Annotated in this window: 52 protein-coding genes and 2 pseudogenes (1 of these 54 cut by a window edge); 23 read left to right on the plus strand and 31 right to left on the minus strand. The window is 72.6% G+C overall.

Features of this window, described 5'->3' with window-relative positions:
• Together CHR28_RS25250 and CHR28_RS25255 are read left to right on the plus strand one after the other, a co-directional pair.
• Window positions 1-1293 (plus strand): diacylglycerol/lipid kinase family protein (locus CHR28_RS25250; protein ID WP_107473138.1); only part of this gene is annotated, 1293 nt, incomplete at its 5' end.
• A gap of 99 nt (window positions 1294-1392) precedes the next feature.
• Entirely contained in the window at window positions 1393-2211 is an 819-nt protein-coding gene (locus CHR28_RS25255; protein WP_094055981.1) for a methyltransferase domain-containing protein, read from the plus strand.
• 135 nt (window positions 2212-2346) lie between these two features.
• Here the strand turns inward: CHR28_RS25255 and CHR28_RS25260 are convergent, their stop codons facing one another.
• From CHR28_RS25260 to CHR28_RS25320, 13 genes are all read right to left on the minus strand, one after another.
• The gene (locus tag CHR28_RS25260; RefSeq protein WP_094055982.1) at window positions 2347-2667 is read right to left on the minus strand and encodes a gas vesicle protein K; all 321 of its coding nucleotides are present in this window, start codon (window positions 2665-2667) and stop codon (window positions 2347-2349) included.
• Complete coding sequence (locus CHR28_RS25265) at window positions 2664-2852, minus strand: gas vesicle protein (RefSeq protein ID WP_003994122.1); 189 nt, start codon at window positions 2850-2852, stop codon at window positions 2664-2666. Before CHR28_RS25265 ends, CHR28_RS25260 begins: the two co-directional genes overlap by 4 nt.
• 16 nt (window positions 2853-2868) lie before the next feature.
• Window positions 2869-3624: a GvpL/GvpF family gas vesicle protein gene (locus tag CHR28_RS25270; RefSeq protein WP_094055983.1), complete on the minus strand. Its 756-nt coding sequence runs from the start codon at window positions 3622-3624 to the stop codon at window positions 2869-2871.
• Window positions 3621-3959, minus strand: a complete 339-nt coding sequence (locus CHR28_RS25275) for a gas vesicle protein (RefSeq protein WP_094055984.1) — start codon at window positions 3957-3959, stop codon at window positions 3621-3623. The genes CHR28_RS25270 and CHR28_RS25275 overlap by 4 nt, the downstream gene beginning before the upstream one ends.
• Entirely contained in the window at window positions 3956-5107 is a 1152-nt protein-coding gene (locus CHR28_RS25280; RefSeq protein ID WP_094055985.1) for an SRPBCC family protein, read from the minus strand. The genes CHR28_RS25275 and CHR28_RS25280 overlap by 4 nt, the downstream gene beginning before the upstream one ends.
• Window positions 5104-5715 carry a DNA primase gene (locus CHR28_RS37860; protein ID WP_094055986.1) on the minus strand — a complete coding sequence of 204 codons (612 nt, stop codon included), beginning with the start codon at window positions 5713-5715 and terminating at the stop codon, window positions 5104-5106. The genes CHR28_RS25280 and CHR28_RS37860 overlap by 4 nt, the downstream gene beginning before the upstream one ends.
• Window positions 5712-5975 (minus strand): gas vesicle protein GvpG, encoded by a 264-nt coding sequence (locus CHR28_RS25290; RefSeq protein WP_094055987.1) that lies wholly within the window; start codon window positions 5973-5975, stop codon window positions 5712-5714. Before CHR28_RS25290 ends, CHR28_RS37860 begins: the two co-directional genes overlap by 4 nt.
• Window positions 5976-5979: 4 nt before the next feature.
• Window positions 5980-6753, minus strand: coding sequence for a GvpL/GvpF family gas vesicle protein (locus CHR28_RS25295; protein WP_094055988.1), 774 nt, complete (start codon window positions 6751-6753; stop codon window positions 5980-5982).
• On the minus strand, window positions 6750-7172 hold the full coding sequence (locus tag CHR28_RS25300; RefSeq protein WP_094055989.1) for a gas vesicle structural protein GvpA: 423 nt from the start codon (window positions 7170-7172) through the stop codon (window positions 6750-6752). Before CHR28_RS25300 ends, CHR28_RS25295 begins: the two co-directional genes overlap by 4 nt.
• A gap of 49 nt (window positions 7173-7221) precedes the next feature.
• Window positions 7222-7602 carry a gas vesicle protein GvpO gene (locus CHR28_RS25305; RefSeq protein ID WP_094056088.1) on the minus strand — a complete coding sequence of 127 codons (381 nt, stop codon included), beginning with the start codon at window positions 7600-7602 and terminating at the stop codon, window positions 7222-7224.
• A 93-nt stretch (window positions 7603-7695) separates the two neighbouring features.
• Window positions 7696-8622 carry a non-homologous end-joining DNA ligase gene (ligD, locus tag CHR28_RS25310; protein ID WP_094055990.1) on the minus strand — a complete coding sequence of 309 codons (927 nt, stop codon included), beginning with the start codon at window positions 8620-8622 and terminating at the stop codon, window positions 7696-7698.
• Window positions 8619-10466, minus strand: a complete 1848-nt coding sequence (locus tag CHR28_RS25315; protein WP_094055991.1) for a transketolase — start codon at window positions 10464-10466, stop codon at window positions 8619-8621. Before CHR28_RS25315 ends, ligD begins: the two co-directional genes overlap by 4 nt.
• Window positions 10467-10484: 18 nt before the next feature.
• Window positions 10485-12515: an FAD-dependent oxidoreductase gene (locus tag CHR28_RS25320; protein WP_094055992.1), complete on the minus strand. Its 2031-nt coding sequence runs from the start codon at window positions 12513-12515 to the stop codon at window positions 10485-10487.
• A gap of 163 nt (window positions 12516-12678) precedes the next feature.
• On the opposite strand from CHR28_RS25320, the gene CHR28_RS25325 reads away from it, so the two are divergent.
• Together CHR28_RS25325 and CHR28_RS25330 are read left to right on the plus strand one after the other, a co-directional pair.
• The gene (locus tag CHR28_RS25325; protein WP_094055993.1) at window positions 12679-13632 is read left to right on the plus strand and encodes an LLM class F420-dependent oxidoreductase; all 954 of its coding nucleotides are present in this window, start codon (window positions 12679-12681) and stop codon (window positions 13630-13632) included.
• A gap of 90 nt (window positions 13633-13722) precedes the next feature.
• Window positions 13723-14064 carry a hypothetical protein gene (locus CHR28_RS25330; RefSeq protein ID WP_094056089.1) on the plus strand — a complete coding sequence of 114 codons (342 nt, stop codon included), beginning with the start codon at window positions 13723-13725 and terminating at the stop codon, window positions 14062-14064.
• 87 nt (window positions 14065-14151) lie between these two features.
• Here CHR28_RS25330 and CHR28_RS25335 read toward each other — a convergent pair.
• A pseudogene (locus CHR28_RS25335) lies at window positions 14152-15182 on the minus strand (SDR family oxidoreductase).
• 6 nt (window positions 15183-15188) lie between these two features.
• The gene (locus CHR28_RS25340; protein WP_094055994.1) at window positions 15189-15665 is read right to left on the minus strand and encodes a phage holin family protein; all 477 of its coding nucleotides are present in this window, start codon (window positions 15663-15665) and stop codon (window positions 15189-15191) included.
• A 48-nt stretch (window positions 15666-15713) separates the two neighbouring features.
• On the opposite strand from CHR28_RS25340, the gene CHR28_RS25345 reads away from it, so the two are divergent.
• Window positions 15714-16061, plus strand: a complete 348-nt coding sequence (locus tag CHR28_RS25345) for a VOC family protein (RefSeq protein WP_094055995.1) — start codon at window positions 15714-15716, stop codon at window positions 16059-16061.
• A 16-nt stretch (window positions 16062-16077) separates the two neighbouring features.
• On the opposite strand, the gene CHR28_RS25350 is transcribed toward CHR28_RS25345, so the two are convergent.
• From CHR28_RS25350 to CHR28_RS25395, 10 genes are all read right to left on the minus strand, one after another.
• Window positions 16078-16638 carry a GNAT family N-acetyltransferase gene (locus CHR28_RS25350; protein ID WP_094055996.1) on the minus strand — a complete coding sequence of 187 codons (561 nt, stop codon included), beginning with the start codon at window positions 16636-16638 and terminating at the stop codon, window positions 16078-16080.
• 31 nt (window positions 16639-16669) lie between these two features.
• Window positions 16670-18454: a CocE/NonD family hydrolase gene (locus CHR28_RS25355; RefSeq protein WP_256984395.1), complete on the minus strand. Its 1785-nt coding sequence runs from the start codon at window positions 18452-18454 to the stop codon at window positions 16670-16672.
• A 163-nt stretch (window positions 18455-18617) separates the two neighbouring features.
• Window positions 18618-19550, minus strand: a complete 933-nt coding sequence (locus tag CHR28_RS25360; RefSeq protein ID WP_094055998.1) for a S66 peptidase family protein — start codon at window positions 19548-19550, stop codon at window positions 18618-18620.
• The gene (locus CHR28_RS25365) at window positions 19547-21511 is read right to left on the minus strand and encodes a prolyl oligopeptidase family serine peptidase (protein ID WP_094055999.1); all 1965 of its coding nucleotides are present in this window, start codon (window positions 21509-21511) and stop codon (window positions 19547-19549) included. Before CHR28_RS25365 ends, CHR28_RS25360 begins: the two co-directional genes overlap by 4 nt.
• Window positions 21512-21515: 4 nt before the next feature.
• On the minus strand, window positions 21516-22829 hold the full coding sequence (locus tag CHR28_RS25370) for a M20/M25/M40 family metallo-hydrolase (RefSeq protein ID WP_094056000.1): 1314 nt from the start codon (window positions 22827-22829) through the stop codon (window positions 21516-21518).
• A complete protein-coding gene (locus CHR28_RS25375) occupies window positions 22822-23655 on the minus strand; it encodes a M55 family metallopeptidase (RefSeq protein ID WP_094056001.1) in 834 nt (277 codons plus the stop codon). Before CHR28_RS25375 ends, CHR28_RS25370 begins: the two co-directional genes overlap by 8 nt.
• Window positions 23656-23806: 151 nt before the next feature.
• The gene (locus CHR28_RS25380; protein WP_094056002.1) at window positions 23807-24532 is read right to left on the minus strand and encodes a class I SAM-dependent methyltransferase; all 726 of its coding nucleotides are present in this window, start codon (window positions 24530-24532) and stop codon (window positions 23807-23809) included.
• A 97-nt stretch (window positions 24533-24629) separates the two neighbouring features.
• Entirely contained in the window at window positions 24630-27089 is a 2460-nt protein-coding gene (locus CHR28_RS25385) for an ATP-binding SpoIIE family protein phosphatase (protein WP_094056003.1), read from the minus strand.
• 144 nt (window positions 27090-27233) lie between these two features.
• On the minus strand, window positions 27234-29612 hold the full coding sequence (locus CHR28_RS25390) for an MFS transporter (RefSeq protein WP_094056004.1): 2379 nt from the start codon (window positions 29610-29612) through the stop codon (window positions 27234-27236).
• A 161-nt stretch (window positions 29613-29773) separates the two neighbouring features.
• Window positions 29774-30217, minus strand: a complete 444-nt coding sequence (locus CHR28_RS25395) for an SRPBCC family protein (protein ID WP_094056005.1) — start codon at window positions 30215-30217, stop codon at window positions 29774-29776.
• Window positions 30218-30387: 170 nt separating this feature from the next.
• Between CHR28_RS25395 and CHR28_RS25400 the strand changes: the two genes are divergently transcribed.
• The 4 genes from CHR28_RS25400 (at window position 30388) to CHR28_RS25415 (ending at window position 34162) form a co-directional block, all read left to right on the plus strand.
• Window positions 30388-31428, plus strand: a complete 1041-nt coding sequence (locus CHR28_RS25400; RefSeq protein ID WP_094056006.1) for an Rv2578c family radical SAM protein — start codon at window positions 30388-30390, stop codon at window positions 31426-31428.
• Window positions 31429-31565: 137 nt separating this feature from the next.
• Window positions 31566-33182, plus strand: coding sequence for an alpha/beta hydrolase (locus CHR28_RS25405; RefSeq protein WP_094056007.1), 1617 nt, complete (start codon window positions 31566-31568; stop codon window positions 33180-33182).
• A gap of 60 nt (window positions 33183-33242) precedes the next feature.
• Entirely contained in the window at window positions 33243-33641 is a 399-nt protein-coding gene (locus tag CHR28_RS25410) for a RidA family protein (protein WP_094056008.1), read from the plus strand.
• 20 nt (window positions 33642-33661) lie between these two features.
• The gene (locus CHR28_RS25415; RefSeq protein WP_094056090.1) at window positions 33662-34162 is read left to right on the plus strand and encodes a GNAT family N-acetyltransferase; all 501 of its coding nucleotides are present in this window, start codon (window positions 33662-33664) and stop codon (window positions 34160-34162) included.
• A 1-nt stretch (window position 34163) separates the two neighbouring features.
• On the opposite strand, the gene CHR28_RS25420 is transcribed toward CHR28_RS25415, so the two are convergent.
• The gene (locus CHR28_RS25420) at window positions 34164-34739 is read right to left on the minus strand and encodes an adenylosuccinate lyase (protein ID WP_094056009.1); all 576 of its coding nucleotides are present in this window, start codon (window positions 34737-34739) and stop codon (window positions 34164-34166) included.
• 398 nt (window positions 34740-35137) lie between these two features.
• On the opposite strand from CHR28_RS25420, the gene CHR28_RS25425 reads away from it, so the two are divergent.
• The 10 genes from CHR28_RS25425 (at window position 35138) to CHR28_RS25470 (ending at window position 47447) form a co-directional block, all read left to right on the plus strand.
• Window positions 35138-36943: a 3-hydroxyacyl-CoA dehydrogenase family protein gene (locus CHR28_RS25425; RefSeq protein WP_094056010.1), complete on the plus strand. Its 1806-nt coding sequence runs from the start codon at window positions 35138-35140 to the stop codon at window positions 36941-36943.
• A gap of 136 nt (window positions 36944-37079) precedes the next feature.
• Complete coding sequence (locus CHR28_RS25430; RefSeq protein ID WP_179272556.1) at window positions 37080-37889, plus strand: TetR family transcriptional regulator; 810 nt, start codon at window positions 37080-37082, stop codon at window positions 37887-37889.
• A gap of 379 nt (window positions 37890-38268) precedes the next feature.
• On the plus strand, window positions 38269-39612 hold the full coding sequence (ccrA, locus tag CHR28_RS25435; protein ID WP_094056012.1) for a crotonyl-CoA carboxylase/reductase: 1344 nt from the start codon (window positions 38269-38271) through the stop codon (window positions 39610-39612).
• Window positions 39613-39622: 10 nt separating this feature from the next.
• Window positions 39623-41671: a protein meaA gene (locus tag CHR28_RS25440; RefSeq protein ID WP_094056013.1), complete on the plus strand. Its 2049-nt coding sequence runs from the start codon at window positions 39623-39625 to the stop codon at window positions 41669-41671.
• Window positions 41668-42630 (plus strand): HpcH/HpaI aldolase/citrate lyase family protein, encoded by a 963-nt coding sequence (locus tag CHR28_RS25445; RefSeq protein WP_094056014.1) that lies wholly within the window; start codon window positions 41668-41670, stop codon window positions 42628-42630. Before CHR28_RS25440 ends, CHR28_RS25445 begins: the two co-directional genes overlap by 4 nt.
• Window positions 42631-42635: 5 nt before the next feature.
• Window positions 42636-43148: a MaoC family dehydratase gene (locus CHR28_RS25450; protein WP_094056015.1), complete on the plus strand. Its 513-nt coding sequence runs from the start codon at window positions 42636-42638 to the stop codon at window positions 43146-43148.
• 2 nt (window positions 43149-43150) lie between these two features.
• A complete protein-coding gene (locus tag CHR28_RS25455) occupies window positions 43151-44356 on the plus strand; it encodes an acyl-CoA dehydrogenase family protein (protein ID WP_094056016.1) in 1206 nt (401 codons plus the stop codon).
• A gap of 170 nt (window positions 44357-44526) precedes the next feature.
• Window positions 44527-45183, plus strand: a complete 657-nt coding sequence (locus CHR28_RS25460) for a phosphatidylserine decarboxylase (RefSeq protein WP_053671161.1) — start codon at window positions 44527-44529, stop codon at window positions 45181-45183.
• Window positions 45184-45241: 58 nt separating this feature from the next.
• Window positions 45242-46024, plus strand: a complete 783-nt coding sequence (gene pssA, locus CHR28_RS25465) for a CDP-diacylglycerol--serine O-phosphatidyltransferase (RefSeq protein ID WP_050810223.1) — start codon at window positions 45242-45244, stop codon at window positions 46022-46024.
• Window positions 46025-46226: 202 nt separating this feature from the next.
• Window positions 46227-47447, plus strand: a complete 1221-nt coding sequence (locus tag CHR28_RS25470; RefSeq protein WP_094056017.1) for an alpha/beta fold hydrolase — start codon at window positions 46227-46229, stop codon at window positions 47445-47447.
• 4 nt (window positions 47448-47451) lie between these two features.
• Here CHR28_RS25470 and CHR28_RS25475 read toward each other — a convergent pair whose 3' ends face one another.
• A complete protein-coding gene (locus CHR28_RS25475) occupies window positions 47452-48570 on the minus strand; it encodes a glycerate kinase (RefSeq protein WP_094056018.1) in 1119 nt (372 codons plus the stop codon).
• 187 nt (window positions 48571-48757) lie between these two features.
• On the opposite strand from CHR28_RS25475, the gene CHR28_RS25480 reads away from it, so the two are divergent.
• From CHR28_RS25480 to CHR28_RS25490, 3 genes are all read left to right on the plus strand, one after another.
• Complete coding sequence (locus tag CHR28_RS25480; RefSeq protein WP_094056019.1) at window positions 48758-49831, plus strand: ADP-ribosylglycohydrolase family protein; 1074 nt, start codon at window positions 48758-48760, stop codon at window positions 49829-49831.
• Between the two features lie 44 nt (window positions 49832-49875).
• The gene (locus CHR28_RS25485; protein ID WP_094056020.1) at window positions 49876-50367 is read left to right on the plus strand and encodes an NUDIX domain-containing protein; all 492 of its coding nucleotides are present in this window, start codon (window positions 49876-49878) and stop codon (window positions 50365-50367) included.
• An 84-nt stretch (window positions 50368-50451) separates the two neighbouring features.
• Window positions 50452-51207 (plus strand): SIR2 family NAD-dependent protein deacylase, encoded by a 756-nt coding sequence (locus tag CHR28_RS25490; RefSeq protein WP_094056021.1) that lies wholly within the window; start codon window positions 50452-50454, stop codon window positions 51205-51207.
• Here CHR28_RS25490 and CHR28_RS25495 read toward each other — a convergent pair.
• The 3 genes and pseudogenes from CHR28_RS25495 to CHR28_RS25505 all read right to left on the minus strand — a co-directional run.
• Window positions 51167-51721, minus strand: a pseudogene (locus tag CHR28_RS25495) (VOC family protein); the annotation flags it as partial. The gene CHR28_RS25490 and the pseudogene CHR28_RS25495 overlap by 41 nt on opposite strands.
• Before the next feature lie 90 nt (window positions 51722-51811).
• Entirely contained in the window at window positions 51812-52294 is a 483-nt protein-coding gene (locus CHR28_RS25500) for a methylated-DNA--[protein]-cysteine S-methyltransferase (RefSeq protein WP_094056022.1), read from the minus strand.
• A gap of 9 nt (window positions 52295-52303) precedes the next feature.
• Entirely contained in the window at window positions 52304-53785 is a 1482-nt protein-coding gene (locus CHR28_RS25505) for an AlkA N-terminal domain-containing protein (protein ID WP_306437576.1), read from the minus strand.
• A gap of 131 nt (window positions 53786-53916) precedes the next feature.
• Between CHR28_RS25505 and CHR28_RS25510 the strand changes: the two genes are divergently transcribed.
• Window positions 53917-54282: an ArsR/SmtB family transcription factor gene (locus CHR28_RS25510; RefSeq protein WP_094056092.1), complete on the plus strand. Its 366-nt coding sequence runs from the start codon at window positions 53917-53919 to the stop codon at window positions 54280-54282.
• Between the two features lie 27 nt (window positions 54283-54309).
• Here CHR28_RS25510 and CHR28_RS25515 read toward each other — a convergent pair whose 3' ends face one another.
• A protein-coding gene (locus tag CHR28_RS25515) for a glycoside hydrolase family 2 TIM barrel-domain containing protein (RefSeq protein WP_094056023.1) crosses the window boundary here: on the minus strand, window positions 54310-56245 show its final stretch. Its footprint extends 2009 nt past the window's final position; 1936 of the gene's 3945 nt are visible here — the last part of the coding sequence; its start codon lies beyond the right edge, outside the window; the stop codon is at window positions 54310-54312.

Raw genomic sequence — 56245 nt, forward strand, 5'->3', positions numbered from 1 at the left:
GCGAGCCGCACGCCCCGCGCCCGCCGCGCGGCGACCCGGGGCCTGGCCTCGACAGCGCTGGCCGCCCTGGCCACCAAGGCCCTCGGCCCGCGCCCGGTCCGCCGGCCCCGGCCGGCCCTGGCCCCGTACCCGCTGCTGCGCAGGCTGCGGCCGGTCACCACCTCGTTCCCCTCCGGCCGCGCGGCGCGGGCCGCCGCCTTCGCGGCCGGTGTCGCCCTGGAGTCCCCGGCCTGGGGCGCGGTCACCGCCCCGGTGGCCGGCTCGGTCGCCCTCGCGCGCGTCCGTGACCGTGCCCACTTCCCGAGCGAGGTCGTCGCGGGCGCTGCCCTGGGCGTGGGCGCCGCGTTCGCCCTGCGCGCCCTGGTGCCGACGCGGGGGCAGACCATCCCGCCGGCCCACCCCCGTGCCGAGGTCCCGGCGCTGCTGGAGGGTGACGGGCTCGTGCTCGTGGCGAACACCGCCTCGGGAACCGCCGAGCGGGCCCGGGCGCTCCGGGACGCCCTGCCGCGGGCCGAGGTCGTCGAGTGCGCACCGCACGAGGTGCCAGCCGAGCTGGAGAAGGCCGCCGCCCGCGCCCGGGTCCTCGGGGTGTGCGGCGGCGACGGCACGGTGAACACCGCGGCCCGTGTCGCGCTCCGCTGCGGTGTCCCCCTCGCCGTCCTGCCCGGCGGCACCCTCAACCACTTCGCCCACGACCTGGGCGTGGAGGACGTGCGCGATCTCGCCCGTGCGCTGCGTCAGGGGGACGCCGTGCGCGTGGACGTGGGGCGGTTCTCCTGCGGGGACCGCCACGGCGTCTTCCTCAACACGTGCAGTGTCGGCGTGTATCCGGAGCTCGTGCGGGAGCGGGAGCGCTTCTCGCACCGGATCGGCGGCTGGCCGGCCGGGGTGCTGGCGGCCCTGCGCGTGCTGCGGGCCGACCGGCATCCGCTGGCGGCCGAGTTCCGGGGGCGCACGCGTCCCCTGTGGCTGCTGTTCGCCGGCAACGGCACGTATCACCGCATGGGGCTGGCGCCCGGGCGCCGGGTGGACCTGGCCGACGGGCAGCTCGACGTGCGGGTCGTGCACGGGGGCCGCCGGCCGGCGGTGCGGCTGCTGGCGGCGGCGCTCGCCGGACCCCTGACCCGGTCCCCCGCCCACGCGGCCGTGCAGGTGGGGCGGCTGCGTCTGGACCACGTGGCGCCCGGCACGCTCCTCGCCTACGACGGCGAGGTGACCGAGGTGGAGGGCCGGGTGACGCTGGAGAAGCTGCCCGAGGCGCTGACGGTCTACCGCCCCATCACCGGGTACTGACGACCTGTCAGACCGCATAGCGAGATGCCGGTCTCATCATTCGGCCGAACTGCGTACGGTGGCCCCATGCCGACCGGAACGGAAGGGGTGGGGTCCGCCATGCCGGAACCTCGGGAGACCGCCGTCTACACGCACAGGCACCATGAATCGGTGCTGCGCTCGCACACCTGGCGGACCGCCGCAAACTCGGCCGCGTACCTGCTGCCTTCGCTCGAGCCGCACATGAGGATCCTGGACGTCGGCTGCGGACCGGGCACCATCACCGCCGACCTGGCGGAGCGCGTGCCCGACGGGCACGTCACCGGGGTCGACCGGGCGCCGGGGATCCTGGAGCAGGCCCGCGCGACGGCGGCGGGCCGGGGTCTGGCCAACGTGGACTTCGCGGTCGCCGACGTGCACGCCCTGGACTACCCGGACGACACCTTCTGCGTGGTCCACGCCCACCAGGTGCTCCAGCACGTCGGCGACCCGGTGCGCGCGCTGCGGGAGATGAAGAGGGTCACCAGGCCAGGCGGGTTCGTCGCCGTGCGGGACGCCGACTACGAGGCGATGACCTGGTACCCGGCCTCTGAGGGTCTCGACGCCTGGCTGGACCTGTACCGCCGGGTCGCCCGCGGCAACGGCGGTGAGCCGGACGCGGGGCGACGGCTGCGGGCCTGGGCGCTGCGGGCCGGGTTCACGGACATCACGGCCGGCTCCGGCACCTGGACCTTCGCCACCCCCGAGGAGCGGGCCTGGTGGAGCGGTCTGTGGGCCGACCGCACGCTGGCGTCGGCGTACGCGGAGCGGGCCGTGGAGGGCGGGCACGCGAGCGAGGACGAGCTGCGGGACGTCGCCGCGGCCTGGCGGGAGTGGGGTACGCGGGAGGACGGCTGGTTCAGCGTCCTGCACGGCGAGATCCTCTGCCGCAAGCACTGAGCCGGTCCCGGAGCCGAGCCCGGGTGGGTGCCGGAGCCGGGCCGGATCACTGCCGGACGCGAACCGGGCCACTGCCGACCGCGAACCGGGTCACTCCCGGACCCGGGCCCGGGTCGGTGCCCGAGCCGGGCCGGGTCAGTCCCGGGGCAGCAGCGGGCCGAGCGGGCCGAGGTCCAGATTGAGGTCCTCGGGCCGCAGCCCGTAGCGGTCGCGCAGCTCCGCCATCCGCTCCTCCAGCAGCATGAGCGTGAGCCCGATCCGCTCCTCCTGGTCCTCGCTCAGGTCCCCCACGTCGAACCGGCGCAGCGCCTGGCGCTCCATGAGCTGGCGCAGCAACTCCACCACCGTCAGCACGAGTTTGATGAGGTCGCGCTCGACGGTGTCCGGCTCCAGCTCGACCCTGCGGCGGGGGCGGTCGGGCTCACCGGGGCCCGGCCGGGGCTCGGGGGAGGTCACAGCAACTCCTCGAACGGTGAGGGCACCTGGGCGTTCACCGAGCTGATCAGCGCGTTGAGGTCGATGCGGACGAGGTCGACGTCGGCGATCCGCAGCGTGATGTCCCCCGTGATGACGACGCCGCCGGCGAGCAGCCGGTCGAGCAGGTCCACGAGGGCCACCTCACGGCGTTCCACTACGGTCACGGCTTCTCCCCGTCGCTCATGTGTCCTCCCCGGCGAACGAATAGGCGGCCCAGGGGCCGGTGAGTTCGACGCGCAGTCCGGGCGCTTCGTCCTTCGTGCGGTCGACCATCTCCACGAACTCCTCGGAGTGCGTGCGCGGTACGAGATAGGCGGCGTTGAGCACGTTCCGCCCGGACGCCTTGGACAGCGCCGGATTCTGCGGCGGGTGCAGCCGGGAGTCCTCCGCGAACGCGGAGAGCCTCTCGTGCAGCCGGGTGGAGAACGCCTCGGCCTTCTGCCACATCTCCTCGTGCGACCGCGTCTGCATGCGCCGCTGCCGCAGGTAGTCCCGGCCCGAGGCGGGCTTCTCCGCCGGGCGGGCGCTCTCCTGGGGGCCGGACTCGGCGTAGACCTTGACGCCCCACTCGACCCGGCCCTCCAGCCGGTCGAGGGTGCGGTGGAAGTCCTCCTCGCGGGCCTCCATCATCGACCGGACGCCGCTGTCGTCCAGGAAGACGGTGCCGAGCCGCAGCGGCAGCGGGGTCGTGACGGTGGTGAGCGCGTCGATCACGCCCTGGTGGGCGCGGGCGGTGGCGGTGAGCCAGTCCAGGTCCTCCAGATGGGCCCGGAGCGCCTCCTCGGCGAAGTCCCGCTCCGGTACGTGACTCACCACGGCCACCAGGCCGCGGTGAGTCAGCGCTCGGGGCGGATCGCCCGCCACCCCCGTCAACTGGGCCTGGAGCGGGGTACTGAAGGGGCGGCAGACGGCGTAGACGTACCGCAGTCCGGTCACGGTGCCTCCTTCTTCTCCGCACGGCCGGGCTCCAGTTCCTCCAGCCGGGCCAGCCTCTCGCGCAACTCGGCGTTCTCACGGGTCAGTTCGTCCCGACGGGCCCGCGAGCTGAGCGCCGGGTCGGTCTCCCACCAGTCGATGCCCATCTCCTTCGCCTTGTCGACGGAGGCCACGATCAGCCGCAGTTTGATCGTGAGGAGTTCGATGTCGAGCAGGTTGATGCGGATGTCGCCCGCGATCACGATGCCCTTGTCGAGCACCCGCTCCAGGATGTCGGCGAGGTTGGCGCCGCTTGCCTGGCCGTAGGGTTCGGGCATCCTGCTGGGCGTCGTCATCGCCGGCTCCCCGCCTCGACGTCCTGGTCCTCGTACTCGTCCTCCTCGTCCTCGTCGTACTCCGCCTCGGGCTCGTCCTCGGGCTCTTCCTCGTCCTCGTCGTACTCCGCCTCGGGCTCGTCCTCGGGCTCTTCCTCGTCCTCGTACTCGCCCTCGGGCGCCTCGTCTTCCTCCTCCTCGTCCTCGTACTCGCCCTCCGGCTCCTCGGTGTCCTCCTCGGTGTCCTCGTCGCGGGCCTCCGAGCCCTCCTGCGACTCCTCCGACTCGGACTCCTCCTCGGCCAGGGCGTCCTCGTGACTGGTGACGACCTCGCCGTCGCGGATCTCGCCGCGCCAGCCGTCCTCCGCCTCGCCCTTGATGGTGATGAAGCGGGCGAAGTTCTTCAGGTCGAGCCGCGCACGGCGGCCCTGGGCGCGCCAGATGTTGCCGGTCTTCTCGAAGAAGCCGGACGGGTAGTACTCGATGACCAGCAGGACGCGGGTGAGGTTGTCCGCGAGCCGGTGGAAGGAGACGACGCCCTTGGTGGTGCCCTTGGCGCCCTCCGACGTCCACGAGATGCGGCCGTCGGGCACCTGCTCGGTCGTCTTCGCCTTCCAGCTGCGGTTGGACCACCAGATCTTCGCCTGCCAGTCGGTGTGGGTGTCGTCGTCGCGGCTCGCGCTCTTGACGCCCTTGGCGAAGGTGCTGAAGTCCTGGTACTGCGTCCACTGGTCGTAGGCGGTGCGCAGCGGCACGCCGACGTCGATGTGCTCGATGATGACCGTCGGCTTGTTGCCGGACCGGCCCTTGCCCTTCTTCTTGCCGCCGCCCAGGTTCTTGAAGGCGCCGGTGACCTTGTCCTTCAGGGCCGAGCCGCCGGTCTCCACCGCGGCCCGCAACGGGTTCTTGCCCTCGGCGAGCTTGCGGCCGCCCGACAGGGCGAGCTTGCCGAGGCCGGGGCTGTTGCCCTCGGCGATGTCGTTCAGCTTGCCGGTGGTCTCGCCGAGCTTGCGGCCCACGCCGGTCAGCATGCGGGTGGCCTGCGCGGCGAAGTACTCCTGCACCTCCGCCTTCAGCCGGTCGGCGGCCTCGCTGTGGGCCACGTCGGCCAGCGGGTTCTTCGACGCTCCGTTCGCGGCGGACTTCGCCGATCCGAGGGTGTCGGTCATTCCTCACCGCCTCCCTTCGGCTGCCGGGAGCGGCTGCCGCCGCCCCGGTTCCCCGCGGCCGTCTTTCTCGCGGCCGAGGTCTTCTTCGCCGCCGTCTTGCGGGCCGCCGCCGTCTTCTTCGCGGGGGCCTTCTTCGCGGCCTTCTTCGCCGGAGCCTTCTTGGCGGGAGCCTTCTCGGCCTCCGGCTCCTCGTCCTCCTCGCGGCCGGAGTCCTCGGGCTCCTCGCCCTCGGGCTCCTCGTCCTCGTCGTCGTAGGCGTCGTCCGCGTCCTCGTCGCGGCGGCCGGACCCCCCGCCGTTCAGTTGCTCGCGCATCTGGGCGGTGCGGCCGTGCAGCCGGTCGGCGAGCGCGTCGAGCTGGCGCTCGACCAGGGCGCCGGAGGCGGCCTTGCCGACCCCCTGCAGCTCGCCCCGCAGCTGGTCGCCGATCTCCTTGAACTGCGGGTTGTTCTTCAGCTGCTGCTGGACCAGGTCCGCGACCATGCGCGGACTCAGGTTCAGCTTCTTGCCGGCCACCAGTCCGCCGACGGCGACTGCCATCTTGAGTTTCTTGGTCCGCCCCAGGAGGTATCCGGCCCCTATGGCGAGACCCAGTCCCATTCGGTTCATCGTGTCGTCCCGTTGCCTGTTCCCGCGCTCCCGCGCGAAGCGGTCTCCAACCGGTCGAGGAGTTCGTCCTCCTGCCGGTCGAACTCCTCCTCCGTGATCTCCCCGGCCTCCAGCTGCTCCTCCAGGCGGGCCAGTTCGGCCCGGATCGTGGCGGGGTCGTAGTAGATGCGCTCGGCCTCCTGGACGACCTGCTTGATGGCCCAGGCGCTGCCGCGCACCGGTGCGAACGGCAGCAGCAGCACCTCAGAGATCAGGCCCACGTCGTCACCCCGCTCCGGTGTCCGTGCCACCCGCGGCGGTGCCGGCCGGCTCGGCCGGGCCGGGCTCGACGAAGCTGTACGGCGGCAGCGGGCCGTTGACCCGCACCTCCAGGTGCGGCATGTCCTTGCGCACCTGCTCGACCGCGGCCAGGAAGGACTCGGCCGACTCCCGGTCCACCAGGTACGACACGTTGGCCAGCCAGCCGGTGGACTCGGGGCCCACGCTGACGTCGTCGGCGGCCCCCTCCAGGGCGCGCTGCAGGGCGGCGCCGTCGTCGGCCTCCTTGGCCTTGACCGCGGCGGCGACCATCTCGCCGAGCCGGATCTTGTCGTCGTAACTCCCGCCGCCCGCCTGGCGGTTGGCCTCAGCCAGGCTCCGGATGTCGGGGCTCTCGGCCATCACCTGGTGCAGGACGGCCTCTTCGACATGGTTGGCCTTGATGTTGTACTCGACCCGGTTGTCCAGGGCCTGCAGCCGCTCCTTGTAGTGCTCGGCGCGCTCGGCGAGCACCGCCGTGATGGAGTTGTCGTCCGGGGCGACGCTGCCGAACCTCATCGGCAGCACGCAGCCGGCCGCACCGGCCTCGCTGAGCACGTTCTGGTGGGCGAGCAGGTCCTTGCGCTTGGGCCGCAGGTTTTCGGGCGCCTCACTGACGACGGCGGCCAGGTCGCCCTCGCGCAGGATGCGCACCGGGCGGGGCGGGTCGCCGACGCCACCCATGCCCTCCGGAAGCGCGGGGTGGGAACTCGCCGCGATGCCGTAGACGTAGGTGCTCACTCCTGCTCCTCCTTCCGGCGTGCCGACGTCTTGCGGGCACGCGGACGCGACTCGGTCTCACTCTCGCTCCGACCCTGCTTGAAGGCGTCGGAGATGGTCTCGGCGGCGCCGGACAGCGCCCCCTTGGACTTGCCGCGTGCGCCGGACTCGGTCATCTCCCCGACCAGGTCGGGCAGGCCGGGGTCCTTGCGCGGCCCGGCCTCCAGGTCGAGCCGGTTGCACGCCTCGGCGAAGCGCAGATAGGTGTCGACGCTGGCGACGACGACCCGGACGTCGATCTTGAGGATTTCGATGCCCACCAGGGAGACACGAACGAACGCGTCGATCACGAGCCCCCTGTCCAGAACGAGTTCGAGCACGTCGTAGAGACCGCTGCTGCCGCCTCCGCCGCCGGTCTGCTGTGCCGGTACGACAGTCATGCCGGGTGTTCCTCCTCGTGTAGGGATACGGGTGGTCCGGCCGGGCGGCCTAGCGGCCGCCGGACCTGCGCGCGTCCGAACGACCGCGTTCGTAGCGGCGGACCCGCCGGTAGCCCGTGAGCTGCCCGTCGCTGTCGAGCTCCACCTGGTAGCTCGCCATCAGGCTCATCGTGTCGGGCACGCGCTCGAGTTCGAGGACCTCGACCTCCAGCGCCCAGCCTTCCTCCGTCTGCTCGAAGGACGACACGGACTCGGCTTCCATGCCGGTGAGCTCCGCGAGCTGGCCGCGCGCCTGGCGCAGCACCTCCATCGGGCTCGGCCGCTTCCGGGCCGTCTCGTGGTCGTTCGAAGATCGCGAGTTCCGGGAGTCCTGTGACTCCTGCGACTCCTGTGAACTCTGTGAGTCTTGCGTGTTTTTTGTGTTCGACATGGCCACCTCCCCCTCCGTGTGGCCGCAAGCGTGTTCGCCAAACCTCTACGGACGCGTGCATCTGCCACCGTCCGGTTTTCGGGGCGGGCGGGCTCAGCCGCGCAGCGCGTTCAGCCGCCGCCGGGCCGGACCGAGCGCCCGGCCCCGGGCGAGCAGGCCCGACCAGGGATCGGTGCGGGCCTGCTCGACCGCGTCGGCGACGGTATAGCGGCGGGCGTTCAGCTCGGGATCGTCCAGTTGCTCCCAGGTGATCGGGGTGGCCACGGGTGCCCCCGGCCGGGGCCGGACGGTGAAGGGCGCGACGGCGGTCTGCGCGTAGGCGTTGCGCTGGATGTCGAGGTAGAGCCGCTCGCCGCGCTCCTTCTTGCGGGCGGCGGTGGTGAGCCGGTCGGGGTGGGCGTCGGCGAGGGTGTCGGCGACGTCCCGGGCGAAGGCGCGCACCTCGTCGAAGTCGTGCCGGCCGTTCAGCGGCACGATCACGTGCAGCCCGCGCGAGCCGGTGGTCATCAGCGCCGACGGCAGCTCCAGCTCGTCGAGCAGTTCCCCGAGCAGGCCGGCCGCCTCCCGCACGGCCTCGAAGTCGTCGCCTGCCGGATCGAGGTCGAAGACCATCCGGTCGGGGTGGTCGGGGCTGTCGGCGCGGGACAGCCAGCGGTGCAGGGTGATGCTCGCCTGGTCGGCCAGGTAGAGCAGGGTGGCGGTGTCGTCGCACACGGCGTGGCGGACGGTTCCGCCCTCCTTGGCCAGCTCGACGCGCCTGATCCACTCCGGGTAGTGCTCGGGGGTGTTCTTCTGCATGAAACGGGGCCCGTCGATGCCGTCCGGGTGCCGTTCCAGCATCAGGGGCCGGCCGCGCAGGTGCGGCAGCATGAAGGGCGCCACGGCCCGGTGGTAGTCGATCAGGTCGCCCTTGGTGTACTCCTTGGCGTCGCCGCCGCCGGGGAAGAGCACCTTGTCCGGCCGGTGCACCTCCACCGTGCGGCGGCCCGCCCGCACGGCGCGCGTGCCGTCGCCGCTCACGGCACGACCGCCTCCTCCACCAGCAGCCGTCCGGCCGCCGCGATGGACTCCGCGTCGATGCCGGCGGCGTGCAGCTGCTCCTCCGGGGACGCCGAGCCGGGCATGGTCCGCACGGCCAGCCGCACCAGCCGCGGCACGGGCCGGCCGTCGGTGAACGCGTCGAGGACGGCGTCGCCGATGCCGCCCTCCGGGTGGTGGTCCTCCACGGTCACCAGGCAGCCGGTCTCCTCGGCGGCCCGGCGCAGGGTGGCGCGGTCGACGGGCTTAACCGAGTACAGGTCGATCACCCGCGCGCGGATGCCCTGCTCCTCCAGCGCGTCGGCGGCGGCCAGGGCCTCGTGCACGGTGACGCCCGCGGCGACCAGCGTCAGCCGGTCCTCGCCGGAGGAGCGCAGCACCTTGCTGCCGCCGACCGGGAACTCCTCGTCCGGGCCGTAGATCACCGGGCTCTCGCCGCGGGAGGTGCGCAGGTAGCGGATGCCCTCCAGGCCGGCCATGGCGCCGACGAGCCGCGCGGTCTGGTTGGCGTCGCACGGGTACAGCACGGTCGAGCCGTGCACGGCCCGCATCATGGCCAGGTCCTCCAGACCCATCTGGCTGGGCCCGTCCTGGCCGATCGCGACACCGGCGTGCGAGCCGACGAGGTTGATGCCGGAGCCGCTGACGGAGGCCATCCTGATGAAGTCGTACGCCCGGGTCAGGAAGGCCGCGAAGGTGGCGGCGTACGGTACCCAGCCGCGGGAGGCGAGTCCGACCGCCGAGGCGACCAGCTGCTGCTCGGCGATGTAGCACTCGAAGTAGCGGTCGGGGTGCTCCTTGGCGAAGAACTCGGCGCGGGTGGAGTCACCGACCTCGCCGTCCAGGGCGACGATGTCGCCGCGGCCGGTGCCGAGCGCGGCGAGCGCCTCGCCGAAGGCGTTGCGGGTGGCGACCTCCTCGCCCTTGTCCCAGCGCGGGAGCTCGATGTCCCCGGTGTGGACGGAGTGCAGCATGCGCGTGGCGGGCGGCTCCTGCACGTGGATGCGCAGGTCGCGGGAGCCGCCGAGTTCGGCGATCGCCTCGTCGGCCTCGGGCAGCGGCTTGCCGTGCAGGCCCTCGCGGTCCTGGACGGCCTCGACGCCCTTGCCCTTGAGGGTGCGGGCGAGGATCGCGGTGGGCTGGCCCTTGGTGGAGGCGGCCTCGCCGTAGGCGCGGTCGATGGCGTCCACGTCGTGGCCGTCGATCTCGACGGTGTGCCAGTCGAAGGCCTGGAAGCGGCGGGCGTAGGCGTCCAGGTCGTGGCCGTGCCGGGTCGGGCCGCGCTGGCCGAGCCGGTTGACGTCGACGATCACGGTGAGGTTGTCCAGGTGCTCGTGGCCGGCGTGCTCGGCGGCCTCCCACACGGAGCCCTCGGCCAGTTCGCTGTCGCCGCACAGCACCCAGGTGCGGTGGTCGGTGCGGTCCAGGCGCTTGCCCGCCAGGGCGATGCCGACGCCGACGGGCAGGCCCTGCCCGAGCGAGCCGGTGGCCGTCTCGACCCAGGGCAGGCGCTGCGGGGTGGGGTGCCCTTCGAGGCGGCTGCCGAGCTTGCGGAAGGTGAGCAGTTCCTCGTCGTCGATGACGCCGGCCGCCTTGTACGCGGCGTACATCAGCGGGGAGGCGTGGCCCTTGGACAGCACGAAGCGGTCGTTGCCCGGGTGGGCCGGGCGGTCGAAGTCGTAGCGGAAGTGGTGGGCGAGCAGCACGGCCATCAGGTCGGCGGCGGACATCGAGGACGTCGGGTGCCCGGAGCCCGCCGCGGCGGCGGCGCGGACGCTGTCCACGCGCAGCTGCTGTCCGAGGTCGGTGAGTTCACCGGTGTTCATGAGTCTCCTTTCGCAGAGTCAGTCGTCCGGGACGTCGGTTCGCTTGACGGGCCCGGGAGAGGTGCCGGGCCCCGGGGGCGGCTGATCGTCGGGCGGCGCCGGCCCGGACACGTCCCGGCCCCCGCCGACCCCACCACCCGACTGCTCCTCGACGGGCTCACCACCCGGCTGATTCTTGGCCGGCTCACCACCCGGCTGATTCTTGGCCGGCTCACCACCCGGCTGACTCTTGGCCGGCTCACCACCCGGCTGGTTCCGCGCGGGTTCGCCACCCGGCTGGTTCCGCGCCGGCTCACCACCCGGCTGACTCTTGGCCGGCTCACCACCCGGCTGGTTCCGCGCGGGTTCGCCACCCGGCTGGTTCTTCACCGGCTCACCGCCGGGGTGAGGCTTCGCCGGGTCGCTGCCGGGGCCGGCGGTCGTCGCTCCCCCGTGCGGGCGGCCCTTCGCCGTGTCCGACTCGGAGGGGCGCAGCACCGCGGAGGCGGAGCCGGGGTGGTCGCCGGGCGCTCCGTCGTCCGGGCGGCCCTTCGCCGTGTCGGACTCGAAGCGGCGCAGCACCGCCGGCCCGGACCCGGACCCGGGCCGGGGTCCGGCCGCGGCGGGTCCGGGCCGCCCCTTCGCGGGCTCGTCACCGGCCCGGGCCCCCTCGGACCCCGCGCCGGTTCCCCCGCCGTGCGTGTCGGCCTCGATCGCCGCCCCCGGCCCCGACCGCGCGCTCGTCTCCTGCCGCTGCCCGGGCCCGCCCGGCACCCGGGCGACCTCGGGCGACGACGTGTCCAGCGGCACGGACCAGGACCGTACGAGCCCCAACTGCACGGCCTGGCGCGGCAGTACCGCGTCCAGCAGCCAGTCGGCGGCGACCCGCACCCGGTTGCCGGGCATGGCGGCGAGGTGGTAGCCGCGCGTCACCGCGCCCGCCGGCACGCCGGAGAGGGTCACGCCGAGCGGATTGGCCGCGGCCTTCGCACCGCCCAGGTCGACCACGAAGCCCAGGTCGCGATGGCGGTACGGCTTGCGCGTCCCGCCCAGCCCCAGGGACGCGGCGACGTTCCCGGCCGCGATCCTGCCCTGCCGCCAGGCGTGCTGCGCGGTCATCGGCGTGTAGGCGCCGGGTTTCTCCAGATCGGGCACGGCGGCCACGTCGCCGCACGAGAACACCTCCGGCCGCCCGGGCACCTGCAGCTGCGGGTCGACGAGCAGCCGTCCCTTCTCCATCGGCAGCCCGAGGGACTCCACCAGCGGGTCGGGCCGCACGCCCACGCACCACACCAGGGTCCGCGTGTCGACGAACTCGCCGTCGGTCAGCAGGACCCCGTCGTGCGTGGCCTCCTTCACGGAGGTGCCCATCCGCACGTCCACGCCCCGCTGCCGCAGCACCCGGTCGGCGGTGGCGGACAGCTTCGGGTCCATCTCGGGCAGCACCCGCAGCGCCACGTCCAGCAGCATCCAGCGCGGCCGCATGCCCCGCCGCAGCGGGTGCCTGCGGACCTGCGCGTCGGTGAACATCTGCCCGTGCGCGGCGACCTCGGTGCCGGTGTATCCCGCTCCGACCACGACGAAGGTGCAGCGCGCGGCGCACGTCTTCGGGTCGTCGGCGGCGGCCGCGAGCTCCACCTGCCGGGTCACGTGGTCGCGCAGGTACAGCGCCTCGGGCAGGCCGCGGAAGCCGTGTGCGTGCTCGGCGACGCCGGGGATCGGCAGCAGCTTGTTGACGCTGCCCGCGGCCAGCACCAGCCGGTCGTAGGCGAGCGTGCCCTCCTCGCCCTCGGGACCCGTGTAGTGCACGGTGCGCTCGTCCAGGTCGATCCGGTCGGCCCCGCCCAGCACCAGCCGTACGCGCGGCAGCGTGTCGGAGAGGGAGACCGTCACCCGGCGCGGCTCCAGAATGCCCGCGGCGACCTGGGGCAGCAGGGGCAGATAGAGGAAGTAGTCGGTCGGGTTCAGCAGGGTGATGTGGGCCCGGCCCCGGGTGAGCCGGGACAGTGTGCGGGCCGTGCGGTATCCGGCGAAACCGGCACCGACGATCACGATGCGGGGTCGACTCACGGTTGACTCGCCTCCGGCGCTGTTCGCGTACCTCGGGAGCCTTCCGCGTCCCCCTGGCCAGGGCACCCAAACGTCCGCCCGCCCCGGCGCGGCCGGTTTCCGGCCGCCCGCCCGGGTACCCGGTGCGGGATACGGACCGCCGACGTCGCGGAGGCACTCCCTCATGCCCGAGTACGGATATTTCCTCTCCTGCGAGCAGTACGGACCCGCGGAGCTGATCGAGCAGGCGCGGATGGCCGAGCAGGCCGGTTTCCAGGCGCTGTGGATCTCCGACCACTACCACCCGTGGAACGACGAGCAGGGCCAGAGCCCGTTCGTGTGGTCCGTGATCGGCGCGCTGTCCGAGGCGGTGTCCCTGCCGGTCGAGACGGCGGTGACCTGCCCGACCGTGCGCATGCACCCGGCGGTGGTGGCGCAGGCCGCGGCGACCAGCGCGGTGATGACGAACAACCGCTTCCGGCTCGGCGTCGGCTCGGGCGAGGCCCTCAACGAGCACATCCTGGGCGACCACTGGCCGCCGGCCCACGTCCGGCTGGACATGCTGGAGGAGGCGATCCAGGTGATGCGCCGCCTGTTCACGGGCGAGGAGGTCAATCACCACGGCCCGCACTACACGGTCGAGAACGCCCGTCTGTACACGGTCCCGGACGTGCCGATCCCGATCGACATCTCCGGCTTCGGCCCGGCGGCGACCGCGCTCGCGTCCCGCGTCGGCGACGGCTACATCACGGTCATGCCGGACGAGACGATGGTGGAGCAGTACCGCAAGGGCGGGGGCGGCGGAAAGCTGGTCAGCGGCGGCACCAAGGTCTGCTACGGCACCGACAAGGAGGAGGCCGTGCGCACCGTCCACCGGCTCTGGGCGAACGAGCAGCTGCCGGGCGAGCTGGGCCAGGTGCTGCCCTCGCCCAAGCACTTCGAGCAGGCGCAGCAGCTGGTCACCGAGGACATGGTGCGCGAGAACCGGGTGTGCGGCGACGACGTGGACGAGCACGTGGCGGAGCTGAAGCAGTTCGCCGACGCCGGCTTCGACCGGGTCTACGTCAACCAGATCGGCCCGGACCTGCGCGGCTTCTTCGACTTCTACCGCACGAAGGTGCTGCCGCAGCTGCCGTGAGCGGAAATGGTGAGGTGGCGCGGGAGCAGGTCGCCTACAGTCACCGGCATGTCTCTTCGTCTGCGTCTGCGTGCCGCCCTGCCGGAGGCGATCCGGTCCCGTGACAAGGCCGCGGTGAGTGCCCTGCGGGGCACGCTGGCCGCGCTGGACAACGCCGAGGCGGTCCCGCTGGACGAGGACTCCCCGCGCGCGGGGGCGCTGGAGGCCTCTCCGGCCGGCGCCGGCGCCACCGAGGCGGCCCGGCGTGAACTCGGCGAGCGTGAGGTGCTCGACGTGGTGCGTGCCGAGGCCGACGAGCGGCTGGAGGCGGCAGCCCGGCTGACCGCGCCCGCGCACGCCGCCCGCGCGGAACGCCTCCGGGCGGAGGCACGGGTGCTGCTGCGGTTCCTGGACACGGACGAGGAACCCCAGCCGACCGCGAAGCACGGTTAGTCAGCGCCGGCCCGGCCCGGTTGCGCGATCAGCGGCGGTCCGGTCCAGTCCGGTCGCGCGGCCGGCGGCGGACCAGCTCGGTCGCGCTCAGCGGCGGACCTGCCCGGTCAGTCTGCGGGTCGCCAGGACCCCGGCTCCGGCCGTGAGGGCCGCGCCCAGCCATCCTCGGTTACGGGACAGCCACTGCTGCGGGCCGCCGCCCTTGGCCTCGTCGTCGAAGCGCCCGTGCGCGCCGTAGTCCCTGCCGCGCGGCCCGTCGGCGGGCTCCCAGAGGTTCGCCGGCCCGTCGGGCGCGCCCCGGTCCTGCTGGGCGTCGACGTTGGTGCGTGCCAGGTAGCGGTCCAGCAGCCCGGGCGCGACCGCGTTGGCGATGAGCGTGGCGGCCGTGGAGCCGCCCACCCCGTACTCCCGGCGCCGGGCGTGCGACGCCGCGTGCACGATGGCCCGGGCCGCGACCTCCGGCTGGTACACGGGCGCGACCGGCCGGGCCCGCCCGGGCATGCGGTTCAGCACCCAGTCGAACTGCGGGGTGTTGACGCCCGGCAGTTGCACCATGGTCGTACGCACCCCGCTGCCCGCGTGCAGCAGTTCGCAGCGCAGGGACTCGTTGAACCCCTGGATCGCGTGCTTGGCCCGCAGTACGCCGCCTCCAGCGGGATGCCCTGGTAGGCGAGCGTGGAGCCGACCTGCACGATCGTGCCGCGGTCGCGCGGCAGCATGTGGCGCAGGGCGGCGCGGGTGCCGTTCACGAAGCCCAGGTACGTCACCTCGGTGACGCGCCGGAACTCCTCCGGAGTGACCTCCGTGAAGGGCGCGAACACCCCCGTGAAGGCGTTGTCGACCCACACGTCGACGGGCCCGAGCGTGTCCTCGACCTGTCGGGCGGCGTCCTCCACGGCCCGGGCGTCGGAGACGTCCACGCTCACGACGAGCGCCTCGCCCCCGGCGCGCCGTACGTCGTCCGCCGCCGCGGCGAGTCCCTCACGCCCGCGGGCGAGCAGGGCGACCTTGTCGCCCCGGGCGGCGAAGGCCCGGGCCGTGGCCCGTCCGACGCCGCCGGTGGCTCCCGTCACGACGACCACGCGGCGGCCGTTGCGGGACGGTCCCGTCGTGCGCACCGGGCATCACGCCCGGTGGTGCGGGACGTCCGGGTCGTCGGCCGGGCGCGGGGGCACGGTGCCCGGGGCGGTCCCGGCGGGGCTGCCCGCGACGGGCGGGGCCGGCGGGATCGGCGGGACGGGCATGCCCCCGGCGGTCCGGTCCGCTCCGCCGTGGCCCGGGGCGGCGCCCGCCGCATGGCCGCCCGGCCGGGAGGGCCTGGCCATGCCGCGCAGCACGTAGGCCAGGACACCCAGGATCACGGCGGTGATCAGCGCGGCGGCCCAGTCGGGCAGGCCGAGGGCGAGGGCCAGTCCCACGGCGAGCGCGAGGGCCGCGCCCGCGTACAGGGCGAGGGCGCCCGACGCGGCGTACAGCGCCGCCTTGCGGCGCTGCTTGCGCGTCTGCTCGCGCAGCTCGTCCCGTACGGTCTCGCGCGCCACCTGCGCCAGCTCGTCGACCAGATGCTTGTCCAGATGCTCCAGGTGATCCAACGGCTTCATGCCCGGTCGGGTACCCTCGCCCCCCGGCCGGTAACTAGGCTCGTGCGCATGGAGATTCTGGGTGCCACACTGCGCGTCTGCGTCGACGACCTCGAGACGGCGATCCCCTTCTACGAGCGGCTGGCGGGCGGCACCGCCCAGCGCTTCGAACGGGGCGGTGTCCAGGTGGCGGCGATCGGCTGCTTCCTGCTGATGAGCGGTCCGCCGGCCGAGCTGGAGCTGCTGCGCAAGGTGGCGGCGACGATCGCCGTGACGGATGTGGAGGAGACCCACAAGGTGCTCACCGAGCTGGGCGCGCACGTCGTCGCGGGCCCGATCGCCTCCCCGGCGGGCCGCAATCTGATCGCCCTGCACCCCGACGGCTCGGTCTACGAGTACGTGGACCGCCGGGCGTGACGCGGGCGGGGCCGGCTCAGCGCCGTCCCGGCCGTTCGGTCATCTCGGCGGTGATCGCCCAGCGTTCGTGGTCGCGCCAGGCCCCGTCGACGAAGAGCATCTTCGGCGAGAAGCCCTCCAGGCGGAATCCGCAGCCGCGGGCCAGGGCGATCGACGCGGCGTTGCGGGGCTGGACGTTGATCTCCAGCCGGTGCAGCCGCAGGGGGCCGAACGCGTACCCCACGACGAGGTTCAGTCCTTCGCGCATCAGTCCGCGTCCGGCGGCGTGCGCGAAGGCGCCGTAGCCGAGGGCCCCGGACCGGAAGCCGCCCTCGACGATGTTGTTGATGTTGATGAACCCGGCGATGGCGCCGTCGCCTTTCTCGCAGACCAGGAAGCCGGCCCGGGTGGGGTCCTCGCTCAGCCGGCGCGCGTACGCGGAGTACGCCGGGGCGGTGAGGGGCGGGAAGAGCCAGGGGCGGTGCAGGTCCTCGCTCTCCCGGGCCCGGGCGGTGAACTCGGCGCCGTCGTCGAGGGTGAAGTGCCGGATGCCCACCCGGGGGCCTTCGGCGAGGTAGGGGGATGCGGTGGGGGACACCCCGCCACAGTAACCTCGCGGGCCCGGTCGCTCAGGGGCCGGCCACGGGCAGCCGCAGCATCCCGGTGTGGCCCGGCCCGCTGACGACGGTCACCGGCTTGATGCCGCGGTTGCCGAAGTAGGCGTCGTCGCTCGCCGCGATCACGAACCGCAGCCGGTGCCCGGTGTCGTAGCGGTGCACGATGCCGGGCAGCGTGACGGTGAAGCTCCTGGTCACGTCGGGCACCCGGACGGGTGCGACCAGGCGGCGCACCAGGGTGCGGGTGCCGTCGGGGGCGATGTCGTAGACCTTGGCGAACAGGACGAGCCGGTCGGCCGCGTCGCCGGAGTGCTGGGTGCGCTCGGCCTTCGGGGAGACGACCCTGAGTGTGGCGCGGGGCGCGCCGACGACGTCCAGGGGCCGCTTCAGCGGGGCGCTGGTCCAGGCGAGGTGGGTGCCCTTGGCGTCGCGCGGCGGCGAGTCCGGCATCCCGAGCAGCCCGGCCAGGGAGCTCTCCGAATGGCTCGTCGGGATCGCCCAGTTGGTGTAGGTGCGGCGGCCCGGTGTCACCTGGGCGGGGTGGTCGACGAGCCGGCCGTCGCCGGAGAGGTACAGGGTGCGGCCGAGGGCGGGCAGGCGGTCGGCGCCGGCGTAGGTGCGGTCCGGGTCGGCGATCCAGTCGCGGTGGTAGGCGAAGGCCGGCCCTGTGTCGGTGTGGCCCTGCTTGCGCAGATGCCGGTCGAACCAGGAGAGGATCCGGCGGCCGACGTAGCTGGTCTCCAGGTTGCCCTTCGACAGGTCGAGCTCGGCGGCGGCCGCGGGGCCGGAGATGCCGCCGCTGTGCCCCCAGGACTGCCAGATCATCTTCACGGGCGTGCCCTGTGCCTTGAGCGTCCGGTACGTCGCCGTCGCCTCGTTGAGGTTGAACAGCGTGTCGGCCTGTCCCTGGATGAGCAGGGTGGGCGCCTTGACGCGGTGCAGGTACGACACGGGCGAGACGCGGCGTGCGAAGGCGAGGAGCTCGGCGGTGCGGTCGGCGGGGTAGCGGCCGGAGTTGAGGGTGTGGACGGTCCGGCAGGCCTCGGTGACGAAGTGCAGGCAGGCCAGGGAGTTGACGCGGGACGGGTCGAGGCTGGGCCGGAGCAGCGGCTGGCCCTCGCCGATGAGGTAGAAGCCGTTGGTCCACTGCCATTTGAAGGCGCCGGGGACGCCGGAGGCGCCGACGGCGTTGTTCGGGTCGAGCGCGTACGCCAGGTCGTTCCAGGTGATCATCGGGACGAGCGCGTCGAGGCGGTGGTCGACGGCGGCCGTCGCCAGTTGCACGGCACCGCCGTAGGAGCCGCCGATCATGCCGACCCGGGGGTCGCCGGGGGCGTCGCGCGTGACGAAGTCGGCGGTGGTGCCGTCGTCGGCGGCGCGTTTCCCGCCGAGGAAGTCGACGAGTTGCGAGGCCGCGGCGCCGTCGATGTCCGGGTCGTCGAGGGAGACGAGGCAGCCGCTGCGGCCGAAGCCGAGCCCCGAGTAGACGAGCGAGACGTATCCGCGCTGGGCGAAGGCCTTGCCGATGGTGTCGGTCGAACCGTCGGACTTGCTGCCGCCGAAGCCGTTCGTGCCCAGCACGGCGGGCGCCGGGTGGTCCCGGTCGACGCCCGCCGGGCGGTACAGGTCGGCGTCGACCGCGCAGGAGCGCCCGCCAGCCTGGACGGTGAACGTCAGCGGGGTGACGGTGTAGGTGCCGGCCGCCGCCGCGGGCGAGGTGAGGGCGAGCGGGACGGCCAGGGCGGCGCCCAGGGCGAGTGCGAGGGGTGCGCGGAACCTGGGAAGGCGTCGGGACACACGGACCTCCACGATGAGGACAACGGCAGGACTGATCCGGATGACCCGGCGAAGCTGGATACCGACCAGTAGGTACCGGCCGGTAGCCATGGTGTGACACGTGTCAGGAGGCGTCAATCACCGAAACGAGGGTTTCTTGACAGGTTTTCAGCAGCTGTCCCGCTCAGCCGAGGGCCGGTTCGTCGAGCGTCAATGTGCCCGCTCCGGCGTCGAGTTCGGCCGGGACACCGAAGGGCATGGTCAGCGCGCCGTCGCCGTGCCCGAACCCGAACTCCTCCGCGACCGGCACGCCGAGGCCGCCCAGCCGGTCGGCGAAGACCGCGCGCAGGTCCTCGTACGGACCGCAGGCCGCCCAGGAGCCGAGCAGGATCCCGGCGACCCCGTCCAGCCAGCCCGCGCGCAGAAGTTGGGTCAGACACCGGTCCAGTCGGTAGGGGCTCTCGCCGACGTCCTCCATGAGCAGCAGTCCGCCCCGGGCTCCGGCGTGGGCGTGCGGGGTGCCGAGGTCGCTCGCGAGGAGGCTCAGACAGCCGCCCAGCGTGACGCCCCGGGCCCGCCCGGGCACCAGAGCACCCCCGCCCGGGGGCACGGCGGTGAGGGTCCGCACGGCCTCCGGCGCGAACAGGGTGGCCCGCAAGTGCTCCTGGGCCCGGGCCTGCTTGAGGAAGTCGACACCGGCGACCGCGGGCCCGTACAGGGTGACCAGGCCCAGGCGGGTGGCGAAGGCCTGGTGCAGGACGGTGATGTCGCTGAAGCCGGCGAACACCTTCGGGCCCGCGGCCCGCATCGCGTCCCAGTCGAGGAGGTCGACCATGCGCTGCGCGCCGTAGCCGCCCCGGGCGCACAGCACCGCGGAGACCGACGGGTCGCACCAGGCGTCCTGCAGATCGGCGGCCCGCTGCCCGTCCGTGGCGGACAGGTAGGCCAACGTCCCGTGCCGGCCCGGCACATGGGGCGCCACGACGGGGTCGAGGTCCCAGCCGCGCAGGACGTCGAGCCCGGCCTGCAGCCGCTCCTCGGGCACCGGGCCGCTCGGTGCGACGACGGCCACGCGGGCGCCGGGTGCGAGCCGGGGCGGCCGGACGAGGGGTTTCACTTGGTGAGCTCCAGGGTGGGGACGCCGAGCGGGTTCAGCCGGAACACCTGGGCGTACAGGGACAGTTCGGCCTCCAGGGCGCGCACCATGGTCTCCGCCCTGCGGAAGCCGTGTCCCTCCCCCTCGAAGGCGAGATAGGCGTGCGGCACCTTCCGGCCTGCCAGCCGGGCCAGGAACCGCTCGCACTGGACCGGCGGGCAGATCACGTCGTCCAGGCCCTGGAGCAGCAGGAACGGCACGCGCAGCCGGTCGGCGTGGGCGGCGGGCGAGCGCTCGGCGTACCGGGCGGGCACCTCGGCGAGCGGGCCGATCAGGCTCTCCAGGTACAGCGACTCGAAGTCGTGGGTCTCCCCCGTGCCCCAGCCGGCGAGGTCGAGGATGGGGTACTTGATGGTGCCGCAGGCGTACACGTCGGTCGTGGTGAGCGAGGCGGCCGCGGTCCAGCCGCCCGCGCTGCCGCCCCGCACGGCGAGCCGGCCGCGGTCGGCGGTGCCCTCGTCGGCGAGGGCCAGCGCGACGGCGGCGCAGTCCTCGACGTCGACCACGCCCCACTGCTCGCGCAGCCGCTCGCGGTAGGCGCGGCCGTAGCCGGTGGAGCCGCCGTAGTTGACCTCGGCGACGCCGATGCCGCGCGAGGTGAAGTAGGCGATCTCCAGGTCGAGCACGAGGGGGGCGCGGCCGGTGGGCCCGCCGTGCGCCCAGACGACGTACGGCGGCAGTTCGTCGCCGGGCGCGACGCAGGCGGGGTGGTGCGGCGGGTAGATGTGGGCGTGGATGTCGCGCCCGTCCGGGCCGGTGAAGGTGCGGATCTGCGGCTCGGGGTAGAAGGCGGGGTCCACGGCGTCGTCGTGCTCGGCGCCGACGACCCGGGCGTGGCCGGTGCGCGTGTCCAGTTCCACGACCTCGTAGGCGCTGCGCGGGCTGGCGCCGACGGCGACGACCCGTTCGCCGTGGGCCGCGAGCGTGGGCGCGAACTCGGTCCAGGGCCCGGCCGCGTCGACGACCTCGCCCGTCTCGGGGTCGAGGACGCCGAGGGCGGTGGCGCCCCGGCCGTGCACGACGGCGACCAGGCCGCTCGCCAGGGGCGTGAACCATCTCGACCCCAGCTTCCACAGCGCGTCGGCGAACTCCTCCTCGCGCGGGCACACCGGCTGCCCGTCGAGGTAGAGGTTCCACCAGCCGGTGCGGTCGCCGGCGTGCAGCAGGCGGTTGTCGTGCGTCCAGTCGGCCTGGGCGATCGCCTCCCCGGGCCCGCCGGCCACGGTGCGGGCGCCGCGCAGGGTGCCGTCGGGCCCGACGTCGGCGAGGACCAGTTCGGTGCCGTCCCAGGGCATGCGGGGATGGTCCCAGGCGAGCCAGGCCGCCCGCCGTCCGTCGGGCGAGAGCCGCGGTCCGGTCACGAACCGGTGCCGGTCGTCGGTGAGTTCGCGCACGGCGCCCCGGTCCTGCGCGGCGGATCCGTCCAGCGGCACGGCGGCCAGGACGCGGCGCACATCGGTGGGCCCGTCGCCGGTGAACTCCTCCAGCACGCACCACACCTCGCCGAGCTCCGGCCGCAGCAGCGGCTCCGCCCAGCGCAGACCGGCGCCCACCGGGGAGACGGGCGTGAGGGGGCTCGGTTCACCGCCCGGCCGCAAGCGGTACAGCCGCTGGTCGGCGAAGTCCACGAACACCACCAGCGGGCCGTCGTCGCCCGGGAGGGCCGCCCAGGGGTGTCCGCCGTACTCGATGACGCGGCTGCGCACGTTCCACGGCGACGGCAGCAGCGGCTCCTCCCGGCCGTCGGCGTGCCGCCGCACCAGGGTGCGCCGGCCGCCCTCGGCGGGGCGCGGTTCGGTCCACCACACCTCGTCCCCGACGAAGCCCACGTACTCCGGGTGCCCGTCGTGCGCGGCGGCCAGGGCCGCGTCGATGGGCGAGGGCCAGGCCCCGTACGCCAGCGTCCGCACCGTCTCCCCCACTCGGTCAGGCGGTCCGCAGGAACCGGTCGAGGACGCGGACGCCGAAGTGCAGCGCCTCGACCGGTACCCGCTCGTCGACGCCGTGGAACATGGCAGCGTAGTCGTAGCCGTCCGGCAGCCTCAGCGGGGTGAAGCCGTAGCCGGTGACGCCGAGGCGCGAGAACTGCTTGGCGTCCGTGCCGCCGGACATGGAGAACGGCACGACGTGGCCCTCCGGCGCGAACTCCTCGACGGCGGCCCGCATCCGCGCGAAGGTCGGCGAGTCCACCGGCGCCTGCAGGGCGACCTCGCGGTGGTGGTACTCCCACTCCACGTCCGGGCCGGTGAGCCGGTCGAGCGTGGTGCGGAACTCCTCCTCGCCGCCGGGCAGATACCGGCCGTCGACGTAGGCCACGGCCTCCCCGGGGATGACGTTGACCTTGTAGCCGGCGTCGAGCATGGTCGGGTTGGCGCTGTTGCGCAGGGTGGGCTCGACGAGCCGGCCCGCCGGGCCGAGCTTGTCCAGCAGGGCGTCCACGTCGGCGAGGTCGGTGTCGATGCCGTACAGCGCGGCGAGTTCGGTGAGCGCGGCGCGCACGGTCGGGGTCAGGCGCAGCGGCCACTGGTGCGCGCCGATCCGGGCGATCGCGCCGGCGAGGCGGGTGACGGCGTTGTCCCGGTTCACCTTGGAGCCGTGCCCGGCGCGTCCGCGCGCGGTGAGCTTCAGCCAGGCCGTGCCGCGTTCCCCGGCCGCGATCGGGTAGATCTGCCGTCCGGCGCCGTCGTGGAAGGTGAACGCGCCCGACTCGCTGACGCCCTCGGTGCAGCCCTCGAAGAGCGCGGCGTGCCGGTCGGCGAGGAATCCGGCACCGTCCTCGGCGCTGGCCTCCTCGTCCGCGGTGAACGCGATGACGATGTCCCGCCGGGGCCGGACGCCCTGGCGGGCCCAGCCGCGCACCACGGCCAGGATCATCGCGTCCATGTTCTTCATGTCGACGGCGCCGCGCCCCCAGACGACCCCGTCGCGGATCTCCCCGGAGAACGGGTGCACGCTCCAGTCGGCGGCCGCCGCGGGCACGACGTCCAGGTGGCCGTGGAGGAGCAGCGCGTCCGCCGAGGGGTCGGTGCCCTCGATGCGCGCGACGACGTTGGTGCGTCCCTCGGTGCGCTCCAGCAGCGTCGGTTCGATCCCGGCGTCGGCGAGCCGCGCGGCGGCGTACTCGGCGGCGGGCCGCTCCCGGCAGTCGCCGCCGCCCCGGTTGGTGGTGTCGATCCGGATGAGGTCGGACGTGAACGTCACGACCTCCTCCAGCGCCCGCGCGTCCGTCTGCTCAGCCATACTGCTCCTCCACCGCGGCCGCGACGATCGTGGTGACCGCCTTGAAGGTGCGGATGCCCTCGTACATGGTCCCGCTCGTGTAGGCCACCTTCCGCTCCGCGATCCGCTCCACACCCGGCACGACGGTGGCGGCCATCGCCAGGTGCTCCGCGTCGAACTCGACGGCGACGGTGAACGGCCCGCCGTGGGCCGGTTCGTGACGCACCGCCAGGGCGGCGGCCTCCTTGGCGGCGGCCCGGATGTCGGCGGCGGTGCGCGCGGGCGTGCGGCAGACGGCCGCGTACCGGGAGACGTGGTCCTTGACGGCGACCTTCAGCGCCTCCGGCGCGTACCCGAGCGCGTCCTCGCAGGCCACGTCGTCCCCGGTGACCAGCACGACCGGCACCCCGAACTCGGCGGCGACGTGCGCGTTGAGCAGCCCCTCGCTCGCCCGCACGTCGTTCAGCCACACGCCCGTGATCGAGTTGGCGAGGTAGGTGTGGGCCAGGACGCCCTCCATGCCGGCGCCCGCGTGGTAGCCGACGAAGGCGACGCCGTCGACGTCGCCGTACTGCACGCCCTCCACCATGGACAGGGCCTTGTGCCGCCCGGTGAGCATCTGGGCCCGCTCGTCCAGCTGTTCCAGCAGCAGATTGCGCATCGTCGAGTGGGCCTCGTTGATGAGCACCTCGTCGGCGCCGCCGTCGAGGAAGCCGAGCACGGCGGCGTTGACGTCGGAGGTGAACAGCGACCGGCAGCGCTCCCACTGGGACGCGCCGGGCATCACGTCGTCCGGCCAGGTGACGCCGGTGGCGCCCTCCATGTCGGCGCTGATCAGGATTCTCATGACGAGCCGTCCCGGATGGAGATCTTCATGGTTCGTCACGTTACGCGCTGCGGGCGCAACCGGCTACGACGTGGTCACCGGCGGATCGGCAGGTCGCCGAGCAGGGAGGTGAGCCGGTCCGCGAGGTGGCCGCGGGCCCGGCCGGCCGCTCTCAGCCGGCGCGCCCCGCCACCAGCCAATGGGACGGCAGCTCGACGCGCGTGCCGTCGGGGCGGTACTCCGTCGTCATCAGGGGCAGGTCACCGCTCGCCAGGACGGTGAGCCCGGCCGAGCGCAGATACGCGGGCACGGCCTCGTCGGCGACCTCGCCGGGTGCGATGCCGTGCCGGAACACGGGGGCGAGTTTGGGCGGCGGCCCGTCCGGTCCGCTCGCCAGGCCCATGAGCACCGCCTTGGCGGCACCGGCAGGCTCCACGAGGAAGGCCCGGCCGCGGTCGCCGACCAGGGTGGCGATCCCGTCGGCGAGCGCCTGCCGGTCGTCCGGCTCGCATTGGTGCAGCACGCCCCGCAGATAGATGTTGCAGTCGCCGAGCTCGGCGTGCAGGGACTGCACCTCGTCCTTGTCGGCCGCGTCGAGCCGCCGGTACGTCGCCCGTCCCGCCGGGTCGGCCCGGCGGGCGTGCTCCAGGGCCGCGGCGGACAGGTCGGCGCCCACGACCCGCGGGAAGCGGTCGGCGAGGTACCGGGTCTGGGTGCCGTTGCCGCAGCCGAGATCCACCAGCGGCAGCGGGAAATCGGCCAGATGGGGCTCGAACAGGGCCAGGTGCGGCCCGACGGTCAGGGCCGGCTCCGCGTCCCAGAACACCGCCCCCGGAGCGTCGGACGCCTCACGCCAGAATCCCTCCCAGGACTCCCGGTACCGACTCGTCACGCTCATGCCCACTCCCCGGGGTGCGAACCGATCCCGCCCTCAGTGACGGGCGAGTACGGTGTACCGCGCCCCGGTCCCGGCCACAAGGACGTGGCGCGTTCCTTCACTCGGCGTGCGAGGCGGGCGGTGTCCGGCGGCGCGGCAGGGTGAGCTCGAACCAGACCGTCTTCCCGGCGCCGGTGCGGCTGGTCCCCCATTCCCGGGCCAGCGTGCTGACGACCCGGAGACCGCGTCCCGCGTCGTCCAGGGGCCCGGCACTGAGCAGGGTCGGCAGCTCGTGGTCGTCGTCGTCCACCTCGCACAGCAGGGTGTCACCGCGCACCAGACGCAGGGCGACCGGCCGGGCGTGCGCGTGCCGGACGGCGTTGGTGACCAGTTCGCTGACCAGGAGTTCGGCGGGCGCGGCCAGCTCGGCCAGGCCCCAGTCGTGCAGCTGCTCGCGGACCACCGCGCGGGCCCGGCCCGTCTCGGCCGCGTCCAGGGCCAGGCGCCATTCGGCCACGTCGCCGGGCTCGATGCCGTTGAGGCGGGCCATCAGCAGGGCGACGTCGTCCTTGCGGCCGCCACGCGTGTTGAGGGAGCGGATGATCGTGTCGCAGGCGGCGTCCATGGACGCGGCCGGGTGGGCGGCGGACTCGCAGAGGGTCGCCAGCCCCACGCCGATGTCCTCGCCGCGCACCTCGACCAGCCCGTCGGTGCACATCACCAGCCGGTCACCGGGCTCGATGCGCACCCGGACCTCCTCGAAGGGCACGCCGCCGACACCGATCGGCGCGCCCGTGGGCAGGTCGAGCAGTTCGCTGCGGCCGTCCTCGGCGCGGACCAGGACGGGCGGGATGTGCCCGGCGTTGGCCAGGCGGAGCTCGCTCGCGATGGGGTCGTAGACGGCGTACAGGCAGGTGGCGAGGTAGGTGTCGCCGAGGCGCTGGGCGAGGTCGTCGAGGTTGCGCAGCAACTGCGCGGGCGGCAGGTCCAGTCCGGCCATCGTCTGCACGGCCGTGCGCAACTGGCCCATCATGGCGGCCGAGTTCAGGCCGTGGCCCATGACGTCACCGACGACGAACGCCGTGCGCCCGCCGTGCAGTTTCACCGCGTCGAACCAGTCGCCGCCGACCCGGCCGAGCAGCGTGCCCGGCAGGTAGCGGGTGGCGATGTCGCAGCCCGCCATGCGGGGCGGGATGTGCGGCAGCATGCTGTCCTGGAGCGTCTCGGCGACGTTCTCCTGGAACGTGTACATGCGCGCGTTGTCCAGCACCAGGCCCGCCCGGGCGGCGAGTTCGGCGCCGGTGACCCGGTCCATGTCGTTGAAGACGGGCCGCTCGGGGTGGCGCAGCAGGATCATGAACCCGAGGACGACGTCGCGCGCCTTCAGCGGCACCACCAGCATGGAGCGGCCCGTGATGAGCGGCCGGATGTCGCGTTTCTCGAACTGCGCGGCGATGGCGTGGCCCATCTCCTCGCTGATGCGCGGCACCAGCACGGGCTCACCGGTGGTCATGCACTGGAAGAACGGCGTGTGCGCCGGGAACGGCATGGCCTCGCCGACCGGCACGACGTCGTCCCAGCGGCCGGGTTCGTCGGTGTGCTCGACGGCGACCCGGTGCCACAGGGTCGTCGTGTCGGGCACGCCCTCGGCGAACCCCTCGCCCGCGACGACCTGCTCGCGCAGATAGGTGCCGGCGACGTCCGTGAAGCGGGGCACGACGGCCCTGCTGACCTCGATGATCGTGCGGGACAGGTCGAGGGAGGTGCCGATGCGGCCGCTGACCTCGTTGAGGAACTCCAGGCGTTCGCGGACGGCGGCGTACTCCAGGTCCTCGGCCTCGTCGCGCAGTTCCTCCGGCACCGGTTCGCCGGCGGCCCGGGCCCGCGCGGCCCGCTCGCGGCGCGCCTTGCGTTCGGCGCGCCGGGCCACGCCCCAGTCGGGGGTGACGGGCACCCGGTCGTTCTGGCTGAACTCCAGGACGGGATAACCCAGTTCGAGGATCTGCCCGACGATGCGGGCGCTCTCGCCGACGCTCATGCTGGGCAGGATCTCGGGCAGCCGGCGGGCGAGGTCCTCGGCGCCGGGGAAGTCGGTGTGCAGCGCGAAGCCCGGCGCGATCCGCTCGAAGGTCCCGTCGCCGGGGCGCAGGCCCTCCGCGTCGGCGGCGAGCACGAGCAGCCGCTCGGGTCCGGGGCCGACCAGCGGGTAGGCCCACCACAGGACGTCGGCGCGCTCCCGGCCGGGCGCGGCGAGGCGGGCGCGGCCCGCCGCGGGGTAGGAGAGCCCGCCGTCCAGGGAGGAGCCGAGGTCGGGCCCGAGACCGTCGTCGGCCCAGGGTGCCGGGTCGTGGCCCTCCGTCAGGGCGCCGGAGACGGGGAGCAGGTCGAGGGCGGTGCGGCCGATGGCCTCTTCCCTGGGCACGCCGAACAGGCGGCGTGCGCCCCGGCTCCAGTGCGACACGAGTCCCTCGCGGTCGACGACGACCACGGCCAGCGGGACGCGTCCGGGCTCCGCGGGCTCCGCCGCATTCCCGGCTCCCGGGCCGGGAGGTGTCTCCCGCTTACTGCCACGGTCCATGGCCCAGGCCCTCTCTCCCCACGGATCCGCAAGATCTGTGCCCGCGTCACCACCGTACGGCGATCGCCACCGGCGATGTGCGGCAACGCGCGAATTGCTCGCGCGGGGTGCGCACCGGCGTGCGACCCCGCGCGCCGTCGGAGTTCAGTCCTCGTGCCCCAGCTGCAGGTCCCGCTCGGTCCGCCCGCCGCCGGCGACCTGGAGCACGGTGGCGACGGGCGGATACCCGGCGGCGATGACGGTGTACTCGCCGGAGGACAGGTCGACGAAGCGGAAGGTGCCGTCGGGGCCGGTGGTGAGCGTGTCGACGACGTTGCCGGCCACGTCGAGCAGGGTCACGCGGGCGTCCTCCACGGGCCGGCCGCCCCCGGCCCGGACGGTGCCGCGCAGTACGGCGCCCCCGGCCAGCTCGATGTCCCGGCGGGTCTCGCGGGCGGCCTGGACGGTGACGGGGAGCGCGGCCGGGCGGAACGCGGGCGCGCTGGCGGCAAGGGTGTACTCGCCGGCGACCAGCTCGGTGATGACGTAGCCGCCCTCCCGGCCGCTGCGCGTGGTGGCCACGACCTCGCCGTGCACGTTGGTGAGCGTGACGGTGGCGTCCCGGACGGGTGTGCCGTCGGCGGTGACGACGCTGCCGACGAGGTTTCCGGCGCCGCCGAGGACGATGTCGAGCTCGACGGGGCGTTCGCCGACGGTCACGGAGACGGCCTGCGGCTGGTGCCCGCCGGCCGCGGCGATCAGCACGTACGAGCCCGGGCCGGGCGTGGCGAGCGCGTAGCGGCCGTCCTCGCCGCTCGCGCCGCGCCCGGTCTGCCGGCCGGTGACGTCGATGAGCGTGAGGGCCGCGCGGGGCACGACGGTCCCGTCGTGGTGCTGCACCGAGCCGCAGACCGGGACGCCGGCGGCGTACCCGGTGCGGGCCTGCGGGATCGGCGCCGTGTCCGGGTCGGTGACGGAGGCGTTGTGGGACACCAGGGGTTTCTCCTTGAGGAAGAGGGCGATGACCAGCCCGAGGGCCAGCACCGGCACCAGGTAGAGGAAGATCCGCGGCATGGCGTCGGCGTACGCCCGGATGTAGCCGTCGCGCAGGGCCGGGGGCAGGGTGTGCACGAGCTGCGGGGTGAGGGACTCCGGGTCGGGCAGGCCGCCGCCCGCCCGCGCGGGGAGGCGGTCGGCGAGGGCGTCGGCGAGCCGGTCGGCGAGGAGGGTGCCGAAGACGGCGGCTCCGACGCTGCCGCCGATCTGCCGGAAGTAGTTGCCGGCGCTGGTGGCGGTTCCGAGGTCGGCGGGACGCACCGAGTTCTGCACGGCGAGGACGAGCACCGGCATCACCAGGCCGATGCCGGCGCCGAGGACGGCCATCCAGAGGCTGTAGTGCAGCCGGGGCGTGCCGGCCTCCAGGCGGGACAGCAGCCACATCCCGGCGACGGAGAGGGCGCCGCCGAGGACCGGGTAGGCCTTGTAGCGGCCGGTGTGGCTGATGAGCTGCCCGGCGATGACCGAGGCGCCGACGATGCCGCCCATCATGGGCAGCATGAGCAGGCCCGACTCGGTGGCGGAGGCGCCGTCGACCATCTGCAGGTACGTCGGCAGGTAGCTGGCGGCGCCGAACAGCGCGGCGCCGATCACCAGGCCGATCAGGTTGGTGACGTTGAAGACGGAGTCGCGGAACAGCCGCAGCGGGATGAGGGGTTCGGCGGCGAAGCGCTCGGCGACGAGGAAGAGGACGGCGGACGCGATGGCGGCGGCCCCGAGGCCGAGGATCACGCGCGAGTCCCAGGCGTGCTCGGTGCCGCCCCAGCTGGTCAGCAGGACCAGGCAGGTGGAGGCGGCGGTGAGCAGCAGCGCGCCGAGGAGGTCGAGCCGGGCCCTCACGGCCGGCTTGGGCAGCTTGAGCGCGACGGCGACGACGGCGAGCGTGAGCAGGCCGAAGGGCACGTTGACGTAGAAGCACCAGCGCCAGGTGAGGTGGTCCGTGAAGTAGCCGCCGAGCAGCGGCCCGGCTACCGAGGCGAGGCCGAAGGCGGCGCCGATCAGGCCCAGGTAGCGGCCGCGCTGCCGGGACGGCACGATGTCGGCGATGATCGCCTGGACGCCGATCATGAGGCCGCCCGCGCCGGCGCCCTGCACCGCCCGGAAGGCGATCAGCTGGTCCATGGTCTGGGCGCGGCCCGCGAGCGCGGAGCCCGCGACGAAGACGACGATGGCGAACTGGAAGACGCTCTTGCGCCCGAGCAGATCGCCGAGCTTGCCGTAGATCGGCAGGCCGACCGTGGCGGTGAGCAGATAGGCGGTGATCGCCCAGGACATCCGGTCCAGGCCGTGGAGTTCACCGACGATCTTCGGCAGGGCCGTGGCGACGATCATCTGCTCCAGGGCGGCCAGGAGCAGGGCCGGCATGAGCGCGAAGACGATCAACCGCACCCGGCGGGGACTGAGTCCGGCGGCCGGGGACGGTGGTGGGGCGGGGGTGTCGGGAGGCGCCACCGCCGGTTCGTCCTGCGCCAGAGTGATCCCGCCCACTCACCGCTCCCCTCGTCGCGCCGCCACACCATTCCCGCGTAAAAGCGACAACTATGAGCAAGCGCGACGAGTTACGGCACACAGCCGAGCGGTACGGAGATCACCCGAACCGGTGAGAGGCACAACAACCGTGCCTCACTTGGGGCTTGAGCCCCCGATGGTTACTTCTCGACCTCGGCGGCGAGCCTGGCGAGCAGCGCGTCGTAGATCCGGCCGAGACCCTTGGGCGCGAAGGTCTTCTCGAAGAAGCCGCCGATGCCGCCGGCGCCGGTCCAGGTGGTGGTCACCACGACCCGGGACTTGCCCTCGCCGGCCGGGGTGACGCGCCAGGTGGTGACCATGGACGAGTTGCGGTCCTTCTCGACGAGCTCCCCGTCGGTGGGCTCGGTGACCTCCAGGAGGCAGTCGCGCACGCGCTTGCTGGTGGCCTGCAGCTTCCAGTGGACGAGGGTGCCCTCGCCGTCGCCGCCCTCGCGGACCTCGTACTCGCTGAACTGCTCGGGCATCAGCCGCGCGCGCGTGCCGTTGTAGTCGGCGAGGGCGTCGAACACCGTCTCCGCGTCCGCCGCGACGATCCGCTCCGTAGTGGCCTCGACCTGCGCCATCGCTCTCCTCCAGGACCTGGTTGCTCGGGGGTCGGGGCAAGCCAACCACCCCGCCGCCCGGGCTCCCAAATCGGGGGCGTCCAACCCGGTCGAACACGTTCGGAAAACACCCTCGCACGATCAAGGGAACATGTGTTCTATTCTGTGGCCAGAGCTACCGAGGAGGCGCCATGCGCTGGGAGAACCTCACAGCGGACTCCGAACACAGCCGGGCCGACGCGGCGCTGTTCGGCGCGGACGCGGTGACGACCCGTACCTTCGACACGCCGGAGTTCCGTGGGATCACGTTCCACGAGATCCGCGCCCGGTCGATCATCAACCGGGTGCCGGCGGTGTCCCGGATGTCGTTCCAGTGGACGGTGAACCCCTATCGGGGCTGCTCACACGCGTGCGTGTACTGCTTCGCGCGCAAGACCCACAGCTATCTCGACCTCGACACCGGACTCGGCTTCGACAGCCAGATCGTCGTCAAGGTCAACGCGCCGGAGCTGCTGCGCCGGCAGCTGGCCTCGCACCGCTGGCAGGGCGAGCACATCGCCATGGGCACGAACGTCGACTGCTATCAGCGCGCCGAGGGCCGCTACCGGCTGATGCCCGGCATCATCGCGGCCCTGCGCGACCGTGCGAACCCTTTCTCGATCCTGACCAAGGGCACGCTGATCCTGCGCGATCTCGACCTGATCCGGCAGGCGGCGGAGGTGACCGACGTCGGCATCTCCGTCTCGGTCGGCTTCACCGACCAGGAGCTGTGGCGCACCGTCGAGCCGGGCACGCCCGCGCCGGAGCGGCGCCTTGAGGTCGTACGGACCTTCGCCGAGCACGGCATCGGCTGCGGGGTGCTGATGGCGCCGGTCATCCCGTTCCTCGGCGACCGGCCCGACCAACTCCGGGCGACGGTACGGGCGATAGCCGCCTCCGGCGCCACGTCCGTCACCCCGCTGGTGCTGCACCTGCGGCCCGGCGCCCGCGAGTGGTTCATGACCTGGCTGGGGCGGCACCACCCGTACCTGGTGCCGCGCTACGAGCGGCTGTACGCGGACGGCTCCTACGCGCCGAAGTGGTACCAGCGCCGGATCACCCGTCAGGTGCACGAACTGGCCGAGGAGTACGGCATCGGGCCCACGCGCGCGGGCACGCCGCGGCGGATCCGGCCTTCCGAGCCGGCGGCGGAACCCCCCGTGTCCGGACCCATCCAACTTTCGCTTCTTTAGGAGCATACGAGCGCATCCGAAGATCCAATCGGGTCATGAGTTTTACGGAATGAGTTCTTCCGGGACCGCTTTCCGGGACGATGCGGCGAGGACGGTGACCCTCGCGGGCCTCGATCCCGCCGTCCTGGGAGGACTCCATGAGAAAACGCGCAGCCGCGCTGTGCGGCGCCGCCGTCGTCATGGCCGGGACCTTCACGGCCGTTCCCGCCGAGGCGAGCGCACCCAGCACCGCGAATTCCGTGCACGCCGCGAAGCTCACCTGGAAGAACTGCGCCACCGACACCTACCCGACGCTGCAGTGCGCGTCCCTGAAGGTGCCGCTGGACCACCGGCGGCCACAGGGACGGCAGATCGCCCTCGCCCTGTCCCGCGTGCCGCACACCGCCAAGACCTACCAGGGGCCGCTCCTGGTCAACCCGGGCGGCCCCGGCGGCAGCGGTCTGACGCTCGCCGGCTTCGTCGCGTCCGCGCTGCCGAAGCAGGTCGCGGCCCAGTACGACGTCATCGGCTTCGACCCGCGCGGCGTGGGCGCGAGCAAGCCCGCGCTGGACTGCCGGCCGGGCCACTTCGACCCGGTCCGCCCGGACTCCCTGCCGGCCTCGCCCGCGACCGAGAAGGCCAACCTCGACCGCGCCAGGTCCTTCGCCGCCGCCTGCGGCAAGAAGTACGGGGACGTCCTGCCGTACATCAACACCACCAGCGCCGTGCGCGACATGGACGCCATCCGGCGGGCCCTGGGCGCCAAAAAGATCAACTACTTCGGCTACTCGTACGGCACCTACCTGGGCGCCGTCTACGCCAAGTTCTTCCCGGAGCGGGTCAGGCGGCTGGTCCTGGACTCGGTGGTGGACCCGACCGACGTCTGGTACGAGGCCAACCTCAACCAGGACCTCGCCTTCAACGACCGCCACCGCGCCTTCCTGGCCTGGGTCGCCCGGCACGACAGCGCCTACCGGCTGGGCACCGACCCGGAGAAGGTCGAGGCCAAGTGGTACGCCATGCGTGCCGCCCTGGCGAAGAAGCCGGCGGGCGGCACCGTGGGCGCCTCGGAACTGGAGGACACCTTCCTCCCGGGCGGCTACTACAACGGCTACTGGCCGAGCCTCGCCGAGGCGTTCGCGGCCTGGGTCAACGACAAGAACCCCGAGCCGCTGGTCGAGGCGTACGACGACTTCGGCGCGGTGGACGCCTCGGGGGACAACGGCTACAGCGTCTACACCTCCGTGCAGTGCCGGGACGCCGGCTGGCCGCGCGACTGGCGGCAGTGGCGCAAGGACAACTGGGCGGTGTACGAGAAGGCGCCGTTCATGACCTGGAACAACGCCTGGTACAACGCGCCCTGCGCCTTCTGGCCGACGGACTCGCTGCGTCCGGTGAACGTCGCCAACGGCAAGCTGCCGCCGGTGCTGCTGTTCCAGGCGACCGGCGACGCGGCCACCCCGTACGAGGGCGCCGTCACGGCCCACCGGCTGCTGGCCCGCTCCAGCCTGGTCGTCGAGGAGGGCGGCGGCAACCACGGCATCACGCTGAGCGGGAACGCCTGCCTGGACGAGCACTTGGCGGCCTATCTGACCGACGGCACCGTGCCGCGCGGGTACGGCGCCGCCGACGCCGTGTGCGAGGCTCTGCCGGACCCGGAGCCGGCGGCGTCGGCCGAGGGGACGTCGAAGAAGGCGGAGGGGGCGTCGAGTACGGCGGAGTCGGCCTCCGCGAAGGGCTCGACGCTGCACGGGCTGCTCGGCTTCCGCGGCTGAGCCGCCCGCGGCCCGTCCGCCGGGGGCGGGGACGTCACCCCCATGGTCCACCATGGACCCATGAGTGAGCTGACGAGGATCCCCGCCCCCGACGGAGTCGCCCCCGCGGCGCAGTACAGCCATGTGGTCATGGGCACGGGCCGTTTCGTGGCGATCGCCGGTCAGCTCCCGCTCGACGAGGAGGGCCGGCCGGTCGGCGAGGGCGACCCGGCGGCGCAGGCCCGCCAGGTGTTCGAGAACCTCCGGCGGTGCCTGGCCGCCGCCGGGGCCACCTTCGACGACGTCGTCAAACTCACCTGCTTCGTCACGGACATGGCCCACATGCCCGCGATCCGCGCCGCCCGGGCGGCGCACCTGCCCGACGACCGGCTGCCGGCCGCGTCGGCGGTGCGGGTCGCCGGGCTGGTCCGCCCGGACTGCCTGATGGAGATCGAGGCCTTCGCGGTGGTGGCCGAGTGACGGGCCCGCGCATACGGGAGATGACCCGCGCCGACTGCGACCGCGTCGCGGAGATCCGCGTCCGCGGCTGGCAGCACGCCTACCGCGGGATGATCCCGCAGTCGTACCTCGACGGCCTCAGCGTCGCGGAGGACGCCGAGCGGCGCCGCGCCCGTCTCGTACAGGGCGGCGCGGTGGTGAACCTGGTCGCCGAGGACGCGGCCGGCGAGGTCGTCGGCTGGGCCTGCCACGGCCCGTACCGGGAGGGCGAAGTCCAAGTCCGCGCCGGGGACGCCGAGTTGTACGCGCTCTACGTCCACCCGGACCATCTCGGCCGGGGCGCGGGGCAGGCGCTGCTCGCGGAGTCCGTCTCGCGCTGCGCCGCCGCGGGCCACGGCCGTCTCCTGCTGTGGGTGCTCAAGGAGAACGCCCGGGCCCGCCGCTTCTACGAACGGGCCGGTCTGCGGCCGGACGGCGCGGAGGAGCCCTTCGAGGTGGACGGCGTGGTGGTGCCGGAGGTCCGCTACGCCAGGCCGCTCTGACTCACCTCTGTTTCGGGATCCGCCCCAGGGCGCGCACCGCCGCCTCCGCCAGCGCCGGGTGCGCCAAGGCCTCGTTCAGCACGGGTCCGGCCCGGCCGTCGCCCAGGGTGCCGAGCCCGTCCACGCAGGCCAGCGCCACCCGGCGGTACGGATCGTGCGGGCGCAGCCGGCGCCGGAGCGTGGTGATCAGCGCGGGCACGGCCTCCGGGGCGCGCAGCTCGACCAGGAGGCGGACCGGGTGCAGGGCGTAGGCGACGCGCAGTTCGTTGGTGGCGAGGGCGGCGGCCGCGCGGGCGGTGCGCGGGTCGCCGAGGCGGGCGAGGGCGTACGCGGCGGAGGCGCAGCGCGGCGGATCACGGTGGTTGAGCAGGAGCACCAGGGCCTCGAAGGCCCGCCGGTCCCCCGCGAGACCGAGCCGGAACGCCGCCAGCTCCCGCGCCCACAGCGGCTGCCCGGGTTCGGTCAGCACCCCCGCCAGGGCGTCGAGGTCGTCGGTCGCCACGAGCCGCTCGAACGCGGGCGACGCCCCCGACTCCTGCCGTAAGCGCTCCGTGAGTGATCGCAACTCTTCGTCCATGACACCGAGGTTAGGACCCCGGCCCGTCGCTCGGGACGTACATCACAAAGACGGGGACTGGCGCGCTCGTTACCCGCCAGTTAAGCTCAGACGAGCGAGTCACCCACTCGCTTGCCTGCCGACGGTCTGGTGACGCGGCCGCCGCAGGAGCAGTCGGTTCGGTGCCTCAGGCACCGCAGTACGACCCGGCCCCGGGACAGGGCCGGTCGGAACGGCCGTTCGCGCCGGGCGTGTGCACGCCCGCGAGCGACGGCACCGGGCGTGTGCGCATGGCAGCCCGGACCACACCCGCACTTCTCACGCGCCCGGTGCGCCCCGGAATCCGGCCCTCGCCGGCTCTTCCCGGCGCACCCGGGACGCGTTCCCCGTCGTCACCACCCTCATCCTGGAGTCCCGCGATGGCCACTCCCCTTTCCGACCCGTCCCTGTCCCCGCTGCGGACCGTCGCCGTCGTCGGCCTCGGCACGATGGGCACCGGCATCGCCGAGGTCCTCGCCAAGGCCGGCCGCGAGGTCGTCGGCATCGACATCAGCGAGGCCCAGGCCGCGAAGTGCGTCGCCGCCCTGGAGTCCTCCACCGCCCGTGGCGTCGAGCGCGGGCGGCTGACCGAGCAGGAGCGCGCCGAGATCCTGGCCCGCGTCCGCACCTCCGCCGACCTGCGGTCCGCGGCCGAGGCCGACCTGGTCATCGAGGTCGCGCCGGAGTCGTACGAGGTCAAGCAGCAGATCTTCCGGGAGCTCGACGGGATCGTGCGTCCCGGGACCATCCTGGCGACCGGCACCAACGCGCTGTCCGTCACGCGGCTGGCCGCCGACTCGGCGCATCCCGAACGGGTGCTGGGCCTGCACTTCTTCAACCCGGCCCCGGCCATGAAGCTGGTCGAGGTCGTCTCCTCGGTGCTCACCGCCCCGGCGGCCGTCAGCGCGGTCACCGACCTCGCGCTGGACCTGGGCAAGGAGCCCGTCGCGGTCGGCGACCGGCCCGGATTCGTCGCCGACGGCCTGCTGTTCGGCTACCTCAACCAGGCCGCCGCGATGTACGAGGCGAAGTACGCATCCCGCGAGGACATCGACGCCGCGATGCGGCTCGGCTGCGGTCTGCCCATGGGTCCGCTGGCGCTGCTCGACCTGATCGGCGTCGACACCGCCCGTACGGTCCTGGACGCCATGTACGCCGAGTCCCGCGACCGGCTGCACGCCCCCGCTCCCATCCTCAAGCAGCTCAGCGAGGCCGGCCTGACGGGCCGCAAGGCCGGGCGGGGCTTCTACACGTACGAGGCGCCGGGCAGCGGCACGGTCGTGCCGGACGCGCTCACCCCGCAGGAGGGCGGCGACACGGTCGCCGGCCGTGCGGTCCGCTCGGTCGGTGTCGCGGGCTCCGGGACCATGGCCTCCGGGATCGCCGAGGTCTTCGCCAAGGCCGGGTACGAGGTCGTGCTGGCCGCCCGCAGCGAGGAGAAGGCGCAGACCGCCAAGGCCCGGATCGGCAAGTCCCTGGCCCGCTCGGTCGACAAGGGCCGGATGACCGCCGAGGCCGCCGCCGCGACCCTGGACCGCATCACGGCCACGGGCACGTACGACGACTTCGCCGACGTCGACCTGGCCCTGGAGGCCGTCGCCGAGGACCTGGAGGTCAAGCGGCAGCTGTTCGCCGCCCTGGACAAGGTCTGCAAGCCGGGCGCGATCCTGGCCACCACCACCTCGTCCCTGCCGGTGGTCGCCTGTGCCCGGGCCACCTCGCGTCCGCAGGACGTGATCGGCATGCACTTCTTCAACCCGGCGCCGGCCATGAAGCTGGTCGAGGTCGTCCGCACGGTGCTGACCGCCGACGACGTCCACGCCACGGTCCGCGAGGTCTGCGGCAGGATCAGGAAGCACGCCGTCGACTGCGGGGACCGCGCCGGGTTCATCGTGAACGCGCTGCTGTTCCCGTACCTCAACAACGCGATCAAGATGGTCCAGGAGCACTACGCCTCGCTCGACGACATCGACGCGGCGATGAAGCTCGGCGGCGGCTACCCGATGGGCCCGTTCGAGCTGCTGGACGTCGTCGGACTCGACGTCTCGCTCGCCATCGAGAAGGTCCTGCACCGCGAGTTCCGCGACCCGGGCCTCGCCCCGGCGCCGCTGCTGGAGCACCTGGTGGCCGCGGGCTGCCTCGGCCGCAAGACCGGCCGTGGCTTCCGCGAATATGCCAAGCGCTGAGCGTCCCGGCGACTGGTTCCGGTCCGGCTCCGAGTGGGGCGGCCTGCTCGGCCCGGACCGGTTCCCGCCCCCTTCCGGCGGGGGCGGAGAACCGGCTCATGCGCACCGAGCTGCGCACATGCAGTACGTTCAGGGCATGTCCCAGCCCGCCAAGTCCTCACGTACACCAGCCACGGCCGACGCGCCGGAAAGTGCCGCAGGCTCCCGTGCCGCCGCCCAGCGGCTCAAGATGCGCCGGGAACTGGCGGCCGCCGCGATGGAGCTGTTCGCGACCAAGGGGTACGAGGCGACCACCGTCGACGAGATCGCGGCCCAGGCCGGGGTCGCCCGCCGCACCTTCTTCCGCCACTTCCGCTCCAAGGAAGAGGCGATCTTCCCCGACCACGACGACACCCTGATCCGCGCCGAGGCGGTGCTCAACGCAGCGCCCGCGCACGAGCATCCGCTCGACACGGTGTGCCGGGGCATCAAGGAAGTCATGCGGATGTACGCGGCCCGGCCGGAGATCTCGGTCGCCCGCTACAAGCTGACGCGCGAGGTGCCCACCCTGCGCGAGGCGGAGATCGCGTCGGTGGCCCGCTACGAGCGCCTGTTCACCCGCTACCTCCTCGGCCACTTCGACGAGCGCGCGCACGCCGACGACGCCAACGACGACCCGCTGCTGGCCGAGGTCGCCGCCTCCGCGGTCGTCACCGCGCACAACCACGTCCTGCGGCGGTGGCTCAGGGCCGGCGGGCAGGGGGACGTGGAGGCGCAGCTCGACCACGCCTTCGCCATCGTGCGCCGGACCTTCGGCAGCGGGATCGGCGCCGGGCGCTCGGCGGAGCCGCAGCCGGCCGCGGCCACGGCCTCGGCGCAGGGCGAGGTGCTGGTCACGGTCGCCCGCACCGACGCCCCGCTGGACGAGGTCATGCGGACGATCGAGCAGGCCCTCAAGGAGCGCTGAGCGGCTCACCGCACTGTGATGACGGCCACCCTTCGGGGTGGCCGTTTTGGCATGTCAGGGGCCCTTTTGCAGGGCCTTGGCGAGGCCGTTCGATCGATCATCGCTCATGTGTTACGTAAAGATTTCATCTGAGAGCAAGTTCTGGCACTCAGTGCCTTGCGGGGTGACACGCGGTGTCATACGTTGAAGAGGTCCGGGCGACGTCCCAACGGGCCCCGTGCCCGTCCGCCCCGGACGCCTGCGTCACAGGCAACCTCCCGCGCCACCAGCGCTGCCGAAAGCATCACCGCCGAACCGACGGCACACCCCCGATCCCCAGCAGCACCGACGTAACCATCGGCGCCCCTCCCTCAGGGCGCTCACCGCCGGAGGCAACACCGTGACCGTGAAGGACATCCTGGCCGCGATCCAGTCGCCCGACTCCACGTCGGAGGACTTCGCCGCCCTCCCGCTCCCCGAGTCGTACCGCGCGATCACCGTGCACAAGGACGAGACGGAGATGTTCGCCGGGCTCGCCACGCGCGACAAGGACCCCCGCAAGTCGATCCACCTGGACGAGGTGCCGCTGCCCGAGCTCGGCCCGGGCGAGGCCCTGGTGGCCGTCATGGCCTCCTCGGTCAACTACAACTCGGTGTGGACGTCGATCTTCGAGCCGCTGTCCACCTTCGGCTTCCTGGAGCGCTACGGCCGTACCAGCGACCTGGCCAAGCGCCACGACCTGCCCTACCACATCATCGGCTCCGACCTCGCGGGCGTGGTCCTGCGCACCGGCCCGGGCGTCAACGCCTGGCAGCCCGGTGACGAGGTCGTCGCGCACTGCCTCTCCGTCGAGCTGGAGTCGTCCGACGGCCACAACGACACGATGCTCGACCCGGAGCAGCGCATCTGGGGCTTCGAGACCAACTTCGGCGGCCTCGCCGAGATCGCCCTGGTGAAGTCCAACCAGCTGATGCCCAAGCCCGACCACCTCAGCTGGGAGGAGGCCGCCGCTCCCGGTCTGGTCAACTCCACCGCCTACCGGCAGCTGGTCTCCCGCAACGGCGCCGCCATGAAGCAGGGCGACAACGTGCTCATCTGGGGCGCGAGCGGCGGACTGGGCAGCTACGCCACGCAGTTCGCGCTGGCCGGCGGCGCCAACCCCATCTGTGTCGTCTCCTCGCCGCAGAAGGCGGAGATCTGCCGGTCCATGGGCGCCGAGGCGATCATCGACCGCAACGCCGAGGGCTACAAGTTCTGGAAGGACGAGAACACCCAGGACCCCAAGGAGTGGAAGCGCTTCGGCAAGCGCATCCGCGAGCTCACCGGCGGCGAGGACATCGACATCGTCTTCGAGCACCCCGGCCGCGAGACCTTCGGCGCGTCCGTCTTCGTCACCCGCAAGGGCGGCACCATCACCACCTGCGCCTCCACCTCGGGCTACATGCACGAGTACGACAACCGCTACCTGTGGATGTCCCTGAAGCGGATCATCGGCTCGCACTTCGCCAACTACCGCGAGGCCTGGGAGGCCAACCGGCTCATCGCGAAGGGCAAGATCCACCCGACCCTGTCCAAGGTGTACTCCCTGGAGGACACCGGCCAGGCCGCCTTCGACGTGCACCGCAACCTGCACCAGGGCAAGGTCGGCGTGCTGTGCATGGCCCCCGAGGAGGGCCTGGGCGTGCGTGACGAGGCCAAGCGCGCCCAGCACATCGACGCCATCAACCGCTTCCGGAACATCTGAGGAGCGCTGGATGACTGAGCGTCAGCCCGCCGAAGGCAGGCGGGAGAAGGACCGGCCGTGGCTCATGCGCACGTACGCCGGTCACTCCACGGCCGAGGCGTCCAACGAGCTGTACCGGCGCAACCTCGCCAAGGGCCAGACGGGTCTGTCGGTGGCGTTCGACCTGCCGACGCAGACCGGCTACGACTCCGACCACATCCTCGCCCGCGGCGAGGTGGGCCGGGTCGGCGTGCCGATCGCGCACGTCGGTGACATGCGCCGGCTGTTCCAGGACATCCCCCTGGAGCAGATGAACACCTCGATGACCATCAACGCCACGGCCATGTGGCTGCTGGCGCTCTATCAGGTCGTCGCCGAGGAGCAGGGTGCCGACATCACCAAGCTCCAGGGCACGACCCAGAACGACATCGTCAAGGAGTACCTGTCCCGGGGGACGCACGTCTTCCCCCCGGGGCCTTCCCTCCGCCTGACGACGGACATGATCGCGTACACGGTCTCCCACCTGCCGAAGTGGAACCCGATCAACATCTGCAGCTACCACCTGCAGGAGGCGGGCGCCACGCCGGTGCAGGAGATCGCGTACGCGATGTCCACCGCGATCGCCGTCCTGGACGCCGTGCGCGACTCCGGCCAGGTGCCGCAGGAGCGCATGGGTGACGTCGTCGGCCGGATCTCCTTCTTCGTGAACGCGGGCGTCCGCTTCATCGAGGAGATGTGCAAGATGCGCGCCTTCGGCCGCATCTGGGACCAGGTCACCCGCGAGCGGTACGGCATCGAGAACCCCAAGCACCGCCGCTTCCGCTACGGCGTCCAGGTCAACTCCCTGGGCCTGACGGAGGCGCAGCCGGAGAACAACGTCCAGCGGATCGTGCTGGAGATGCTGGCCGTCACCCTCTCCAAGGACGCTCGCGCGCGTGCCGTGCAGCTGCCCGCCTGGAACGAGGCCCTGGGCCTGCCCCGGCCCTGGGACCAGCAGTGGTCGCTGCGCATCCAGCAGGTGCTCGCCTACGAGAGCGACCTGCTGGAGTACGAGGACATCTTCGAGGGCTCGAAGGTCATCGAGGCGAAGGTGGACGGCCTGGTCGAGGCGTCGCTCGCCGAGATGGACCGCATCGAGGAGATGGGCGGCGCGATGGCGGCCGTCGAGTCCGGCTACCTCAAGTCGCAGCTGGTCGCCTCGCACGCCGAGCGCCGCGGCCGGATCGAGTCCGGCCAGGAGAAGATCGTCGGCGTCAACATCTTCGAGGGCACCGAGCCGAACCCGCTCACCGCCGACCTGGACACCGCGATCCAGACGGTGGACCCAGCGGTCGAGGCCCGGGTCATCGAGGCGCTGCAGCGGTGGCGCGACAGCCGCTACCAGCCGCCCTTCAACCACCCGCGGCCCTGCAAGGCCCTGGAGCGGCTGAAGGAGGCGGCCCGCGGCACGGAGAACCTCATGGAGGCCACCCTGGAGTGCGCCCGCGCCGGCGCGACGACCGGCGAGTGGGCCGGGGCCCTGCGCGAGGTGTTCGGCGAGTTCCGGGCGCCCACGGGCGTCTCCTCGGCGCCGGTGGCCGTGCCGGTCGCGGAGGGCAGCACGCTCGCCCTGGTGCGCCGCAAGGTGGACCTGACGGCCAAGGACCTGGGCGTGGGCAAGCTGCGCTTCCTGGTCGGCAAGCCGGGCCTGGACGGGCACTCCAACGGCGCCGAGCAGATCGCGGTGCGCGCCCGGGACGCCGGCTTCGAGGTGGTCTACCAGGGCATCCGGCTGACGCCCGAGCAGATCGTGGACGCGGCCCTCGCCGAGGACGTGCACGCGGTGGGCCTGTCCATCCTGTCCGGCTCCCACGCCCAGCTGGTGCCGGACGTCCTCGAACGGCTGCGTGTGGCCGGTGCCACAGACATCCCCGTGATCGCCGGTGGCATCATCCCGAATGGTGACGCCGAGCAGCTCAGGGAAGCCGGAGTGGCCGCGGTCTTCACCCCGAAGGACTTCGACATCACCGGAATCATCGGCCGCATCGTCGACGAGATCCGGAAAGCGAACAAGCTCGACCCCCTGGAGGTCCCCGCATGACCACGGTCAACCGCCTTCGCCCCCGGCGTTCCTGCCTGGCGGTGCCGGGCTCGAACCCGCGCTTCCTGGAGAAGGCCCAGGGCCTCCCGGCGGACCAGGTCTTCCTCGACCTGGAGGACGCCTGCGCCCCGCTGGCCAAGCCCGAGGCGCGGCACACCATCGTCAAGTTCCTCAACGAGGGCGACTGGACGGGCAAGACGCGCGTGGTCCGGGTCAACGACTGGACGACCGAGTGGACCTACCGCGACGTCGTCACGGTCGTCGAGGGCGCCGGCCAGAACCTCGACTGCATCATGCTGCCGAAGGTCCAGGACGCGCAGCAGATCGTCGCCCTCGACCTGCTGCTGACGCAGATCGAGAAGACGATGGGCTTCGAGGTCGGCAAAATCGGCATCGAGGCGCAGATCGAGAACGCGCAGGGCCTGAACAACGTCAACGAGATCGCGCAGGCCTCCCCGCGCGTGGAGACCATCATCTTCGGCCCGGCCGACTTCATGGCCTCCATCAACATGAAGTCGCTGGTCGTGGGCGAGCAGCCGCCCGGCTACCCGGCGGACGCCTACCACTACATCCTGATGAAGATCCTGATGGCCGCCCGCGCCAACAACCTCCAGGCGATCGACGGCCCCTACCTGCAGATCCGCAACATCGACGGCTACCGCGAGGTCGCGCAGCGCGCCGCCGCGCTCGGCTTCGACGGCAAGTGGGTGCTGCACCCGGGCCAGGTCGAGGCGTCCAACGAGATCTTCTCGCCGTCCCAGGAGGACTACGACCACGCCGAGCTGATCCTGGACGCGTACGACTACTACACGTCCGAGGCGGGCGGCAAGAAGGGCTCGGCGATGCTCGGCGACGAGATGATCGACGAGGCCAGCCGCAAGATGGCGCTGGTCATCTCGGGCAAGGGTCGCGCGGCCGGCATGCAGCGCACGTCCAAGTTCGAGATCCCGGAGGCCTGAGCGCGATGCAGTTCGGACGCACCTACGAGGAGTTCGAGGTCGGGGCGACGTACAAGCACTGGCCGGGCAAGACGGTCACGGAGTACGACGACCACCTGTTCTGTCTCCTCACCATGAACCACCACCCGCTCCACATGGACACGAACTATGCGGAGAAGACGACCGACTTCGGCAAGAACGTCGTCGTGGGCAACTACATCTACTCCCTCCTGCTCGGCATGTCCGTGCCGGACATCTCCGGCAAGGCCATCGCCAACCTGGAGATCGAGTCGCTCAAGCACGTGGCGCCGACCTTCCACGGCGACACGGTCTACGGCCAGACGACGGTGCTCGACAAGTGGCCGTCGAAGTCGAAGGACGACCGCGGCATCGTCTACGTCGAGACCAAGGGCTACAAGCAGGACGGCACGCTGGTCTGTGTGTTCCGCCGCAAGGTGATGGTGCCGACCGAGACGTACATCAAGGAGCGCGGCGGCGAGCAGCCCGGCCGCCCCGAGCTCAAGGAGCAGGAGAAGTAGCCATGGCGCGACTCGCCCAGACCGCCGGTCTGACGGACGTCCAGCAGGAGATCCTGTCCACCGTCCGGGACTTCGTGGACAAGGAGATCATTCCGGTCGCCACGGAGCTGGAGCACCGCGACGAGTACCCGCAGGCGATCGTCGACGGGCTGAAGGAGTTGGGCCTGTTCGGCCTGATGATCCCCGAGGAGTACGGGGGCCTGGGCGAGTCGCTGCTGACCTACGCCCTCTGCGTCGAGGAGATCGCGCGCGGCTGGATGTCGGTCTCCGGCATCATCAACACCCACTTCATCGTGGCGTACATGCTCAAGCAGCACGGCACCCAGGAGCAGAAGGACCACTTCCTGCCGAGGATGGCGGCCGGCGACATCCGGGGCGCCTTCTCGATGTCGGAGCCGGGCCTCGGCTCGGACGTGTCGGCGATCACGTCGAAGGCGGTGAAGGACGGCGACGAGTACGTCCTGAACGGCCAGAAGATGTGGCTCACGAACGGCGGAACCTCCTCTCTGGTGGCCGTTCTGGTGCGAAGTGACGAAGGTCACCCCGAGGGCACCGCCCCGCACAAGTCGATGACCACCTTCCTCGTCGAGAAGGAGCCCGGCTTCGGCGAGGTGCGGCCCGGCCTCACCATCCCCGGCAAGATCGACAAGATGGGGTACAAGGGGGTCGACACCACCGAACTCATCATGGATGGCCTGCGGATTCCTGCGGATCGTGTGCTCGGCGGGGTCACCGGCCGCGGTTTCTACCAGATGATGGACGGGGTCGAAGTCGGCCGCGTGAACGTCGCGGCGCGTGGCTGTGGTGTCGCTCAGCGTGCGTTCGAACTGGGTGTCCAGTACGCACAGCAGCGTCACACCTTCGGCAAGCCGATCGCCCAGCACCAGGCGATCCAGTTCAAGCTGGCCGAGATGGCTACCAAGGTCGAGGCCGCGCATGCGATGATGGTGAACGCAGCACGCAAAAAGGACTCCGGGGAACGAAACGACCTTGAAGCCGGTATGGCGAAGTATCTTGCTTCCGAATACTGCAAGGAGGTCGTGGAGGACGCCTTCCGGATCCACGGCGGCTACGGCTTCTCCAAGGAGTACGAGATCGAGCGCCTCTACCGCGAGGCGCCGATGCTGCTGATCGGTGAAGGCACCGCCGAGATCCAGAAAATGATCATCGGCAGGCGCCTGCTCGAGGAGTATCGATTCCAGGGCTGAATGTCCGGATACGGGGTGTTTTCTTGGAGAAGAAGATCACACCCCGTCAGCACTCTTCGGCCGCCGACTCGGCTGCCTGGCTTACCCAGTTACGGCCCCGAGCCGCTACGATCGCCGGAAAGCCGCCGTCCCCCGTCAGAGTGCGGCATCATCCGCTACGAAGGTCATCCATGCCCCACAGCCAAACCTCTGCACCTCGCGACAGCCGGGCCGGCGTACGCCTCGCGCGCGGAGCATCGCCGTGGCTCCTTCCGACCGTCGCCACCGCAGCCCTCAGCCTGGCCCGCGCCCGCCGCTCCGGCGCCGCGAAGGCCGTCGCCGTTCCCGCCACCGCGCTCGCGGCGGGAATGCTGTGGTTCTTCCGCGACCCCGAGCGCGAGATCACCCAGGGCCGGGTCATCTCGCCCGCCGACGGTGTGGTGCAGAGCATCATGCCGTGGAAGGACGGCCGCACCCGCGTCGCGATCTTCATGAGCCCGCTCAACGTCCACGTGAACCGCGCCCCGCTGGCCGGCACGGTGACGTCGGTCGAGCACATCCCCGGTGGCTTCGTTCCCGCCTTCAACAAGGAGAGCGAGAACAACGAGCGTGTCGTCTGGCACTTCGACACCGAGCTCGGCGACATCGAGATGATCCAGATCGCCGGCGCGGTCGCCCGCCGCATCGTCCCCTACCTGCCCGAGGGCACCAAGGTCGAGCAGGGCGAGCGGATCGGCCTGATCCGCTTCGGCTCGCGTGTCGACCTCTATCTGCCCGAGGGCGTGGAGGTCGCGGTCGAGGTCGGGCAGAAGACCGTGGCTGGGGTGACTCGCATTGACCGTGATTGATCCTGACACCAAGGCCGGCTGGGTCCCGGAGGCCGACGAGGTCGACGAAGAGGAGGAGATGCCCCTCTCTCTGCGTCTGTCGATAGCGGACACCCTGACGCTCGGCAACGCCACGTGCGGCTTCATGGCGGTGTACTTCACCACCACCGGCATCCTGATCCCGCACCTCACGGGCAGCCAGGAGACCGGCATGGCCCGCCACAGCGCGGCCACGGCGGTCATCCTGATGCTCTGCGCGGCGGTCTTCGACCTCTTCGACGGGCTGGTGGCGCGCAAGCTGCGCTCCTCGCCCATGGGCGCGGAGCTGGACAACCTCTCCGACCTGATCAGCTTCGGGCTGGCGCCGGCGTACTTCGTGCTGGTGTACGGCATGGTCGCCGACGACGCGCACCAGCGGGTCGCGGCGGTCGGGGCGATCGTCGTCCTGCTGGCGGTGGTGCTCCGGCTTGCGCGGTTCTCGTGCGTCACGGTCAAGGACGGCACCTTCCAGGGCATGCCCTCGCCGTTCGGCGCGCTGACGGTGGTGTCCATCGTTCTGCTGGAGCTGCCCTTCGTGGCGACGCTGCTGGCGATTCTGGGGACCGCGTGGCTGATGGTGTCCCGTGTGGAATACCCCAAACCCCGGGGTCGACTCGCGGTGGCGATGCTTTCCTGGATCGTGCTCAGCATGGGCCTGCTCGCGGCGTGGGCGTTCGACGCGCCGAGCGGACAGCTGCTGCTGCAGACGGGGTGCGCGCTGCAGCTGGTCATGGGGGCGGTGATCCCGCTGTTCGCTACGGCCCGGCGGGTGAACAACTTCCGTGACAACCGGCGGGAGGCACGGGCGGCGCAGCTGCCCTGACGCTCCGCTCCCCGACGACGGGTGTGGCCCGGACCGCGACGGTCCGGGCCACACCCGTTTCGCCTTCAACGGCACCCTGTTGCTGCCTTTGACGGGTCAACTACTCCTGCTGGAGGTCGATTTGCGAGAGAAATCCTGCAAGAGGAGGGTGGAGTCAGGGGGTTTCCGCAGCTCATCCCACTAGCCATACCGGGAGGCGGTCATGCCCGCGCCCACCCTCACCGAACACAAGGTCACCCTGCAGTCCAAGATCCCGGCAAACCTCGACGAGACGGTGCAGCTGCCCGTCCGTGAGTACGACGGCACCAAGCCGAACCAGGCGCGCAAGCCGGTGCTGATGCTGCACGGCAGGAGCGTGCCGGCCCTGGCGGCCTTCGACCTCGCGCCCGTGCCCGGAGGCCGCGCCACCCGCTACAGCTTGGCCCAGGAACTCGCGGACGACGACTTCGACGTCTTCGTCATGGACCTCCAGGGCTCCGGCCGGTCGCCCCGTCCGCGGATGGACGACCCCTGCAACGCCAACCCGGTCCAGCAGCCGGTCCTCGTCCCGAACCCGCTTCAAGCCCCGTGCCCTCCTCCGCCCCCGTACGCCTTCCAGCTGGGGAACTCCGAGAGCGAGTGGTTCGAGCTCGACGCGGTGGTCCGGTACATCAGGGGCCTGCCCGGCCGGAACAAGCCGATCCGCTTCATCGGCTATTCCCTGGGCGGGGCCATCATGGGCCCCTACGCCCTCCAGCACCCCGAGAACGTCGAGAGCCTGCTCCTGCTCGCCCCGGTCTTCCCGCCCAGGGGGCGCTGGTCTGACGACCCCGCGAAGCCCTTCGGCCGCCCGGCCGAGGCTCAGCAGCTGCCGATGTCCCAGCCCGCCCTCACCTGGGGTTTCCCGATGTTCGTCGGTACGAAGACCGGCTTCAAGAACGGGCTGGACGGCAACCCGGCCCTGCGGGAGCCGGACATCGCGGACTACGCCTGGGAGGCCTGCATGGAGAGCGACCCCGAGGGCAGCAAGTGGGGCCGCGAGATCGAGCCGGGCAGGACCGAGGGCATCCTGCGGTACCGCAACACCTACTGGTGGGGCTGGAACGACCGCACAGTGCCGCACCAGAACCCCACCGGCACATACGTCCTCGGTGAGCGGATCCCCGTGCTCATCGTCTACGGGGAGCTGGACCGGGCCGCCAACAGCCCGGCGTCCTTCCCCGACCCGGTGCGCTTCTCCGTGCCGGCCCTCTACGCGGCCGTCAAGGGACCGAGGAAGCTGATGTTCTGCCTCGCCGGCGCCGGTCACTCCCTGGTGTGGGAGACCACCGCCCAGACCGTGCACCACCTGTCGAAACAGTGGTTCAAGCACGGCAAGGCGGAGGGCCAGGCCGACGGCAGCTACTTCGTGGACGCCAACGGTGAGCTGACCCCCCTGCCGTGACGGTTCAGGTCAGGAAGTCGCGCCCGATCCGTTCCGCGACGCGTTCCAGGATCGGGCCCGCCTCCGCGATGCACTTCGCCACGTCCGGTTCGGCGTCCGTCAGCGGGTAGGCGCGGCGGAAGCCGGACCGGCCCAGGACCTGTGGGGGCAGGGCGAGGCGGCCGCAGACCGCCACGACGTCCTTGCCCGCGGCCCGGGCGGCGGCGGCCACGCCCGCCGGGGCCTTGCCGTGCAGGGTCTGCTCGTCGAGCGAGCCCTCCCCGGTGATCACCAGGTCGGCGCGCTCCAGCGCGGGGGCGAAGCCCAGCACGTCGAGCATGACCTCGATGCCGGGGCGGAAGCGGGCGCCCAGCAGCAGCGCGCCGTAGCCGATGCCGCCGGCGGCTCCCGCGCCCGGCGAGGCGGCGTACTCGGCGGCCCTGGGACCGACCGCGCCCTCCAGGACCTTCGCGAAGTGCGCGAGGGCGGCGTCCAGGGTCGCCACGTCGTCCGGTGAGGCGCCCTTCTGCGGTCCGTAGACCGCGGGTGCGCCCTTGGGGCCGGTCAGCGGGTTGTCGACGTCGCTGGCGAGGACCAGTTCGACCTCGGTCAGGCGGGGGTCGAGACCCGACAGGTCCGCCGAGGCCAGCGCGGCGAGGCCGCCGCCGCCCGGGGGCACGGGCTCGCCGTCCGCGTCCAGGAACCGGGCGCCCAGCGCCGAGAGCATCCCGGCGCCGCCGTCCGTGGTGGCGCTGCCGCCGACCCCGAAGACGATCGTGCGGGCCCCCGCGTCCAGGGCGGCCCGGAGCAGCTCGCCGGAGCCGTACGTCGACGCCGTCAGCGGGGCGAAGACCCCGGCCGGCAGCCGCTGCAGCCCGCTGGCCTCGGCCATCTCCACGACGGCGGTGCCCTCGCGCAGCGCGAACGCCGCCGTCACCTCGTCGCCGAGGGGACCGGCGACCCGTACCTCGCGGCGCTCGAACCCGGCCGCGACCGCCGCGGCCACGGTCCCGTCGCCGCCGTCGGCCACGGGCAGCGCCTCGACCTCCAGGCCCGGCACGGCCCGGCGCAGCCCGGCGGTCACCCGTTCGGCGACCTCCACGGCCGTCAGCGACCCCTTGAACTTGTCCGCGGCGACGAGCACCCGCTGGGTCCGCTGTGTCCTTCGGGTACCGCTCACTGCAGCGTCCGCCACTTGCACTCCCCTTGCTCTCCGGGCCTTCACGCATGTCAAGGCCAGTCGCGCCGCTGCGACCTTAACCGGAGGACACCCCGGCCGTCAGCATCTGCCCAGCCTTCGGACCACGCCCCGAAAGGGGTAGACCGTAACCATGACCCTCGCACGCACCGAGACAGACCTGGCGAACCGCATCCTCGGCGGCTGGCAGGGCCGCATCGCGGGCAACATGCTCGGCAAGCCCGTCGAGCAGGGCGAGGTGTGGACCCGCGACCGCATCGACCGCTACCTGAGGCAGGCCTCCGCCCTCCCCCTCACCGACTACCTGCCCGAGCCGGTCAGCGAGCACGACGGCTTCGAACTGCGCCCGGAGTGGCGCCAGTGCGTCCGCGGCCGCATCCACGGCAGCTGCCGCGACGACGACGTCGACTACGCGATCCTCGGCCTGGACCTGCTGGAGACGCACGGCTTCGGCTTCAGCACCGAGCAGGTCGGCGACCTGTGGCTGCTGCGGCTGCCGTACCTGCAGACCTTCACGGCCGAGCGGGCCGCCTACCGCAACCTCGCCAACGGGCTCAAGCCGCCGCTGACGGCGACGTACGACAACCCGTACCAGGAGTGGATCGGGGCCCTGATCCGCGCCGACATCCACGGCTGGACGTGCCCCGGCGTGCCGCGCCGGGCCGCCGCGCTGGCCCGGCGGGACGCGGTGCTCTCGCATACCGGCAACGGGGTGTACGGGGCGATGTGGGCGGCGGCGCTGATCGCGGCGGCGTTCACGGCGCCCACCGTGCGGCACGCCGTCGACGAGGCCCTGGCCGTGATCCCGGCGAGCAGCCGACTGGCCCGCACGGTACGCCGGGTCGCCTCCCTGCACGACACGCGGATGTCCTGGGAGGACACGCTGACCACGGTCTCCGAGGAGACGCTGGGTCTGGGCTGGATCCACACCGTCCCGAACGCCGCCGTCCTCACGGCGGGCCTGCTCTACGGCGACGGCGACTTCACCCGCACCATCACACTGACCGTGCGCGGCGGCCTGGACACCGACTCCAACGGGGCGACGGCCGGCTCGGTCGCGGGCGTGTTCGGCGGGGCCGCGGCCATCCCGGACCAGTGGAAACTCCCCCTGGAGGACACGGTCCGCAGCGCGGTCTTCGGCTTCGACGGCGTACGGATCAGCGAACTGGCGGAGCGGACGGTGCGGCTGGCGAAGGCCGGGGGCTGATCCTGCCGGGCCCCCGTGACCCGCCCCGCCGCTATCCTGCCGGGATGAGCACACCGGACTACGTCGCCTACATCGCGTCCCTGCCCCGCGTCCTCGTCGGCGCCGCCGCGCTGTTCCGGGACGGCGAGGGGCGGGTGCTGCTGGTGGAGCCCAACTACCGGGAGGGCTGGGCGCTGCCGGGCGGCACCGTCGAGTCCGACGACGGGGAGACCCCGCGGCAGGGTGCGCGGCGCGAGACGGCCGAGGAGATCGGCCTGGACCGTGAGCTCGGCCGGCTGCTGGCGGTGGACTGGGTGCCCGGCACGGGCCGCCCGCCGCTGGTGGCGTACCTGTACGACGGCGGGGTGCTCGGTCAGGACGACCTCAAGGCGATCCGGCTGCAGGAGGAGGAGCTGCTGTCCTGGCGGCTGGTCCAGCGCGAGGAGCTGACCGACCATCTGCCGGGCGCCCTCGGCCGCCGGGTCCTGGCGGGCCTGGACGTCCTGGCGGAGGGCTCCGGTACGGCGGAGCTGGAGAACGGCCACCGGGTGGGCTGACGCCGCGCACGGTCCGGGGTTCCGGCGGCCCGCTGTCCGATATCCGTTCGCGGTCGCCCCGCCGCCCGGCCTACCCTCGCCGACATGGCCAAGTCCCTTGTCGCCCTGCTCACCGGTGCCGGGATCAGCACCGACTCCGGCATCCCCGACTACCGCGGGCCGAACGGGCTGTGGCGGCGGGATCCGGACGCCGAGAAGCTCGTCACGTACGAGTACTACATGAGCGACCCGGAGATCCGGCGCCGGTCCTGGCGGATGCGGCTGGAGACCCACGCGCTGCGCCCGGAGCCGAACGCCGCGCACCGGGCGGTGGCCGAGCTGGAGCGGTCGGAGGTGCCGGTGCGCGTGATCACGCAGAACGTGGACGGGCTGCACCAGCAGGCCGGGATGCCCGCCCGCAAGGTGCTCGAACTGCACGGCACGGCCCGGAGCTTCGTCTGCACCGGCTGCCGTGCGCGCGGCCCGATGGAGGAGGCGCTCGCGCGGATCGAGGCCGGGGAGGACGATCCGCCGTGCCGGGAGTGCGGCGGAATCCTGAAGTCGGCGACGGTGATGTTCGGTGAGCGCCTCGACCCGGTCGTCCTGGGCGAGGCGGCCGCGGTCAGCAAGGCCTGCGAGGTCTTCGTCGCCGTCGGCACGAGCCTTCAGGTGCACCCGGCGGCCGGTCTGGCCGGTGTCGCCGCCGACCACGGTGCCCGGCTGGTCGTCGTCAACGCCGAGCCGACGCCGTACGACGACCGTGCCGACGAGATCGTGCGCGAGCCGATCGGTACGGCCCTGCCCGAGCTGCTGCGCCGGCTCAGGGCCGGGGATCGGCCCGCAGGTCCGCCAGCCGGGTGAGCGCGTCCCGGGCCGCCTCGCGCTCGGCGTCGCCGAGACGGACCGCGGCGGCCCGGGTCAGGAAGTCCGCCGCTTTGTCCTCGTCCCCGAGCTGTGCCGCGACGTCCCCGCGCAGGACGAGCAGTCGCACCAGCTGGACGTCCGCCGGTGTCTCGTCGGTGAGGGCCAGCACCCGGTCGACGACCTTCGCGGCCGCCGCCGGGTCCGCCTTGGAGTCCGCCAGCAGGGACGCGTGGTGCAGGGCCCGGGCGAACGTCTCTCCGGGGGCGGGGCCGTGGCCGTGGTGTACGCCGGTGCGCTGACCGATGCGGACGCAGTTGCCGCCCGGGTCGGTCATGAGGAACTGCCGCACGCCGTAGGACATGTCCTTGAGCGGCCCGAGCCGGGGCAGCCCCCGGGTGGGGACCCTGCCGTACGCGGCCTTGAGCCCGGCCCGGAACGCCTCGTGGAGGCCGTCGACGTCGTCGGTCAGGACGTAGCAGGTGCTGAACGAGGCGGCCGGCTCGTAGTGCTTGCTTCGAGGTGACCTACGCGCAACGCAGCCCCAATCCGTACGCCGTGGTGGAACGCGGCGCCGTCGAGCTCCAGTTCTTCCCGATGAGGGTCAGAAGAGGGCCGCTCCGCGCTCGAAGTCCAGCAGGCGCTGCTTGCGTTCCAGGCCGCCGCCGTAGCCGGTGAGGCTGCCGTTCGCGCCGATGACGCGGTGGCACGGGACGATGATGCCGACGGGGTTGCGGCCGTTGGCGAGGCCGACCGCGCGGGAGGCGGCGGGGCTGCCGAGGGCGTCGGCGAGCCGGCCGTAGGTGCGCGTCTCGCCGTAGGGGATGCGGCGCAGTTCCTCCCAGACCAGGCGCTGGAAGGGGGTGCCGGTCAGGCGCAGCGGGACGGTGAACTCCCGCAGCTCGCCCGCGAAGTAGGCCTTCAGCTGCTCCTCCGCCTCCGCGAAGAGGGTGTCGTCGCGGGGGCCGAAGGACTCCTCCGGCGGGCGGTGGCGCTGGCCGGTCATGTAGAGGCCGCACAGGACGCCGTCGTCGGCGACGAGGGTGAGGGGGCCGTAGGGGCTGTCGGTCACGGTGTGCTGCTTCATCGAACGTCCCTATACCGGAAGGAAGTTGATCGGGTGGCTGTCGGTCGCCCACAGGTACTGGACCGCGTAGGCCCGCCAGGGGCGCCAGGCCGCAGCGCGCGAGGTGAGCGCGGCGGGCGTGGACGGCAGGCCGAGGTCCCGGGCGGCGCGGCGGATGCCGAGGTCGGTGGGGAGGAAGGCGTCGGGGTCACCCAGGGCGCGCATGGCGATGACGTCGGCCGTCCAGGGGCCGAAGCCGGGCAGGCCGAGGAGCTGGGCGCGGGTGCGCGGCCAGTCGCTCTCCACGCCGAGGTGGAGGTCGCCGTCGGCGAGCATGCGGACCAGGGTCGTGAAGGTCGTGCGGCGGGTGCGGGGCATCGCCAGGGTCTCGGGGTCGAGCGCCGCGAGGGCCCCGGGGGCCGGGAAGAGGTGGGTGAGGCCGCCCTCGGGGTCGTCGACCGGTTCGCCGTGCGCGGCGACCAGGCGGGCCGCGTGGGTGCGGGCGGCGGCGGTGGAGACCTGCTGGCCGAGCACGGCCCGTACGGCGAACTCGGCCTCGTCCACCGTGCGCGGGACGCGCCGCCCGGGCGCCTTGCCGACCAGCGGTGCCAGGACCGGGTCCGTGCGCAGCCGGTCGTCGACGGCGACGGGGTCGGCGTCCAGGTCGAGCAGGCGCCGGCAGCGGCTGATGGCGACGGTCAGGTCGCGCAGGTCGCCGAGGGTGAGGCGGCAGGCGATGTGGTCGGGGCCCGGGGTGAGGGCGACGATGCCGTGGCCGTGGGGCAGGCGCAGGGTGCGCCGGTAGGAGCCGTCCCGCCACTCCTCCACCCCGGGTACGGCCGTCGCGGCGAGGTGGCCGAAGAGGTTGTCGGGGTTGAGCGGGGCGCGGAACGGCAGCCGCAGGGAGAGCGCGCCGGGTGTGCTGGGGCCCTGCCGCTTCGGGGTGCGGGTGCGCAGTTCGCTCGGGGAGAGGGCGAAGACCTCCCGGACGGTGTCGTTGAAGGCGCGGATCGAGGCGAAGCCCGCGGCGAAGGCGATCTGCGCCATGGGCAGGGTCGTCGTCTCGATGAGCAGCCGGGCGGTCTGGGCTCGCTGGGCGCGGGCCAGGGCGAGGGGGCCGGCGCCAAGTTCGGCGAGGAGCTGGCGTTCGACCTGCCGGGTGCTGTAGCCGAGCCGGGCGGCGAGTCCGGGCACGCCCTCGCGGTCCACCACGCCGTCGGCGATCAGCCGCATGGCCCGGGCCACCAGGTCGGCGCGTTGGTTCCACTCCGGGGAGCCGGGGCTGGTGTCGGGCCGGCAGCGCTTGCAGGCCCGGAACCCGGCCTGCTGGCAGGACGCCGCGCTCGGGTGGAAGACCATGTTCTCCGGCTTGGGAGGCACCACCGGGCAGCTGGGACGGCAGTAGATGCCGGTCGTCAGGACGGCCGTGAAGAACCATCCGTCGAACCGCGCGTCCTTCGACTGCACGGCGCGCACGCAGTGCTCGGTGTCGGTGTGCATCCCCATCCGCATGCCTCAAGCATCGGGCACGCGGCCAGGGCGGGTCTGGCGAGAATCCGACATGGACCTCGCGGCGGTGCCCCGCACACCGGGAGAGATGAAGAATCATTCATGTGTTCGTGCCCGCCCGGTACGATGGCGCCATGGGTCATGGAGCCGTCATCCCCGCGCAGGACGCCGCACAGCGCGTCCGCCTCGACGCGGACAACGTCGCGAAGGTCGCCACCACGCTCCAGGCCCTGTCCACGCCCTCGCGGCTGCTGATCCTGGCGCGTCTGCGCGAGGGACCGCTGCCGGCCACGGAGCTGGCGGCGGAGGTGGGCATGGAGCAGTCTGCCTGCTCGCACCAGCTGCGGCTGCTGCGCAACCTGGGCCTGGTGGTGGGCGAGCGCAGGGGCCGTTCGGTGGTCTACGCGCTGCACGACCACCATGTCGCCGAGCTGCTCGACCAGGCCGTCTACCACGTCGAGCACCTGCGTCTCGGGATCAGCGACGCCGCCGACGACTGAGGCGGCGCCGCTGTCTGCCCGTCCGCCCTACTCGGTGGCGGTCGGCCGCCGTGCGGCCCGCATGGCCTCGCTCACGCGCGCCAGCGGACGCAGCCGGTAGGTGTAGGCGTAGTCCCGGTCGGCGAACAGCTTGAACTCGTCGTGCGTGTGCGCGCCCCAGCTGTTGTCGCCGCCCACGCCCATCTGGCGGTGGTTGAGGCGCAGCACCACCGCGTCCCGCGGGGTCAGCTGGTAGTCGTGGCGGGCCCCGGCCGACAGGTCCTCGGGGGTGAAGTGCGAGGCGTTGACCTCCAGCAGCGGCTCACCGGCCACGAGCAGTCCGCGCCCTGCGGCGTCGGTCAGCGCGGCCCAGCGGACATCGGTCTTGTTGCCGTTCTCCTGAGGGCGCAGATAGGGGGTCCACTGCTCGGAGACCTTCCCGGAGTACAGGCCCACGTCGGTGGCGTTGTTGCGGTCCCACATGTTCTCCTCGGGGCCGCGGCCGTAGTAGTGCAGCCGGTCCAGGCGGCGCGGCAGGAACAGCAGGGTGCCGACCTCGGGGATGTACGGCAGGTCGGCCGCGCCGGGGTGCAGGGTGTTGTCGACCTTGATCTCGCCGTTGCCGAAGACCGTGTACGTGGTGCTGAAGGCGGAGGCCGTGGCGGTGGGCAGGGTGCCGGTGAACCTGATCTCGACGGCCCGGTCGGCCAGGGGCCGGACGCGGACGTCCGCCACCGTGCGCCCGGCGCCGGCGTCGCGCCACTGCTGGTTGCGGGTGTGGTGGCCGTTGCCGCGGTCGTTGTCGGTGGGTGCCCGCCAGAAGTTCGGGACGGGTCCGGAGGTGACGAGCTTCTCGCCGCCCGCCTCGAAGGAGGTGAGGGTGCCGGTGGTCTTGTCGACGGTGAGCGTGAAGCCCTTGCCCTGGACCGTGAGGGTCTTCTCCCCGTCGGTGTGGCGCAGGGCGGGCACGCTGCGCAGCGGGGCGGGTCTCACCGCCGGGCCGCCCGCGTCGAGCGCGAGCTGCTGCTTGGCCACCTCGAAGCCCGCGTCGGCCCACGGGGTGCGCTCCCTGGTGGTGAAGGAGAACTGCAGGAAGTACTCGGTGCCGGGCGCGGGCGAGGCGGGCAGCCGGACCGGGACCTCGATGTCCTTGCGGCTCAGCGGCGCGACGTCCAGCTGCTCGCGGGTCAGCCGGCCGCGCTGGACGACCGTGCCGTCGGCGAGGAGGGACCAGCGCCCGTCGAGCTCGCGGAGGTGGGTGAAGAGGTACTCGTTGACGAGCGTGACGGCGCCGGGACCGCCCTGGGCGGAGGTGACGTTGACGGCCTGGTAGATCTGCTTGACCTCGGCGGACTTGCCCGTGAGGCCGCGGTCGGGCAGGACGATGCCGTCGCCGGAGAAGGCGCCGTCGTTGGGGTTGTCCCCCCAGTCGCCGCCGTAGGCGTGGAAGGTCCTGTCGCGCGGGCGCTTCTCGGTCAGGCCGGCGGTGGCGGCGTCGAACCAGAAGCGCACGCCCTCGTCGTCCGGGCGGCGGCTGCCGGAGGCGAGCTCGGCGGCGTCCAGGGCGCGGGCGTAGACGCGGGCCCGGCGGATGGTGCCGCTGAACTCCCGGGTGGGGTTGTCGACATCGGTGGCGAGCGAGAGCGACGCCGTGTTGACGCCGGGGCGCCGGTCGGTGGTGCGGGTGGCGCGCACCCGGCCGTCGACGTGGAGGGTGAGTGTGCCCGCTCCCGCGTCGAAGACGCCCGCGACGTGGTGCTCCGTGCCGGTCCAGTCCTCGGGCAGGGCCCAGCTCGCGGTGACCCACTGGCCGCCGCTGTGGATGAAGAACTCCAGGGTCCGCTCGGTCTGCTTGAGGGCGTACTGGGTGTCGCCCTTGGCCAGGAGCGGCTGATGGCCGCCGGTGACGTGCGGGGTGACCCAGGCCTCCAGGGTGAGGGAGCCGGTGAGGTCCAGGCGGGCGTCGCGCGGGAAGACCGTGCCG

The organism is Streptomyces sp. XY006, assembly GCF_002237655.1.
In the GTDB taxonomy this organism is placed as follows: domain Bacteria; phylum Actinomycetota; class Actinomycetes; order Streptomycetales; family Streptomycetaceae; genus Streptomyces; species Streptomyces levis.

What these genes read in the sequence shown, in the direction of transcription:
- CHR28_RS25255 (WP_094055981.1), top strand. Translation starts at nt 1,393, where the DNA reads ATGCCGGAACCTCGGGAGACCGCCGTCTACACGCACAGGCACCATGAA.
- CHR28_RS25275 (WP_094055984.1), bottom strand. Translation starts at nt 3,959, where the DNA reads ATGACGACGCCCAGCAGGATGCCCGAACCCTACGGCCAGGCAAGCGGC.
- CHR28_RS25280 (WP_094055985.1), bottom strand. Translation starts at nt 5,107, where the DNA reads ATGACCGACACCCTCGGATCGGCGAAGTCCGCCGCGAACGGAGCGTCG.
- CHR28_RS37860 (WP_094055986.1), bottom strand. Translation starts at nt 5,715, where the DNA reads ATGAACCGAATGGGACTGGGTCTCGCCATAGGGGCCGGATACCTCCTG.
- CHR28_RS25300 (WP_094055989.1), bottom strand. Translation starts at nt 7,172, where the DNA reads ATGACTGTCGTACCGGCACAGCAGACCGGCGGCGGAGGCGGCAGCAGC.
- CHR28_RS25305 (WP_094056088.1), bottom strand. Translation starts at nt 7,602, where the DNA reads ATGTCGAACACAAAAAACACGCAAGACTCACAGAGTTCACAGGAGTCG.
- CHR28_RS25315 (WP_094055991.1), bottom strand. Translation starts at nt 10,466, where the DNA reads ATGAACACCGGTGAACTCACCGACCTCGGACAGCAGCTGCGCGTGGAC.
- CHR28_RS25325 (WP_094055993.1), top strand. Translation starts at nt 12,679, where the DNA reads ATGCCCGAGTACGGATATTTCCTCTCCTGCGAGCAGTACGGACCCGCG.
- CHR28_RS25340 (WP_094055994.1), bottom strand. Translation starts at nt 15,665, where the DNA reads ATGAAGCCGTTGGATCACCTGGAGCATCTGGACAAGCATCTGGTCGAC.
- CHR28_RS25345 (WP_094055995.1), top strand. Translation starts at nt 15,714, where the DNA reads ATGGAGATTCTGGGTGCCACACTGCGCGTCTGCGTCGACGACCTCGAG.
- CHR28_RS25370 (WP_094056000.1), bottom strand. Translation starts at nt 22,829, where the DNA reads ATGGCTGAGCAGACGGACGCGCGGGCGCTGGAGGAGGTCGTGACGTTC.
- CHR28_RS25375 (WP_094056001.1), bottom strand. Translation starts at nt 23,655, where the DNA reads ATGAGAATCCTGATCAGCGCCGACATGGAGGGCGCCACCGGCGTCACC.
- CHR28_RS25380 (WP_094056002.1), bottom strand. Translation starts at nt 24,532, where the DNA reads ATGAGCGTGACGAGTCGGTACCGGGAGTCCTGGGAGGGATTCTGGCGT.
- CHR28_RS25385 (WP_094056003.1), bottom strand. Translation starts at nt 27,089, where the DNA reads ATGGACCGTGGCAGTAAGCGGGAGACACCTCCCGGCCCGGGAGCCGGG.
- CHR28_RS25395 (WP_094056005.1), bottom strand. Translation starts at nt 30,217, where the DNA reads ATGGCGCAGGTCGAGGCCACTACGGAGCGGATCGTCGCGGCGGACGCG.
- CHR28_RS25400 (WP_094056006.1), top strand. Translation starts at nt 30,388, where the DNA reads ATGCGCTGGGAGAACCTCACAGCGGACTCCGAACACAGCCGGGCCGAC.
- CHR28_RS25405 (WP_094056007.1), top strand. Translation starts at nt 31,566, where the DNA reads ATGAGAAAACGCGCAGCCGCGCTGTGCGGCGCCGCCGTCGTCATGGCC.
- CHR28_RS25410 (WP_094056008.1), top strand. Translation starts at nt 33,243, where the DNA reads ATGAGTGAGCTGACGAGGATCCCCGCCCCCGACGGAGTCGCCCCCGCG.
- CHR28_RS25415 (WP_094056090.1), top strand. Translation starts at nt 33,662, where the DNA reads ATGACCCGCGCCGACTGCGACCGCGTCGCGGAGATCCGCGTCCGCGGC.
- CHR28_RS25420 (WP_094056009.1), bottom strand. Translation starts at nt 34,739, where the DNA reads ATGGACGAAGAGTTGCGATCACTCACGGAGCGCTTACGGCAGGAGTCG.
- CHR28_RS25425 (WP_094056010.1), top strand. Translation starts at nt 35,138, where the DNA reads ATGGCCACTCCCCTTTCCGACCCGTCCCTGTCCCCGCTGCGGACCGTC.
- CHR28_RS25430 (WP_179272556.1), top strand. Translation starts at nt 37,080, where the DNA reads ATGTCCCAGCCCGCCAAGTCCTCACGTACACCAGCCACGGCCGACGCG.
- CHR28_RS25440 (WP_094056013.1), top strand. Translation starts at nt 39,623, where the DNA reads ATGACTGAGCGTCAGCCCGCCGAAGGCAGGCGGGAGAAGGACCGGCCG.
- CHR28_RS25445 (WP_094056014.1), top strand. Translation starts at nt 41,668, where the DNA reads ATGACCACGGTCAACCGCCTTCGCCCCCGGCGTTCCTGCCTGGCGGTG.
- CHR28_RS25450 (WP_094056015.1), top strand. Translation starts at nt 42,636, where the DNA reads ATGCAGTTCGGACGCACCTACGAGGAGTTCGAGGTCGGGGCGACGTAC.
- CHR28_RS25455 (WP_094056016.1), top strand. Translation starts at nt 43,151, where the DNA reads ATGGCGCGACTCGCCCAGACCGCCGGTCTGACGGACGTCCAGCAGGAG.
- CHR28_RS25460 (WP_053671161.1), top strand. Translation starts at nt 44,527, where the DNA reads ATGCCCCACAGCCAAACCTCTGCACCTCGCGACAGCCGGGCCGGCGTA.
- pssA (WP_050810223.1), top strand. Translation starts at nt 45,242, where the DNA reads ATGCCCCTCTCTCTGCGTCTGTCGATAGCGGACACCCTGACGCTCGGC.
- CHR28_RS25470 (WP_094056017.1), top strand. Translation starts at nt 46,227, where the DNA reads ATGCCCGCGCCCACCCTCACCGAACACAAGGTCACCCTGCAGTCCAAG.
- CHR28_RS25480 (WP_094056019.1), top strand. Translation starts at nt 48,758, where the DNA reads ATGACCCTCGCACGCACCGAGACAGACCTGGCGAACCGCATCCTCGGC.
- CHR28_RS25485 (WP_094056020.1), top strand. Translation starts at nt 49,876, where the DNA reads ATGAGCACACCGGACTACGTCGCCTACATCGCGTCCCTGCCCCGCGTC.
- CHR28_RS25490 (WP_094056021.1), top strand. Translation starts at nt 50,452, where the DNA reads ATGGCCAAGTCCCTTGTCGCCCTGCTCACCGGTGCCGGGATCAGCACC.
- CHR28_RS25500 (WP_094056022.1), bottom strand. Translation starts at nt 52,294, where the DNA reads ATGAAGCAGCACACCGTGACCGACAGCCCCTACGGCCCCCTCACCCTC.
- CHR28_RS25505 (WP_306437576.1), bottom strand. Translation starts at nt 53,785, where the DNA reads ATGCGGATGGGGATGCACACCGACACCGAGCACTGCGTGCGCGCCGTG.
- CHR28_RS25510 (WP_094056092.1), top strand. Translation starts at nt 53,917, where the DNA reads ATGGGTCATGGAGCCGTCATCCCCGCGCAGGACGCCGCACAGCGCGTC.